This is a genomic window from Brucella grignonensis (assembly GCF_002252505.1).
Lineage (GTDB): Bacteria > Pseudomonadota > Alphaproteobacteria > Rhizobiales > Rhizobiaceae > Brucella > Brucella grignonensis.
In genome coordinates, this window is record NZ_NNRL01000160.1 from 1 (window position 1) to 50,638 (window position 50,638).

A 50,638-nucleotide genomic window follows, 5' to 3' on the forward strand; every position below is an offset into this window, starting at 1 on the left:
CTGTTCGCACTTATATATGCAGCGCTATCCGAGCGCTCTATCGATGGGATTGAGCCACAAACCGGCCTCATTATTACAATAGCTTCTACACAAATTGAAAATTGGCCTGCAAAGCACTGTGAATAACCAAAGCCCGTTCGCTTATCGTTGACTTAACGCGTTACGGCAGGCAAAACTCAATAGCCCGCTTGAGGGACTTCCATAATAAGGGAAGACACCATACGTCGGACGGCAGTCATCCTGCTTTCTGAAAAATGATGTTCACGCACCTTTATGTGCGGCCAGATTTGAAGAAGGGCCTACAAGAGCAGCATGAAAGAACTGGGGCCGAACAATCTCGATCCGGGTGACGAGCCCCCGCTCACGGTAGGTGGACGGCGGCGTCCACCAGACAGGCGCGAAGTTTCAGCGCGTTGGCTTGCTGGCACATTTCTTACAGGCGTTACATCTTGTATGTTGATTGGTGTTGCGTTGTTTGCGGCTCTTGATGGTCGTGAACAATTGGCAACCCCGCCTGAAATTCTTGCGCGCAATGACATGCCCGGCGTCGTCAACGATACCAATGTCACAAAAGGCGCGCGTCTGGTAAGCACCATTTCTAAACAGAAAGCCAATGACCGGCGTCGCTTCGACCTGTCGACCATGCAAAAAGTCGGTGAGCGTGAAGTTATCCGCACGCGGCCCTTCGAGCTGGTCAGCATGGCATTGGCCGTTGATCATCCGTCGAACCGAAAATATCCGGCATTTGATGCAATGGCTATTTTCTCGGAAGGACCCGCAGCACCGCAACCCACCGATGCCAGCCAGATTTATGGCGCAAAGGTTGAAAGCGAAGTCAGCCTGAAAGTTGCCGATTTTCCACTGAACAGCACAACATTTGATCCATCGAATGATTTGACCGTCGATGAGGTGGAAAAGGTCGTTCGCGACACCGGAGTTTTGTTGACCGACGGCGACGTGCAGGTTGCCTCACTACATTATGTCGATCCGGCACGTTTCGGTGGAACAGATTCGTCTTTTGCACTCAGCCCGGCCCTTGGTGTGAAGATCATACAGGAAAATGTCAGTGTTTCCCAGCGCGTTGACGATGAAGAGGCCTCCGATGGCTTTTCGGAAGAGCTGATTCCTTTCCGCCAGACAATGGACATCGGTCAAGCACTACAAAATGCTGGCTATACGGGCGAAGACGCTACGGATATGGCGGATGCGCTCACCAAGTTACTGAATTCTCCACGTCTTAAAGAAGGCAGCGTGCTGCGTATCGGCACAGAGACACAGGATGGCGAGGATCGCATCGTCAGAGCGAGCATTTATCACCGGACGACGCATCTGGTGACGGTTTCTCTCAATGATCGTAAGCAATATGTACCGTCCGATCAGCCTGAAGAAACACCGCTTCTCGCATCCGCCTTTGATGGCGATGCACCACCGACGGCTATTCGCGGTAATCTCCCAAGTGTTTATGACGGCATCAGCCGTGCAGCACTTGCTTATGGCATGACAGAAACCATGCGTGAGCAGCTCGTTAAAATGCTCGCAACCGATGTCGACCTTCAGGCCCGGCTTTCACAGAGTGATAATATAGACGCCTTCTTCTCGCTTCCGGAAGATCCGGAAAAGACCGAAGGCGATTCGCAACTTCTTTTTGTTTCGGCAACCTTCAGCGGAACGACACGTAAATTCTATCGCTATCAGGCGCCGGATGGCACCGTCGACTATTTCAATGAAGATGGCAAAAGTGCGAAGCAGTTCCTGTTGCGCAATCCAGTTCCGAATGGCGTATTCCGCTCTCCATTCGGTATGCGCCGGCATCCAATTCTTGGCTATAGCCGGATGCATACAGGCGTCGATTGGGCAGCACCGCGTGGCACACCGATCATTTCATCGGGTAATGGCGTGGTGGAAAAGGCCGGATGGACCAATGGTTACGGCAACCAGACTTTGATTCGTCACGCCAATGGTTATGTCAGCAGCTACTCTCACCAGAATGCAATTGCGCGCGGCGTAACTGCGGGGTCACGCGTGCGTCAGGGCCAGGTGATCGGCTATGTCGGATCAACCGGACTGTCGACAGGACCTCATCTTCACTACGAACTGATCGTCAACGGGACCAAAGTTGACCCACTTCGTATCCGCCTGCCGGACAATAAAGCGCTCAAAGGCAAAGAGCTTGAAGCTTTCAAGCAGGAACGGGACCGTATCGATACGCTCCTGGATACGGAAGATACAAGCAATGGCACTAAGCTTGCCTCGAGCGGATCGACAAAGAGCTAATCGTTCTTCCCCCTGCCCCATCTGGTTTATCTCAGAACGCACAAAACACGAAAGCGCGGCGCATCTTTTAAAATATGCACCACGCTTTTTATTTATGCTGTCGCCGAGTTTACTCCGTGAATTCGACTGTCACACCCGCTTTTACAAGCTTGGCCAGCTCTTCGGCGTCCCAGTTGGTCAACCGTACGCAGCCATGGCTGGATGTTTTGCCAATCCGTGAAGGCTCAGGTGTTCCGTGAATGCCGTATGTCGGCTTGGAAAGCGCGATCCAGACAGTGCCGACAGGCCCGTTCGGTCCCGGAGGAATGGTCAGAACCTTGTCATTGCTGCCCTGTTTGAAGTTGATTTTCGGATTGTAGGTATAATTCGGATTGATCGCGATACGTTGCACCTGCACGATGCCCGACGGGGATGGCGTGTCCGATGAACCGATCGTTGAAGGATAGGCGACAACAAGTTTTCCGGTTTCGTCATAGCCGCGCACTTGCTTACGCCCTTTGTCGGCGATGATTCGCGAAACCTTTGTACGCACTGGCTTTCCCAGATTGGGGACTTTGGCAACAGAACCCGGCTGATTGAAGTTGACGCCCGGATTGATCTCTTTGAGATAAGCCTCGTCTATATGAAACTTCTCACCGAGCATTTCCGTGACAGACGTATAAGCCATGGCTGGAAGTTGAGCCTTGTGGGCATAATCGTCCGGAATGGACGCAACATACTGACGACCGACATCTTCATTGGTGATCGTATATTCAGTGAAGGCTGCACCGCCAGTCGCTTCCAGCTCAGTATTAATCGCAGCGTCATCCTTTGGATCGAGAACTTTGCCGGTCATCTCACCAAAAGCTGCCGCGGCCTTGTCAACATTGCTGCCCGAACGGCCATCAATGACACCCGGCGATGCACCGGCCCGATCCAGCAGAATCTGATAGGCGGCGATCTTTTCCTTCGCGCCCCGCCCTTTCGGCATTTCTATAGCTGGAGCCATATCATCGGGATTGGGTACAGCATGCGGCTGCGTTGATGGCTGCTCATATCCCTGATCACGATTGATGCTGGCGGTCGGCGATTCAGTGTCAGGATATTCAGTACCCGCAGGCGGCAACTCGGAACGCTGGACCTGCCCGTCACGATTATAATCGTAAGCGGGTGCTGAAGGTGCATCCGGATAATAATTCGGATCTTCCGGCACATTACCAAAGCCGTCATAGGGCGCACCACCACCGACCGGGCCGTCGGACCAGTTTCCACCCTGCTGACCACCGCGCGCATAACGGTCGGATTCGCGCGGATCTTCAATATTGATGACACGCCCGCGACGATCCAGCGTTACCTGACGGCCATATTCATCGGTGTAAACCCGCACGCCCCTATCCCGGCCACGATCCTGACCCCAATCGAAAAGCTGGGCCAGCTGTACGGGCCGCGAAACATCGGGCGTCGCATCGCGCTCTTCCGCATGAGCTGCCGCCCCTGCTGCAAGAATGATTGCAGAACCGAACAATCCGAAGCGAAGCATGCGTGAGAGATGCGACATGGAGGAAACCCTGAATGATCTTATGCCGTATGGATGCAGTTATATGGTTAACAATTGCTTATTCAATAACAGCAAATGCCAGATGAACTGGACATGAAGATGGCCATAAATACCGTTCATGCTTGCAGAAAAAGAAAAAGCGCCGCAATCGGATGACTGCGGCGCTTTTGAAAATCACACGTCAGGCTTTACGCGTCTGCGTTTTCCTTCACAGGCTCACCTTCAACCTCCACGCGAATCGGGCGGAAGTTGAGGCGATCTGAGCCGGGCAATATTTTGACGATGGAACCGTCAAGAATGTCACCAAGCAGAATACGCTCGGCCAGTGGGTCCTGAACCTCCTTCTGGATGACGCGCTTCAACGGACGCGCACCATAAGCCGGATCATAACCCTTATTTGCCAGCCATTCGCGGGCATCGTCTTCAAGCTGCAACACGATTTTACGATCGCTTAGAAGCATCTGGAGACGCTGCATCTGAATATCAACGATCGCACCCATGTCCTCGCGACGCAGCCTGTGGAACAGGATGATCTCATCGACGCGGTTCAGGAATTCCGGACGGAACGCAGCCCGCACGACACCCATCACCTCATCGCGAACGCTTTCGACATCATCCTTCTCGCCAAGATTGACAAGATATTCAGCACCAAGGTTCGAGGTCATGATGATGACCGTGTTGCGGAAATCAACCATACGGCCCTGACCGTCGGTCAGACGGCCGTCATCGAGTACCTGAAGCAGGACGTTGAACACGTCTGGATGCGCCTTTTCGATCTCATCGAACAGGATCACCTGATATGGTCTGCGGCGCACAGCTTCCGTCAAAACGCCACCTTCTTCATAGCCGACATAGCCTGGAGGTGCACCGATCAGCCGACTCACGGAATGCTTCTCCATGAATTCCGACATATCAATACGCACCATTGCCGTGTCGTCCTGGAAGAGAAACGCAGCCAGCGCTTTGGTCAGCTCGGTCTTGCCCACGCCAGTGGGACCCAGGAAGATGAACGAGCCAATAGGGCGATTGGGGTCCTGAAGTCCGGCACGCGCACGGCGGACCGCTTTCGAGACAGCTTGTACCGCCTCGCCCTGCCCGATAACCCGTTTCGCAAGTTCGTCTTCCATACGCAGAAGCTTCTCGCGCTCTCCTTCCAGCATCCGTTCGACCGGAATGCCAGTCCAGCGGGCAACGATCTGCCCGACATGTTCAGGCGTCACGGTTTCCTCAAGCAACGATCCTTTGTTCTCGTTGCTTTCAGCGTCGACAAGCTGCTTTTCGAGCTGCGGGATCGTGCCATAGGCAAGTTCACCTGCTTTCTGGAACTCGCCGCTGCGCTGTGCGATGGCCAACGCATTACGGGCTTCTTCAAGCTGGCGTTTCAAATCCGCCGCAAGTCCGAGCTTCTGCTTTTCAGCCTGCCATTTCGCTGTCAGTTCAGCCGACTCTTCTTCCAGATCGGACAGCTCTTTTTCAAGACGCTGCAAGCGATCTATGGAGGCTGCATCGGTTTCAACCTTCAGCGCTTCACGCTCGATCTTGAGCTGCATTGCGCGGCGATCAATCTCATCGAGCTCTTCAGGTTTGGAATCCACCTGCATGCGCAAACGCGACGCGGCTTCATCGACAAGATCAATGGCCTTATCCGGCAGGAAGCGATCCGTAATATAGCGGTTTGAAAGCGTAGCGGCTGCCACAAGTGCCGAGTCAGAGACGCGAACTTTGTGATGCTGCTCGTATTTTTCTTTCAGTCCGCGCAGGATCGAGATGGTATCTTCAACCGTTGGCTCATCGACAAATACAGGCTGGAAGCGACGGGCAAGGGCTGCATCCTTCTCGACATATTTGCGATATTCCTCAAGTGTGGTTGCACCAACGCAATGCAGTTCGCCGCGGGCAAGTGCAGGCTTAAGAAGGTTCGATGCATCCATCGCACCGTCTGATTTACCGGCGCCAACAAGCGTGTGCATTTCATCGATGAACAGGATGATCTGGCCAGCAGCCGTCTGCACTTCCGAAAGCACTGCCTTCAGACGTTCTTCAAACTCGCCACGATATTTCGCACCAGCAATCAGCGAACCCATGTCGAGCGCCATCAACTGCTTGTCTTTCAGTGATTCGGGTACGTCGCCATTGACGATGCGAAGCGCCAGGCCTTCTGCAATCGCGGTCTTACCCACACCTGGCTCACCAATCAGAACCGGATTGTTCTTGGTGCGGCGTGACAGAACCTGGATCGTGCGTCGAATTTCTTCGTCGCGACCGATAACCGGATCGAGCTTGCCCTCACGCGCATCTTCCGTCAGATCGCGCGCATATTTCTTGAGCGCATCGTAGTTGCTTTCAGCGGAAGCCGAATCGGCGGTACGACCCTTACGCATATCGTTGATGACCTTGTTGAGCGCCGTGGGTGTTACACCAGCAGCGGCCAGAATTTCAGATGTTTTGGCGGATTTCTCGATCGCAAGTGCGGTGAGAAGCCGTTCGACCGTGACAAAGCTGTCGCCTGCCTTGTTCGCAAGCTCTTCGGCCAAGGTGAAAACCTTCGCCAATGGTTGCGAAAGATAAAGCTGGTCATTGCCACCGCTTACTTTCGGCAGCTTCTCGAGCGCATTCTGCAATCCAAGACGAACATCAGCGATGCGACCGCCCGCGCGTTCAATCAGAGATGCAGCCAAGCCTTCTTCGTCATCGACGAGCACTTTCAAAAGATGCTCGGGCGTAAACTGCTGATTGCCCGATGAAAGAGCAAAGGTCTGCGCCGACTGAATAAAACCCCGAACCCGTTCAGTGTATTTTTCAATATTCATAATGTCTCCTTTTTCCTTCCGACCCGTTCCGGCATCGAAAGATAGTTGGTGACGGAACCCCCGAATTCGGCAGGCTCCTTATCCAAGAAAGCATATGGGACGATGGATGGGTTTCGGCAAGACCGGAGAGGCCACTAAACCGCAAATAAAAAATGGCGCGGAGAACCGCGCCATTTTCTAAAAATCAATCAGTTGTCGTTCTGAAAACTAGAGCATTTCCAGCAAAAGTGCGAAGCGGTTTTGCGTCGGATAATGCGAAAAACAAAGAAATAGAGCATTTCCAATGATTCAGGAAAAACAGGAAATGCTCTAAGCGTCGGAATCCGCAGTTTCGGCAACCGACGTATCGCCAGCGCCTTCATCCTTGGCAACACGACGGGGACGACCCGGACGACGTGTGCGGCGGACAGGCGCTTCTTCTTCAGCCGAAGCTGCAACTGGTGCTTCAGCCGCAGGAGCAGCCTTTTCCACGACAGGAGCGGCTTCCTCTACGACAACCTTGGCAGGCTTTTCAGCGCGTACGGGCTTTTCAACGACCGGTGCTGATACTGGAGCTGGCTGTTCGTCAGCTGCAGCAACCGGTGCCTCTACGGAAGGCTGTTCCGAAGCATCATCGGCATTGAAACGTTCGCGCTGTGGGCGACGACCGCGACCAAGACGACGCTGATCGCGTCCATCACGAGGTTGCGAGCGGTTTTCCGAACGGTTCTCACTGCCTTGATCGCCATAGACAACTTCAGCAGGTGTGCCTTCGATAACAGGCTGCGGGCCTGAACCGTTTACTGGCTGCGGTGCGGAAGCGGCTTGAACAAAACTGTTTTCATTTTCATCTTCATCACCACCGTCATTGTCGAAGTTTTCTTCGCGCTGATACGGAATGTTCTGCTGCGCCATGGCAGCCATGATGATGCGATTGTAATGTTCTGCGTGCTGAAGATAATTTTCAGCCATGACACGATCGCCAGACGCCTGTGCATCGCGAGCCAGTGTCGTATATTTTTCTGCAATATGTTGAGCATTGCCGCGGATTTTTACGTCCGGACCATTGCTTTCATAATTACGCGACAGAGGATTGGGGCCCTTGCGGTTATTATTGTTATTATTGTTATTTCCCCGTCCGCGCATGCGCCTGTTCTGCTGTGCTGGCCTCATCGTCTTCTCTTTTCAGATTAAAGGGCGTCAAATTCCCGTGACCTAAAGTCACCGGCTTCGCATTATCGAGCCATGGAGGAAGCACACCCTAAAACTTCCCACACATCGAATGGTTCTGAGTTCCGTACTGCCAAAAAGACAACACGAACTTTTCGGATTGGCATTTGCAAGACTCACCCGAAAAGACAAACTCTTCGGATTTATTTTTGAAAGTCGTGCACTTCCGTACAAACCATCCCATGAGAAACCCCTCACGGGAGCATGACCTAAATTCGTCATGGAGCATTTCCGCCACCGCCCTCAAGCGGGCAAAACCATTCTGGCTGCATACGGTGGCTGGAAACTAAACGGCTTCGCCGTAAATTCCAAGCGCTTTTTTTGGGTCATCGAGCGTTTTTTAACACTCAGTCCGTCAAACACCCGCAACGAGTTTATGTATAAAAACCATGGCCCTTCTATGGCCACCGAGATCACTTGCTACATTGGTCAGATGGAAACCAGCGCTTTCAAAAACGGCGCTCACATCGTCAAACTGGCCTGCGCCAATTTCGACGGCAACTATTCCATCCTCATATAGGTATTCGCGAGCCTCACTTGCAAGGGCACGATAAAAATTAAGTCCATCGTCGCCGCCATCCAATGCAGTCATTGGATCGTGCTCTCGCACTTCCCGCGACAAATCTTCAATATCTTTACTGGGAATATAGGGAGGGTTTGAGACAATGAGATGAAACTTGCCGCTCACATTTGCAAACCAGTCGCTTTTGAGCGCCGCAAATCTGTCGCTCACACCATTCATGGCCGCATTGATCCGCGCCATGGCCAGCGCACCTTCCGCAACGTCCAGTCCGACGCCGTGAAGATTTTCAAACTGATGCAGGAGTGAAACCACGATAGCACCGGTCCCCGTACCCATGTCGAGCATCGTTGCCCGGCCATGCTGTGCGATCAGCTTTTCAAGATAGGGTGAAACCAGCTCAACCAGCGCTTCAGTATCAGGGCGCGGTTCAAGCGTGTCAGGCGAAAGGCGGAAAGGCAAACCATAAAACTCGCGCATGCCGATAATTCGATGCACAGGCTCGCCAGCTATCCGGCGCTCCAGTGCATCGTTCAATTGCACAAGCTGCACTTCGTCAATGGGCTTTTCCGGCGAGGAGATCAGATCAAGTCGCGTTGCGCCGGTGATCCACTCGACCAGAAGCTGCGCGTCGAGATCGGGAGTATCGAGTTCTGCCGCACGCAGCCGTGCGCGGCTTGATGCCATCAAGCTATCAAGACGTTCGCCACTCACGCGTTTTCACCCAGTTCCATCAGAAGTGCGGTCTGGTGGTCGGAGATCAATGCATCGACCAGTTCGTCGAGTTCACCCATCATCACACGGTCGAGCTTATAGAGGGTCAGATTGATACGATGATCAGTAACGCGGCCCTGTGGAAAATTATAGGTGCGGATTCGCTCGGAGCGATCACCCGAACCGACCTGACTGCGGCGCGATTCCGAGCGTTCACTCTCAGCCTTCTGCCGTTCCATATCGTAAAGACGTGCGCGCAGGATCTGCATGGCACGGGCACGGTTCTGGTGCTGAGATTTTTCGGCCTGCACCACCATGATGCCCGTTGGAATATGCGTAATACGCACAGCCGAGTCAGTGGTGTTGACGTGCTGTCCACCGGCGCCCGAGGCGCGCATCGTATCGATGCGAATATCCTCGTTACGGATTTCAATGTCGATATCTTCGGCTTCCGGCAACACTGCAACCGTTGCGGCGGATGTATGAATGCGCCCGCCCGCTTCAGTTTCAGGCACGCGCTGCACGCGATGCACACCTGATTCGAACTTGAGCTTGGAGAAGACACCCTTGCCCGAAACCGTGGCAATGATTTCCTTATAGCCGCCAGCATCCCCCTCGCTGGCCGATACCAGTTCGACCCGCCAGCCTTTTTCGGCCGCAAAACGCTCATACATGCGGAAAAGATCGCCTGCGAAAAGCGCGGCTTCCAGTCCACCTGTACCCGCACGGATTTCAAGGATCGCATTCTTCTCGTCGGCGGCGTCTTTGGGCAGAAGAAGAATCTGCACTTCCTGCTCCAGCCCCTCAATCCGCTCAAGCACGCCCGGCAATTCTTCCACAGCCAGCGCCCGCATCTCAGCATCGGTCGATGCGTCATCGCGCATGGAAGCAAGATCCTGCGCTTCATTACGCGCATCTGTCAGCTCACGGATTTTACCCACAACGTCCTGAAGCTCGGAATATTCCGACGCAAGCTTTACATAGGTTTCCGAATCCGGATTGTTCGCCATCTGGCTTTCAATCATCGAGAACCGCTTGAGAAGCTGGTCCATCCGGTCCTGTGGCAATGCGATCATTGGTATGTCCTGGTATCTATAGCTGTTACGCGAATAAGCAGTATTGAGCGCCACGCACAATGCGCGGCACCCAAACATTTCATGCAATTTGCTACGCTATAACGGAATATCGTTGTCTTCGGCAAACTGAAGCAGCAATTCGCGCATCGAATGTGCACCATTCGGCTTATCCAGCTTCTCGTTCAACAATGCATTGAGCTTGCTTACATCAAGCGCGCCAAGCATCGCCTTCACTGGTCCGATGTTGGCCGCCGACATGGAAATCGAGCGGAAGCCAAGGCCTAGCAATGCCATCGCCGTCAACGGACGACCCGCCATTTCACCGCACAACGTAACCGGCTTTTTGTGGCGATTTCCGGCATCGACAATATGACGAAGCGTACGCAAGAAGGCAGGCGAAAGCTGATCAAAACGACCTGAAATCAGCGAATTGCCGCGATCAACCGCCATGAGGAACTGGAACAGATCGTTGGAACCGACCGAGACGAAGTCGACAATCGCCATCAACTCATCAAGCTGCCACAGGAGTGCAGGCACTTCGATCATCGCACCGAGCTTGAGATTAAGCGGCAGCGTATGGGCAAAGCGGGAAAGATGACGGACTTCGCGATCGATGATCTCGCGCGCGGCCTTCACTTCACTGACTTCCGTGACCATCGGCAGCATGATCTTAAGTTCACGCCCACCCGCAGCCTTCAGCAGCGCGCGCAACTGTGTGCGCAGCAAACCCGGGCGATCTAATGTCAGACGGATTGCACGCCAGCCGAGAGCAGGGTTTTCTTCCTGTGCAGTCGCACGGAAATATGGGAGCACCTTATCGCCGCCAATATCGAGCGTCCGGAAGGTTACAGGCTTGTTGCCTGCTGCCTCGATCACCGAGCGATAAAGCCGTTCCTGCTGTTCAGCACGCGGGAAAGTCGACGCCACCATGAACTGAAGTTCGGTGCGGAACAGGCCGATACCGGCAGCGCCCGATGCCGAAAGTTGCGGCAGATCCACCAGCAAACCGGCATTCATCAGCAGCGAGATATCGACGCCGTCTTTCGTCAGAGCAGGCTTGTCACGCGATTCGCGATAAAGCGCCTGACGACGGGCGCGGAAACGAACCTTCTCCGCATAGACTGTTTCAACATCCGACTGCGGGCGCAGATGCACAATGCCTTCATCGCCGTCGACGATAGCGGCATCGTTGTTTTCAGCCATGGAAACAGCGCCCTTGGCCTGACCGACCACGGGAATTCCCATCGCGCGGGCAACGATCACCACATGACTTGTTGCTGCACCGTCTTCCAGAACAACACCGCGCAAACGTTCACGCGGATAATCAAGGAGTTCGGCTGCCCCCATGGTTCGCGCAACAATGATTGCGTCCTTGGCCAGAGATTCGGCCATGGTCTTTACATCGCGCCCCATGAGCTGGCGCAGCAAACGATTGGCCAGATCATCAAAGTCGGACAGGCGCTCACGCATATAGGGATCGGTCAGATGCACCATGCGCGCACGCGTGTCGCTCTGGACCTTTTCGACGGCTGCTTCGGCGGTCAAACCGTTGTGAACTGCTTCTTCGAGACGGCGCACCCAACCGCGATCATGGGCAAACATGCGATAGGCTTCCAGCACTTCACGATGCTCACCTTCAATCGCCACATCGCGGCGCGAAAGCATATCATCAATCGAAATGCGCAAAGACCCCAACGCTTCCTCCAGTCGGACCAGCTCAGCCTGACTGTCTTCATTGAAGAGATTGGTTACAACAATACGCGGCTCGTGGAGTACGACATGACCAAGACCGATGCCGTCATTGAGCCCATTGCCAGTCACACTCATCGGACGGCCAAGATCCAGTTCAATACCTGGACGCGCGAGACGCAGACCATCTCCCGTTGCAATGATTTCGGCCAGAACCATGGCTGTCGTTTCAAGTGCTTCTACCTCGTCTTCACGATAAGCGCGCTTGGTCTGGTTCTGGACGACAAGAACGCCCAAAGTGCGGCCAGCGCGAAGCACCGGAACACCGAGGAATGAATTATAGGCTTCTTCGCCCGTTTCCGGCAGATAGGCAAAAGCCGGGTGGCTCTGCGCATCAGTCAGGTTCAAAGGGCGTGCACTGGCAGCAATGGTGCCGACAAGGCCTTGTCCCAAACGCAACTGCGCCAGGTGAACGGATTGTGGATTAAGACCTTCGGTCGCATAAAGCTCGAGCACACCATCGGCGCGAAGAACGTAAAAGGAGCAGACTTCCGCAACCATATTTTGCGCGATTTCACGGACAATCCGGTCAAGACGCTCCTGCGGCTCCAGCGGTTCCGCCATCAATTCGCGCAACCGCTTCAACAGCACGCGGGGACCGGTTGTCAGATCACGCATGATCGTCGGGGGCTCCTCATTCTGGTACAGGCTTAGCTTCACGCAAAGCCAGTTCCCATTACCCGCCTGCGAAGCGTTACGCCAAATCCTTTGTGAGCATTTTTGACACGCGCGTCTAGTCTCTTCGTCAGAAAATCTGACAACTTGTATAATAAGACAATGCCGCCCCCAAAAACGGTGAGCGGCATTGTTTCAAAACGGGTCTTTAATTGTGAGCCTCGCAGCCGGCTAATAATCCAACTAAGTGCTGATTATTTATCAAGCCCATAGACGCCGTGCAGTGTGCGCACAGCAAGTTCAGCGTAAGGACCGTCAATCAGGATCGAAATTTTGATTTCCGATGTGGTGATCGCACGGATATTGATGCCTTTTTCAGCCAATGCCTTGAAGGCAGTTGCTGCAACGCCTGCATGGCTGCGCATGCCAATACCGATCACCGAAATCTTGGCAAGACCGGTTTCCGACTGAATGTGATCAGAGCCGATTTCTGCCTTCACTTTATCGAGAACCCGCAACGCCTTGTCGATATCGCCGGTCGGGATTGTGAAAGTCATGTCGGTTTTCGAACCGTCTTCCGACACGTTCTGCACGATCATATCGACATTGATGTGCTCTTCGGCCAGAGGTCCGAAAATCGCAGCCGAAATGCCTGGCCGGTCGGCCACGCGCCGGAGCGAAATCTGAGCTTCATCCTTCGCATAAGCGATACCTGTGACGACCTGCTGTTCCACGATTTCATCCTCGTCGCAAATGAGCGTTCCGGGCGGGTTGATCGGATCATCCATGCCCGGTGCATTGGGGTCCGTAAAACTTGAGCGCACGAAGGTGCGAACTTTATGTACCATGGCCAACTCGACCGAGCGTACTTGAAGCACCTTGGCACCGAGCGAGGCCATTTCCAGCATTTCTTCAAATGTAATGCGTGAAAGGCGCTTTGCCTTGGGTTCAATGCGTGGATCAGTCGTATAGACGCCATCGACATCGGTATAGATATCGCAACGGTCAGCCTTCACGCCAGCGGCAATCGCCACAGCCGACGTATCCGAGCCGCCACGGCCCAGCGTCGCGATACGATTATCGGGGCCGATACCCTGGAAACCGGCAACGACAGCAACCTGCCCCATTTCCATGCGACGGATGATTTCCGAACCGTCGATTTCCTGAATACGGGCAGCGCCATGTGCATTGTCAGTCTTGATCGGAATCTGCCAGCCCTGCCACGAACGGGCGTCTACACCAATAGACTGCAGTGCAATCGCCAGAAGACCACTTGTCACCTGCTCACCGGAAGCGACAATCGCGTCATATTCGCGTGCATCGTAGAAGGGTGAAGAGCCACCAGCAACCTTGGGCATGTTCTGCACCCAGTTGACCAGTTCGTTGGTCTTGCCGGACATGGCGGAGACGACAACGGCAACCTGATTGCCAGCATCGACTTCACGTTTGACGTGGCGCGCCACAATGGAGATGCGTTCCAGATCAGCCACAGAAGTGCCGCCGAATTTCATCACGATGCGCGCCATTTAAGGATACGTCCCGTCTTTTGAAAAATTACACTAACGTCTGCCCAAACCTTATTTTCTTGCGACAGACAAACCCGGGGTCACATAGCTAAAATGTCGCGCTTCCGCAAGGGTGTGATTCCCGTGAAACAATAATGCTTCAAGTCAAACCGCGAAATTGATTTGATCCTTGACTTTAAAGCTCTACCTTGAGAGCAGGACTGCACGCTGCATCCGCTGGAGAATGATATGACTGAGACTGCCCGCACCACGATCGATGCTTCCGAAATCGAGCATTTTTCACGCATTGCTGCGCAATGGTGGGACCCTCAGGGCAAGTTCCGTCCGCTTCACAAGTTCAATCCGACGCGGCTCACCTATATCAAGGAAAAGGTCTGCGAGAAGTTCAATCGCGATCCCAACAGCCCTCGCCCGTTTGAAGGCTTGCGCTTTCTCGATATCGGCTGCGGCGGTGGCCTTCTGTGCGAGCCGATGTCGCGTCTCGGCGCAACGGTGATCGGTGCGGATGCATCCGAAACCAATATCGAAGTTGCAAAAATCCACGCCGCCCAAAGCGGTGTCGAAGTCGATTATCGTGCAACCACCGCAGAAGCACTGGCTGAGGCTGGTGAGAAATTCGATGTCGTTCTCAACATGGAAGTGGTCGAACACGTCTCTGACGTTGATCTGTTCATGTCGGCGACCAGCGAAATGGTGAAGCCGGGCGGACTTATGTTTGTCGCCACCATCAATCGCACACTCAAAGCCTATGGCCTTGCAATCATCGGCGCTGAATATGTATTGCGCTGGCTGCCTCGCGGCACGCATCAATATGAGAAGCTGGTGCGCCCTGAAGAGCTGGAAGCAGCATTTTCCAAGGCTGGCCTCACCCTTATCGACAAGCTTGGCGTCACCTATAATCCGCTGGCCGACAGCTGGAGCCGCTCACGCGATACCGATGTGAATTACATGGTTCTCGCAGAACGGCCAGCGTAAACATTCGATTATCAGCGTTTCTGGGCTTTCGTCGTCAGCGCCACACCAAAGGCGATGACGACCGCACTGATCCAGGTGAGCGGTGGATAGTTTTCACCCAAAAACAACGTGCCGGAAATCAGCCCGAGAGCTGCTGCCACATAGCCGATCTGGCTGAGATAAACCGGCCCACCGACCGCCTGTAGCCTGAAGAACAGAGCAAACATGCCTGCCGAGGCAATAGCTTGTGCGACTGCCGTCATCGGCGCCAGTGCCAATGTCTCAATTGGGAAATTGCCGTTAAACAGGAAAATGCCCACAAAAAGCATCACGGCGGCAGCCAGATGACTGCCTGCTGCAAGTTCCGTCGGATCTGCATTCTTAGGCCAGTCGAGTGTACGATAGACATTCCCCATTGCCAGAAGCACCGGAATGAGAAGTGCAAGCCCAATCCACAATGGATCAGCAGGTTTGCCTACTTCGCCGCGTGTCATTGCGACCATGATCGCGCCGATGAACCCGGTAACAATCCCTGCTATACCAAGCCCACTGGGACGGCGCAGGCCAAATCCCATTGAGATTACCAGCGTCATGACCGGCGAAAGTGTGTACATGATTCCCGTAAAACCAGCACCAAGACGCGGGATAGCCGACAGGATCAAAAGGTTTGGCAGCGCGTAAGAAATCGCCGCCGTGCAGATATAATAACGCAGCTTGCTGTAAGACAGCCCAACCCGCTTTTTGCTCAAAAGCAAAACCAGAAGCAGAATAATCCCCGCACTGGCTGAAAACAGGAACGTCCACATTGTAGGCGGAACACCGGCTTCCGCTGCAATTTTCCCCAGCGGTAAAATGAGACCCAGCAACGTGCCAGTGGCAAGCAACAGGAAAGGCGCGGAATCCATTGGTTTCATGCGCCGTGTCCCCCCGCACGCAATTTGATGTTCTTTATAAATAAAATCAGTTCTTGTCTTCCGGGAAGACAGGCAGCGGCATCACATCCACACCGTCTTCGATGAGAGAATGAACGCCTTCCCTGGAAGCTTCGCCGTAAATACCGCGCGCTTCAGTCTCACCAAAGTGGATTTTGCGGGCTTCCTCGGCAAACTGGTCGCCAACATAATCCGCATTCTCGCGAACCTTGCGGCTCAGCTCGCGCATTTCATCCAGCACCTGCTTCTGTGCTTCACTCATGGCAACAGCCACCTGCTCTTTCGAGCGGCTGGTGGAGACGGCAGGCGCCATCAGCGACTTCTGCACTTGCAGAGATCCACAGGACGGGCAGGATACAAGCTTGCGCTCCGCCTGCCGATCAAAATCAGCATTATCGCGGAACCAGCCCTCAAACTCATGGCCGTGATCGCAATGAAGCGAAAAGCGGATCATGGATTATGCGTCCTCTTTCTCTTTTGCGGAGGCAACCTTAACCGAGAACTCACGCGCATTCTTGAGATTAGGCACTTTGGCGCGTGCGCTCGCACTTTCCGCAATATCAATATCTGCAATGATGACTGCCGGTTCATCATGGGCTGCTTCCGCCAGAACCTTGCCCCAGGGCGAGACGATCAGCGAATGGCCATAAGTCTCGCGACCATCTTCATGCAGGCCACCTTGTGCCGCCGAAATCAGGAAGGCACCATTTTCAATCGCGCGCGCACGCTGCAAGATATGCCAGTGCGCTTCACCGGTCTGCCTGGTGAAAGCAGCCGGCGCTGTAATCACATTGGCACCGGCGAGCGCCTGCGCGCGGAAAAGCTGCGGGAAGCGAATATCGTAGCAGACAGCCATGCCGACATTGGCAAAGGGCAGTTCGGCAATAACGGTTTCTTTGCCCGGCTCGTAAGTTGCCGATTCGCGCCAGCTTTCGCCATTGTCGAGATCAACATCGAACATATGAACCTTGTCATAAGTGGTAATCTTTTCGCCTGAAGGCGCGAAGATGCCACCGCGATTGGCGATCTTGCCCTCGCCCACATCAATGGCCGTTGAGCCGATATGCAGAAAAATGCCGTGCTTCTTTGCAAGCGCCGATGCAGCCTTGAACACAAGGTCATTGCCTTCATCGCGCAAGCTTGCAAAAAAGGCCACACGGTCGCGCATCAGCGCGCCGGTCATTTCAGGGGTCTGCACATAATGAGCACCCTTTGCCACAGCAGCGGAAACCAAGGTTTCCAGAGCTTCAACATTGCGGACGATATCGGTGCCCGAACGCATCTGAACAGCAGCGGCGCGAAAAGTGCTCATTGGTATCTCCCCTAAATTTAGTTCAGTGCGCCGGTTGCAAGCAAACCATCAAGCTTGCCGGTATTGTCGAGCGCAAAAAGATCGTCACAACCGCCGACATGAACCGAACCCACAAAAATCTGCGGGAAAGTGTTACGGCCGGAACGCTCCTGCATTTCTGCACGCAATTCAGGCGTTGCGCCTGCATTGATTTCGTTGAACTGAACGCCCTTCTCGTTGAGAAGGCCCACTGCACGGGTGCAATAAGGGCAGCCTGGGCGGGTATAAATGGTAACATCAACCATGAAAAACTCCATTCGTTGTCAACTATATAAGTGGCAACGCCCTGATCTGGAAGCCCCTCATGCATTCACGAAACTGTATTTATGTATCGGGTAGAACACGGCTAAACGTCAACACGTCAACACTCTTTGCCCCACCGCGCAACAAGGCGCGGGTCGCAGCTTTCACGGTCGATCCGGTCGTATAGACATCATCGACAAGCAAAACCCGACGCCCCCGCACATGAATGTCGTGTTCTTTTGGAACCCGGAACGCGCCGTCGACATTACGCCTTCGCTCTTTCAGACCAAGCCCGATCTGCTGATCGGTACGGCGAATACGCTTGACCGCCTGTGGGGCAAAAGGCTTGTTGCTCAGCTCTGATAATGCTCGGGCCAATTCTGCCGATTGATTGAACCGTCGCGACCAGAAGCGCCACCTGTGCAAAGGCACAGGCAGAATCACATCACATTCATCCAGCAGTTCTCGCCCTGCCCGCTGCATCCAGCGCGCCATCCACGGCGCAAGATCCGTACGGTCATGAAACTTGAGTCCGACCGCCATGCGCTGTGCTGCACCCCGATGCAACACTGCCGATCGTAAACGGCGGAACGGTGGCGGGTCTGCAATCGCCTCGGCGCTCATAAAATTCTCGCCGAAATCATGATTGAACGGAATGCCCAACACCGGACAATAGGGCTTTTCAATAAAACGCAATTGCGACCAGCATTGCGGGCATAGGGTTCCCGGCTCTGAAACCTGTGTGCGACAGCCGATACAACTGGCTGGAAACAAAATATCAGAAGAATAGCGCAAACCGCCACGAACGACGCTGAATGCGTTCGTTTTGATCCTGTACAACAAGCTTTGATGCGATCTGCCGTCATCTGCCATTGCATTCGCCCCCGTTCGAATGCATCTAATCATTTGCTTTCACGCATTATCCCACGCAAAACCGCTTCGCACTTTTGCTGGAAATGCTTCTACTTTATCCCAGCATGCTCGAAAGAGAAGACGGAATCGCAATGGCCGCTCCCTCATCTGCCCCCACACACGAAAGCGCGATATTTGATCGCGACCTTTTACTGGCCTTCCGTCGGCGCGCCTTCAGACGCGCCGAACCGGGTGCGGATTTTCTCTTGCGCCGTGCTGCCGAAGATCTGGAAGACCGCCTGAATGCAGTCAAGCGTCGCTTTCCCGTTGCTGTCGACCTTGCAGGTCATAATGGATCTGCCGCCGCAGCCATTGCCCGATCAGGCAAAGCCGATCTGATCCTGCGCGTCGAACGCGATGAGGCTTTTTTGCAAGGCCCGTTTGCAGCGATTGTTGCGGATGAAGAAATTCTGCCGCTCAAACCCGGCAGCGTCGATCTCATTGTTTCGCTCATGTCTTTGCACGCGACCAATGATACGCCAGGAACAATGGTGCAGATTGCGCGTGCGCTTAAGCCGGACGGTCTTTTCCTTGCAGCATTCAGCGGCAATGGGACCTTGGGCGAATTGCGGGAAAGTCTTTTACAGGCCGAAATTGAACTGACCGGCGGGGCTTCTCCGCGTGTCTTTCCGTTCGCGGATGTGCGTGATGTCGGCGGTCTTTTGCAGCGTGCAGGCTTTGCCCTTCCGGTAACGGATGTGGAAAATGTCACCGTACGCTATGATTCAATTTTCAATCTGATGACCGACCTGCGTGCGATGGGTATGCAGAATATTTTGCGTGACCGCTCGCGCAAGCCGGTGTCGCGGCGTCTTTTTCTGCGTGCTGCCGAAATTTATGCCGAACGTTTCAGCGATCCGGATGGGCGTATCCGTGCCACCTTCTCGACAATCTGGCTGTCTGGCTGGGCACCGCACGAATCGCAGCAAAAGCCACTCAAGCCCGGTTCTGCCAAGGCTTCGCTGGCTGATGCATTGAAAAACATCGAATAGAGCTTTCAGCAATCGCCCGTATGGCTGCCGTCCGGATCAATGACGCAGATTGGACGAACGGGTGCTTTGCGGGTAACGACTGGATCATGTTTGATTGACCCGGTCATAGTCCGGTCAATGCCATCCGGCAGAACGGATTGCGCTGCAACCTTGTTCGCCTGATCGTTTAAAATCGGCACAATGATCAGCGCGAGGGCAACGGCGGCGGAGCCGAAAAGAAGCACGACGCGCAAAATGCCGCGACCAGCTTTCGAGAGTGGGCCCGGCGTATATTCATTATGATCTGCACTGAAATAATTATTATCGAAACTCATGAGACAAACTCCGGGGCACTTGTCCAAGAGAATGCCGCAGCGGAGTGAATCATCAATTAACGCGGGCTGTAAATCGTAAGGAATTGTCAGCTATTTTTAGACTTTCCACAGCTCATAAAAGATCAATCAAAAACGGGATCAGCGGCTCGTCAGCTGGCGGCATCGGATAGTTGCGCATATCCTTTGGCCGAACCCATTTCAGCGCCTGCCCTTCCAGCCCTTGTGCGACACCTTCAAACCGGCGGCAGACATAGAGCGGCATCAGCAAATGAAAGTCGTCATAGGTGTGGCTGGCAAAGGTCAGTGGCGCAAGGCAAGCCACCTTCGTCGTAATGCCAACCTCTTCCTGCAACTCGCGGATCAGCGTTTCTTCGGGAGTTTCACCCTGTTCAACCTTGCCGCCGGGAAACTCCCAGAGACCGGCGAGAGACTTTCCTTCCGGCCTTTGCGCCAGAAGCACGCGTCCATCAGCATCCACAAGCGCGCAGGCCGCGACCAGCACGATACGGCGGGATTTGGTCTCACTCATTTTTCATTACTCTCCCGGTAAGCGTAACGATAGGCTTCCTGAAAACCGAAACGCTTATACAACGCCAGTCCCGCCACATTTTCCGCTTCGATTTGAAGCCATGCCTTTTTGGCACCAAGGCTCGCAGCCCATTTAAGCGTTGATCCGATTATGGTGCGCCCATATCCATTACGACGGGCGTCCGGCAATGTGCCGACGTCGAAAAGTCCGGCCATCACACCATCCTGCACGCAAAGCACATTGGAAACAGCACGTCCGCCCGCTTCCAGAACAAACATGCCTTTGTTTGGACGAATGCCGTCAAGCAGTTCCGAGAACCCCGGACGAAGTTCTTTGGGGCGTCCGTGGATGGTTACGGATGCTTCGACAAAGCGGCCAATGTCTTTGAGCGGAATCTGATCACGCTCCTCCGACAGATCCAGTTCTTCCAGATTGGAAGTCATGACAATGGTTTCGTCCTGACGCTTCCATCCCAGACCTTCAAGATAATCTTCAAGTTCGACGGGAGCGAGTGGCGAAAGCCTGAAACATGGAACACGTCCGTAAGCGCGAAAGCGCTGCGAAGCCAGTTCGACACGCGCGGGAATATCACGTGTATCGCCCGGATCAAGCGGGTTGACCGAGTTGAGGCGCTTTGACGGATGCGCTGCCGTCATGCGTATCGCCCATGTCCCGTCATAATGAACAGACGTGGCGGGCCAGGCGCGAAAGCCTACCGCCTCAAGCTGGCGGACGATAGCAAGATTTTGCGCTGAACCAGTCTTTGTCACTGTCAACTCCGTAAACTCAGCTTCTGTAGTCGCCGTTAATGGCCACATATTCTTTCGTCAGATCGCAGGTCCAGACCGTGGCTTTGCCCTTACCGATCCCCAGATCAACGTGGATGAGAATATCCTCCCCCTGCATATAGGCGGAAGTTGCCTCTTCGGAATAGGCAGGATCACGTTCGCCCTGATGCGCGACGCGAATATCGCCAAACCAGATTGCCAGCAGATCGCGATCAGCTGGTTCTCCCGCTTTGCCGACAGCCATGACGACACGGCCCCAATTGGCGTCTTCGCCGGCAACTGCCGTCTTGACCAGCGGTGAATTGGCGATGGAAAGCGCGATTTTTTTGGCGGAAGCTGCTGATTTTGCGCCTGTCACTTCCACTTCGACCATCTTGCGTGCGCCTTCGCCGTCACGCACGACCTGAAGCGCCAGCGATTTCAGAACGCGTGCCAGTGCCTTTTTAAATTCGCCAAGGCGTTTGTCGGAAGCGTCCGTAATTTCAGGCGCGCCCTGTTCGGAAGCGGAACCTGTTGCAAACAGCATCAGCGTGTCAGATGTGGAAGTGTCACTGTCAACTGTGACCGCGTTGAAGGTCGGGCCAACGCCCTTGGAAAGCAGGCTTTGCAGCACATCGGATTTGATCGGCGCATCGGTAACGACAAATGAAAGCATGGTCGCCATATCAGGTGCGATCATGCCTGCACCCTTGGCGATACCATTGATCGTTACCGGAACCTGACCGAGCAGCACCGTTTCAGTGGCCACTTTCGGATAGGTATCGGTGGTCATGATGGCTTTGGCAGCCTCCGTCCAGAAATCATCGCTGGCCGAGCCTGCCATATCGCTCAAAAGGCCCGAGAATTTCGACGCATCAAGCGGCTCACCAATAACACCGGTAGAGGCAAGAAACACATCGGTCGTATTGCATCCAACAGCCTTTGCTGCCGCTACTGCCGTTGCCTCTGTGGCTGCACGCCCCTTAAGACCGGTAAAAGCATTGGCATTGCCGGAATTAACCACCACTGCGCGCGCCTTGCCATGCGCAAGATTGCGACGACAGAAATCAACTGGTGCGGACGGGCAAAGCGAACGGGTGAAAACACCTGCCACTTCTGCAGGTTTGTCGAACACCATCAGCATGACATCCGTGCGGCCCTTATACTTGATACCGGCAGCAGCAGTTGCAATGCGCACACCGTGAATGACCGGCATGGACGGATAATGTTTTGGAGCAAGCGGTGATACGGACGCGGACATGAGTGCCTCTGAAGAGCTGCGATTTGATTCTGCCGCATTGGAAATGTTTGCGGCACAAAATCAAGAGATAACTAAAGCGAAATCCGAAAAGTGTGGAACAGTTTTCGGACAAGATGCGCTCCAAAACAAATGCTTAGAGCATTTCCTCTAATCCGGAGAAAATTGAAGCCGCTCTTAAGTCGCAATGAAAAACGCCCCGGAAATCCGGGGCGTTTTTATTTCATTCAAGGATTACTGCTGCGGCTGGGCGGCTGGGGCATCGCCCTCATCGCCCTGTGTCTGTGCCGCTGCGGCTTCCTTCATGGCTTTGTCGACAGCCGGATCCTTATAGTCGATCTTCATGCCGTCGCGCAGCTTCTTGACCATTTCGACATAACGCTCACGCATGATGATCGAACGAATCTGCTCGGAAACCTGATCGAACGCTGGCGGCTGCTTGGTGCGGCGATCTTCAAGCTGAATCACGTGGAAGCCAAACTGCGACTGCACAGGTTCCTTGGTATATTCACCCGGCTTCAGCGCAAAAGCGGCCTTTTCGAATTCTGGAACCATCTGGCCTTCAGAGAAGTAACCGAGATCGCCACCATTGGCAGCGGTCCCATCGGTCGAGCTTTCTTTGGCGAGATCTTCAAATTTCGCGCCACCTTCAAGCTTCTTGATGATTGCTTCAGCTTCTTCCTTGGTCTTCACGAGAATGTGACGTGCACGCACTTCGACCTGTGGGGGAATAGCTGCAATTTCCTTGTCGTAACGCGCACGAACATCGGCATCGGAAATCTTGTCGACAACCGCGTCCTTGAAATATTCGTTATGGAGCGCGCGTTCACGCAGGAATTCCATACGGCTCTTGAATTCATCGCTCTGGTCGAGCTTCTCCTTCGCAGCTTCATCAGCCATCGCCTTGATGTCGATGAGGGCTGCGAGAGCGGCCAGACGGCGCTGTTCAGCCGGAAGGCGTGCAAACTGCGGATCCAGATCACCAGCGGCCTGGTCGACCTCACCTACGGTGATATCCTTACCGTTTACAGTCGCCAGAACCTTTGCTGGATCTTCGGAGGCGGCAGCAGATGCAGCAGCTTCAGCTGGCTTTGGTGCAGCATCCTGCGCAAAGACAACGGTGCCCGAAAAACCTGCCAGTGCAACAGACGTGGCAAGAATGGCAAGAGCCTTGCGGTACGGGGCTTTGAGAATGGCTTTCATATGAGATTCTCTCCTTCGAGACCGCCTACCGGCCCCATGAATGCGGCGGAATTTGGCCCGGGAGGACTGTTGTCCGCGATAAAAGACAGGATTTCCAGCCTGTCGAGCAACGTTGACATCGCTTGAAGCCCCTCTTATCTGTCCTTCGACTTGTCGTCCAGTAAGCGACCGGGAGAATTACGCGAAAAATGCGCCGTATCCGGCAGCTTTTAAAGCGCAGTTTTCTTGCATTTGTTTCAATACGCGTGAATAAAGCATTCGACAAAGCATTATCGGCAAAAGTGCAAAGCAGTTTTGTGTTCGAAAATGCGATAAAACAAAGAGTTAGAGCCTTTCGAGAATTTCGGTGAAATCGAAAAGGGCTTGGCGCCGGAAGCGCTTCCGGCTGAACGGACAGGAAAGGACCAGGAATGGTCAGCTTTGGCGGCCTCGCCCGCAAGATATTCGGTTCATCCAACGACCGCCAAGTGAAATCACTGCGGGCCCGTGCGGAACAGATTACTGCGCTTGAGAAGAATTACGAAGGACTTACCAACGAACAGCTTCAGGCGAAGACTGCGGAATTCCGCGCAGCTCTCGCTGAAGGCAAGAAGCTTGACGCATTGCTGCCAGACGCTTTTGCGACGGCGCGTGAAGCCGCCAAGCGTGTGCTTGGTATGCGCCCCTTCGACGTACAGCTGATCGGCGGCATGGTGCTGCATGAGCGCGGTATTGCTGAAATGCGCACCGGTGAAGGCAAGACGCTTATGGCGACGCTGCCTGTCTACCTCAACGCGCTTGAAGGCAAGGGCGTACATGTGGTGACGGTCAATGATTACCTCGCCAGCCGCGATGCCGAAACCATGGGCAAGCTTTATAACTTCCTCGGTCTGACAGTGGGCGTCATCAAGCACGGTCTCGACGATAACGAGCGTCAGGCAGCCTATGCCTGTGACATTACCTATGCCACCAACAATGAACTCGGCTTCGATTATCTGCGTGATAATATGAAGTATGAACGCGCTCAGATGGTTCAGCGCGGCCACAACTACGCCATCGTCGACGAAGTCGATTCGATCCTCATCGACGAAGCGCGCACGCCACTGATCATTTCCGGCCCGCTTGAAGACCGTTCCGACTTCTACAACCTCATCGACACGTTCATTCCCGCCCTTGAGCCGGAAGATTTCGAGATCGACGAAAAGCAGAAGACGGCGATCTTCACCGAAGTCGGCACCGAGAAGGTTGAGCAGCTTCTCGACGCTGCAGGACACCTCAAGGGTGAAAGCCTGTACGACATCGAGAATGTCGCAATCGTCCATCACCTGAACAACGCGCTACGGGCACATAAACTGTTCCAGCGCGATAAGGATTACATCGTCCGTAACGACGAAATCGTCATCATCGACGAATTTACCGGCCGCATGATGCCGGGCCGCCGTTATTCGGAAGGTCTGCATCAGGCACTGGAAGCCAAGGAAAAGGTTACGATCCAGCCGGAAAACCAGACGCTGGCGTCGATCACGTTCCAGAACTATTTCCGCATGTACACCAAGCTCTCCGGCATGACCGGTACGGCTGCGACGGAAGCGGAAGAGTTCGGCAATATTTACGGCCTGGAAGTTCTGGAAATTCCAACCAATCTTCCCGTCAAGCGTATCGACGAAGACGATGAGGTCTATCGCACGGTTGAAGAAAAATACCGTGCAATCGTCAAGGATATTCAAGCGTCACACGCTAAGGGCCAGCCGGTCCTCGTCGGTACGACCTCGATCGAAAAGTCGGAACTTCTGGCTGAGCGTCTGCGCAAGGAAGGCGTGAAGGACTTCCAGGTTCTGAACGCCCGTTACCACGAGCAGGAAGCTTTCATCATCGCACAGGCTGGCGTCCCCGGTGCTGTGACCATCGCCACCAACATGGCCGGTCGCGGTACGGATATCCAGCTCGGCGGCAATCTGGAAATGCGTGTCCGTCAGGAACTCGCCGATGTGCCGGAAGGTCCCGAGCGCGACGCAAAAACCGCCGAAATCAAGGCTGATATCGCAAAGCTGAAAGAAAAGGCTCTCGCTGCCGGTGGTCTTTATGTTCTCGCCACCGAGCGCCACGAAAGCCGCCGTATCGACAACCAGCTGCGTGGCCGTTCCGGTCGTCAGGGCGATCCGGGCCGTTCGAAATTCTTCCTGTCGCTGCAGGACGACCTGATGCGCATCTTCGGCTCCGACCGCATGGACGGGATGTTGCAGAAACTCGGCCTGAAAGAAGACGAAGCCATCGTTCACCCATGGATCAACAAGGCGCTTGAAAAGGCGCAGACCAAGGTTGAAGCCCGTAACTTCGAAATCCGTAAGAACCTGCTCAAGTACGACGACGTGATGAACGATCAGCGTAAGGTGATCTTCGAACAGCGACTTGAGATAATGGACGAAGAAGACCTGACCGAGACAGTGAACGAGATGCGTCACGAAGTCATCGAGGACATGGTCAGGTTGCGTATCCCCAAGGATGCTTATGCTGAAAAGTGGGATATTGCTGGCCTCAAGGACGACGTCCTGACCAAGCTCAACCTTGTGCTTCCGGTCGAAGACTGGGCCAAGGAAGAAGGCATCGCCGAAGAGGAGTTTGAAGCCCGTATCAAGGAAGCAGCCCACAAGGCCGCAGCCGAGAAGGCAGAACGCTTTGGTGCGCAGATCATGACTTACATCGAGAAGTCGGTGATCATGCAGTCGCTCGACAATCTGTGGCGCGAACACCTTGTCAATCTCGACCATCTGCGCTCGGTCGTCGGCTTCCGTGGCTATGCACAGCGCGATCCGCTCAACGAGTACAAGACCGAAGGCTTTGAACTGTTTCAGGCCCTGCTCGCAAACCTGCGTGAAGTGGTTATCACCCAGTTGATGCGTGTCGAAATTGTCCGGGAAGCGCCGCCAGAGCCAGAGCTTCCACCAATGACCGGTCGCCATATCGATGGCACCACCGGTGAGAATGACTTCGACGAGAATGCATGGGCAGAGCATCAGCAGGATGAACGTGTCATCCCGGCCGGTGAGCGTGACCCTGCGGATCCGACGACATGGGGCAAGATCAGCCGTAATGAAGCCTGCCCTTGCGGATCAGGCAAGAAATACAAGCATTGCCACGGAGCGTTTGATTAAGCGCATCCCGAAAAGTGCGAAGCGGTTTTCGGAGAAGATGCGCGAAAGCGAATAACTGGAGCAAATCCCGAAAAGTGTTATCCGATACAGAACCCTGGCGCGAAATCGCCGGGGTTTTTCTTCACAAATATAGTGCTTCAGCTCCCTGAGCTTGAACGGACAAAGCGATACATCAAAGGCGTGCAAAGAAGACGGTTGATCGCTACATACTGCAATTTTAGTCATTGCGTAAAAACTGATATGTTCAGAAAGTAATTACCATCTCTTTCAATTTGGCTTCGCTTTGACAGCGAAGGTTTTTTCTTTTTACCTTTGTAAAGAACTACCATCTAATAATCAGCCATCGCAAAACCGGCGCAGTGTCGGATGCTTATAAAAGATGATCCTCAAGAAGATCAGCAGAAAGTGCGGAACCTTAAGCCAAGGGCCGTGACAACAGGGTTGGCAACGAGTGGATTTTTTGGCAACGAAAGCAGCGAGCCGGCTTTTGCCTGGCAGGATCGCAGCCAGACTTCGTCCAGTGACGGAGCGGATGGATGCTGTCTTGATGGGAGAAGACCCGCAGGCGAGTGCCCAGCGTTCATCGCTGTTGGCCTTTTCTGTGCGTGCGGCGAGTGCTGCCATAGCTCTGCTTTCGCAAGTTATCCTCGCCCGATGGATGGGCGAGTTTCAATACGGCATTTTCGTGCTCGTCTGGCTTACGATGGTCATTATCGGTGATCTTGCCTGTTTCGGACTTCACACCACCATCATCCGTTATGTGCCGGAATATATTCAGCGTAACCTGCTTAATCCGCTGCGTGGTATCCTTTATACCGGACGCCTTTTTGTACTGGGATCAGCCACAGCAATTGCTCTGCTTGGAGCCGTGCTGTTGGTACTTCTGAAAGACCACATCGCGAGCTATTACCTCATTCCGTTCATTCTCGGTTTCATCTGCCTGCCAATGATCGCGCTTGGCAATATGCTCGACGGCATTGCCAGATCGCGTACGTGGATCATGATGGCTCTGACACCGAGCTATATCATCCGCCCGCTGCTTGTTCTCATTTTCATGGTGATGGCTCACATCGCAGGATTGCCTTCCACTGCCACGACTGCACTTGCTGTTTCCATTGCTGCCACCTGGGTAACCACGGTCGGGCAATTGCTGACCCTTGACCGGTCGCTGACTAGGGATATTCCGTCCGGGCCAAAGGAAATCCATCTGGCAACCTGGATGAAAGTTGCCTTGCCAATTTTCTTTGTCGAAGGGTTTTTCTTCCTTCTGATCAATGTCGATGTGCTGATGGTTGGCCACATCATGGATCCGCAGCATGTGGCAATCTATTTCGCGGCAACCAAGATCATGGCACTGGCCCATTTCGTCTATTTCGCCGTCAAGGCCAGCGTTGCACAACGTTATTCCGATCTGTTGCACAGCGGCGACCGCACCGAATTTGCCAGCTTTGCAGAAGCGTCGACCCGTTGGACCTTCTGGCCAACATTGTTTCTCGGAATTGTCATTCTCGCCATAGGCTATCCTCTGCTGATGCTGTTTGGCAGCACCTTCACTGAAGGCTATCCGCTTCTGTTCATTCTGATTATCGGTGTGATTGCGCGCGCAAGCGTAGGACCAGCCGAAAGCCTGCTCAACATGTCAGGCAAGCAGAATATCTGTGCCCTGCTTTATGCAATAACGCTTGCGGTTAACATCGTGCTCAATCTTCTTCTCATTCCACGCTTTGGTCTGATGGGAGCAGCCTTCTCGACAGCCATTTCGATGCTGCTTGAGGCAGTTTTACTTTCAACCGCAGTGCACCGCACCATGCAGATCACAATGTTTATTCTTATTCCCCAAAAGCGCACCCGAGACGCCCGCAGCAATAGTTCTGAGGAGACCTTGTAATGGCCGCGAAACCTTTGCTTGAAGAATCCGCAGGCGGACACACCGCCCGCATCATTTCGCAATTATCCGAGAGCTTGCCAGCTATGGATGCCACAAAGCGGCTGGAGGAAAGCCTGCATGGCCGCGACATCCCTCGCAAGCTTGCCATCTACGGTGCATCGGCTGGCTTTGAACTGCGGGACGAGCTTGACCACCTGAGCAATCGCACGATTGAGCCGAACATCTTTTTCAACGCACGTTTTCTCGCCCCTGCCATGCCGCGCCTGGAAGACCGTGAAGTACGCTTCATGGTCATGCGTGATGAAAACGAAATTCGTAGCCGACTACGTTTCGTTATGCCCTATACGATTGAGCGTCCCGGGCTACCGCTTTCCGCACCGGTCATCCGTGCCTGGGCAACGCCTTTCGGACCACAGGGCACACCGCTTATCGACCATGATAACCCAGTCGGCGTTCTGGAAGACCTGTTCGATATTCTGGCACGCGATCATATCAAAATGCCGGAAGTCCTTGTGCTTCCCGAAATGCGTGCCGACGGTGCAGCCGCAAAACTGATCCGCTCGGTGGCGGTCGGTCGACAGTTGCCCATTGTTTCAATCGAGCAGAAAGAGCGTCCATTCCTCGAAAGCAATCTGGACGGCGAAACCTATATCAAACAGGCTATTGGCGCGCATCATCGTCGCGATTATAGCCGCCTGTGGCGTCGCCTTGCCGAAAAAGGCGAACTTGCACATCGTATTGCCAGAACACCGGATGAAGTCCGCTATGCGTTCGAACATTTCCTGATCCTGGAGGCCAGTGGCTGGAAAGGTCGGCGCGGAACCGCCATGGCCGTTGACCGGTTTCGGTCAGCCTTTGCCCGTGAAGCCGTCAATAATCTTGCCGAACGTGACTGTGTTCGCATCCACACATTGGAACTCGCCGGACGCGTGGTTGCCATCCTGATTGTATTCACAGTCTCAGGCGAAGCATGGACCTGGAAGACAGCCTATGACGAAACACTTCACGCCTATTCACCAGGCATGTTGTTAATGATAGAGGTTGTTAAAAATCATCTTGAGGACACCAATATCACACGCACGGATTCTTGCGCCGTGCCGGATCATCCTGTCATGTCCCGCTTGTTTAAAGAGCGCGAAACCATCGAAACTCTGGTGATTGGTCTTCATCCGGGAGCTGACAAGAATGTTCGGCAGGCGGCCTCGCAGATCCACCTCTATCAGCGCACCCGTAATCTGACGCGCATCATTCGAAATCGCATCCGCAACTTTACCGAGCGTAAATAACCGGAAATAAGAACAAAATAAGAAATACATGATTACTTGAGATAGCTCGAATCTGTGCTATCATTGCTTCTGGGAGAGCGCCTGAAACTAAAAATTGCAGGCGAAAATGAGGGGCTGATTTGCCTAGCATTGGGTTTTACTCAATTGCGTTCAAGTAAACGGCTAAATGCGACCTTTTTTCGCCGCTCACAAACCACAAAGCGCCTCCCTTGGGAAGGAGATGCGCTATGTTTGAATATCTCGCTTATCTGAAAACCATTGACCTGATTGTGCTTGGCTTTATCGCCTTTCTGGTCTGCTGGAATATCGTCGAATACAATCTGCGCCGCTGAGGCAAGAGCAGTATTCCGATTGATCGACTGATATCCGCACTCGGAGATCAGGTTTAAAGCATCACCAGCAAAAGCGCGAAGCTGTTTTGCGTTGGATGATGTGTAGAAACGAAAACATAGAGCCGTTCTATCTTGAGTCGAGCTGCTCTGATGAACGTTTTGAACCCTATACCAAAGTTCATTGAATGAAACTCATTGGACTTTGGTTAAGCCTGAATGGCGCTTAAACTTTATCAAGGCGTGATGCGTTAGCATCTTGACGCCTTGGCATTAGAGATGCGTGCGCGGGCCCTTTACTAGAATCATAATATTATTGATCCCGGTTTCACTCGACTTAAATTGTGTCTACAACATCTTGCTTTGTACGCCCAAGAGGGCACACGGCGCTCTAAGCAATTTTGAAAAGCTCTTTTGGACAGGTGATTTGAGCGCTTTGTTCAAGCCATATCGTCTGTGTCTCTGACTTCGCGGTTTAACTTGAAAGTATAATCGGTCAAGCCGCTTGAGGGCGATTGACCTTGTTTCGTTTAGTCGGTATATCCCTCCCCGCTGTCCGTTTTTGGACCATATCAGACTGCTTTGGCAGTCATGTGCGGGTGTGGTGGAACTGGTAGACGCGCCGGACTCAAAATCCGGTTCCGAAAGGAGTGTCGGTTCGATTCCGACCACCCGCACCATTTAAATTGAAATTTATATAAATATATCAACTCCTTAGGCGACGTCCAAAAATCGTCACCCACCATACGATCCATCTTTTGTCTGTTCGTAAAGCGCAATCACATTGGATCACAGAGTTTTACGAACCGTATTTTGAGAAACATGAAGCTCTTTGGTGATCTTCTTTACCGGCCTGCCTTGAACCTGCCTTGAACATGGAAGGCGCGCCGGACACGAGCAATCGTATCCACTCCTTTCAACTCACCACTTCATCCGCTGACTAAAAAGCCAGATCCTCGAATGAAATCTAACGGGGGCAAAACTGCATAAGTATTCGCCCGCTGATTGGGGCAATATTCCATGCCTAAACGCACACTTATAGCCTCATGGCGGTGATTTTCAGAGGAGAAAGGCTCAAACAGCAAGCGAGCTGTTATGATGCGCCTTAGAGCACAGTGCGTCCGTAGGGACGTACAAAGGACGCTCTAAACTATCGAATCCACACATCGTGATTTCTGAAAATCGATTCCGATTTTCAGGCCGATGCTGTAGCAATTTTCATCCTGCCACCGTCACACGGCCCTCATCATCCGTCACCTTTCCGATGATACTGGCCGATGGATAACCGGCGGCACGGATGCTGTTTAGAAGCCTTTCGGCTTCCTCTGGTGCGCAGGATACGAGAAGCCCACCGGATGTCTGCGGATCGGTCAGCAATTGCTGTTTCCAGAGCGGATAATCGTCCGGCAGCTGCACATCATGTTCATAGCTTGCCCAGTTGCGGGTGGAGGCTCCGGTCACGAAACCGCCTTGCGTCAACTGTTCGGCCTGCTTGAGAAACGGCAGCGCAGCATAATCAAGGGCAATTCCGGCATTTGAACCGCGCGCCATTTCAAGCGCATGGCCAAGAATGCCAAAGCCGGTGACGTCGGTGACTGCATGGACGGCACTATCCTCGCCTAGCTCGGCGCCAACCCGGTTCAGCAAGGTGACGGACGCCATCATTTCATCGTAACCGGCACTGTCGAGTTCCTGCTTCTTGAAGGCCGCGGAATAAATACCGACGCCGATTGCCTTGGTCAGGATCAAGGTGTCGCCCGGACGCGCGCCGCTATTCTTGCGCAGGCTGGAAAGCTTGCAAGTGCCGATAACGGCCAATCCGTAGATCGGCTCCGGCGCGTCGATGGAATGTCCGCCCGCGACCGGAATGCCAGCTTCAGCGCAGATGCTGGAGCCGCCTTTCAGAATTTCGCGGATCATTTCGGCGGGCATCTTGTTCACCGGCATACCGAGGATCGCCAGCGCCATGATCGGCGTTCCACCCATGGCATAAACGTCGGATATCGCGTTGGTGGCTGCGATGCGTCCGAAATCGAACGGATCGTCCACCATCGGCATGAAGAAATCCGTGGTGGCGATCACGCAGTTTTCGTCATCCAGTTGCCAGACAGCGGCGTCGTCGCCGGTTTCCGTTCCGACGAGAAGTTGGCTGAAAGGCTGCATGGTCGGTTGGTCAGCCAGCAGATCCTGCAGCACGGCGGGAGCCAGTTTGCAGCCGCAACCGCCGCCATGGGCAAGTGTGCTGAGACGAATAGGCGATGCGATATCCATGATGTCCTCGGAATTTATATTGTTATTTCGCGTGCGGTCATCGCGTAGCGGAACGCATCCGCATCGAGACAATCCAGCTGGGCGCTGGCGACTTCGGCCTGCGGGTACATCAGGAAGCCGAGTTCCGGTCCATGAGCAGAAGGCAAGGCGATATCGCTGCCATCATTGAAAGCGATCCAGTTGCCCTCCCATGAACCGAAAAGCTTTTGCCGCACGGCTGCGACACGCGGATCGTCGGCGGTCAGCCCGTCCTTTTCCTCTTCCAGCATCACCTTGCGCACATCTGCCGGATCGGTTGCCACCCAGCCAATGCCGTCGAGATAGATTTCGGCACGGCAATGCTGGGCCTTGGTGATGACTTCGTTCTTCGCGCCAAGGCTTTTGTAGCCAAAGGCGGAAGGTGCAACGCGCACGCCGTAGAGGTCGCGGGCCGGAATTCCCGCTGCCCTGACCAGAGCCACGAACAGCGGATTGATGTCGGCGCATTTGCCGCCAAGATCGCCGCTGTCGAGCATGGCGACGATATTGCCGTCGCCGCAACCGCGTGTGGAGGCACGGCGATAGGTGTTGGCGACGACCCAGTCATAGATGAGGCACGCCTTTTCCTGATCGGTGACGGCACCTGCGACGATCTTGTCCGAGGTTTGTTTGACGATGCCATCGACGGGCGCAAGGCGTGTCCCGGCCAGATAGCGTTCGCGTTCGGTGCGGGTCAGCGGCACGGCTTTTGCCGAAGGATCGAGGCTGCTTGCACGGTCGCGGGTGGAGATGAGGCTGATGACTTCGGCTTGCGGTTTTGCTTCGTTTGCGTCCCATTCGAGATAAAGCAGCCCGGTGCCGCTGGCCGGATCGCGATCGAGCCGCGCGACCTTGGCGTTTGTCGTCCAGCGATTGCCTTCGGGACGGTTCCAGTCATTGCCATTGAACCCGGCCATCGGAACCCAGACGCGGACGGCTTCTCCCGAAGCTGCAGGCGTGATGCTGGTGGTAATCTCGAAGCTGCGCCAGCCCGACGGTTGCGGTGCGAATGTGTTACCGGCCGCAGATGCAAAATTCGGCAGCATGCTGAAAGCGGCGCAAGCCGCACCGGATTTAAGAACTTCCCGACGGTTCATGACGATCCCCTTTTTGCTTTGAATTGTTCTTGTTGCGATTGCGCGAGAAAAATCGTTCCCCCACCTTCGGTCCGGAAAGCGGTAGGCATGCAGCGATTGCAGGAAATCTGGATGCAGCTTTGCTCGATTGGAAAGAGCCTGAGCTGAGGGCCGCACAACACCGTCGCACCGGGTCAAAGAAGCCGACACGAGGCAAGAGCCGCTCAAAATTCAGGCCCCGAAACTCGGGAGCAACAAAAGAAGCCACGGCGTCAGTCTGACGTTTTTACACAGAAACGTCAATCAGCCGGGATGTTTTCAAGTCATTCCTTTGATGAGGCTCATGTATTAATACATGACTATAAAGGTCATATTATTAATACATGCACCTTATTGTTAATTTTTTTAGCCTGCTGTTTGGTTGACAACTTGGTTTTATTGCGGTGAACTGACGTCAGGCAAGTCCAATTTAAAGAAGAGTATGCTTCGGCATTTTTCTTCTGATGATCAGGGAGGTGCAGCGCAATGAATGTGGAGCTCTCACGCCGCCAGTTTCTGGGCGGAACGGGGGCGGTAGTGGCGGCTTCGACGCTTGGGTCCTTTGGTTTCGGTGCAGTGGAAAGCGCCTATGCCGAATCCATTCGCCCCTTCAAGCTGACCAACACGACCGAAACCCGAAACACCTGCCCTTACTGCTCGGTCGCCTGCGGCGTTATTCTTTATTCCAAGGGTGACGTCAGGAAAGGCGAAAAGGCCGAGCTGATCCACGTCGAAGGCGACACGGATCACCCGACCAATCGCGGTACGCTTTGCCCGAAGGGCGCGGCACTGAAGGATTTCGTCAAGGCGAAGACCCGCCTGCAATTTCCGCAGATGCGTGAACCGGGTTCGTCCGAGTTCAAGCAGATTTCATGGGAGGATGCGCTCGATCGCATCGCGCGGCATCTGAAAGACGACCGCGACGCCAACTTCATCGCGAAGAACGCGGCGGGCACAACGGTCAACCGCTGGACCTCGACAGGCTTCCTCGCGGCTTCGGCAACCACCAATGAAACGGCATTTCTCACCTACAAGGTGGTGCGCAGCACAGGCATAGTTGCATTCGATAACCAGGCACGCGTCTGACACGGCCCGACGGTGGCGAGTCTCGCCCCAACATTTGGCCGCGGAGCAATGACCAACTCCTGGACCGATATCAAGAATACCGATCTCGTCGTCGTCATGGGCGGCAATGCTGCGGAAGCGCATCCTTGCGGCTTCAAATGGGTGACGGAGGCCAAGGCCAACCGTGGTGCCCGGCTGATCGTCGTCGATCCGCGTTTCACACGCACGGCGGCGGTGGCCGATTATTATTCCCCGATCCGCCAAGGTACGGATATCGCCTTCCTGCTCGGCGTCATCAACTATTGTATGCAAAATGACAAGGTGCAGTGGGATTATGTGAAGCATTTCACCAATGCCAGCTACATCATCAAGGATGGCTTCGAATACAAGGACGGGCTGTTTACCGGCTATGATGAGGAAAAGCGGGATTATGACCGCTCGAGCTGGGATTATGTGATCGGCGATGACGGCTATGCGGTTGTCGATGACACGTTGCAGAACCTGCGCTGCGTCTGGAATCTCCTGAAGCAGCATGTTTCGATCTTCACGCCGGAAATGGTGGAACGCATCTGTGGCACGCCGAAGGAGAAATTCCTGAAAGTGGCCGAGATGATGTCCGAATGCTCGGCGCCCGACAAGACGATGACGTCGATGTATGCGCTCGGCTGGACGCAGCATTCCAAGGGGTCGCAGAATATTCGCTGCATGGCGATGCTGCAGCTTATCCTCGGCAATATCGGCGTGCGTGGCGGCGGCATGAATGCGCTGCGCGGTCACTCCAACATTCAGGGGCTGACCGATATCGGTCTGATGTCCAATCTTCTGCCGGGCTATATGAATATCCCGGTTGAAAAGGAAACCGATCTCGAAATCTATATGTCGACACGCGGTTTCAAGCCGCTGCGCCCGAACCAGACGAGCTACTGGCAGAACTATCGCAAGTTCTTTGTCAGTTTCCAGAAGGCGATGTGGGGCAGTGCCGCGACCGTCGAAAACGACTTCGTCTATGACTGGCTGCCGAAGCTGGACGTGCCGAATTACGACATGCTTCGTATCTTCGACATGATGTATGAAGGCAAGGTCAACGGCTATGTCTGTCAGGGCTTCAATCCGCTGATGGCGGTGCCGAACCGCAAGAAGCTGACCGATGCTTTGTCGAAGCTGAAATTCCTCGTGACGATGGACCCGCTGGAAACGGAAACCTCTCGTTTCTGGGAAAACCACGGTGAATTCAACGATGTGGACTCGGCTTCCATTCAGACGGAAGTGTTCCAGCTGCCCTCCACCTGCTTTGCAGAGGATGAGGGTTCGCTCACCAATTCCGGACGCTGGCTGCAATGGCACTGGCCTGGTGCTACGCCGCCCGGCGACGCGAAGACCGACAACTGGATCATGGCGCAGATATATCTGCGGCTGAAGGAGCTTTATCGTAAGGAAGGCGGTGCTTTCCCCGATCCGATCCTCAATCTCGTGTGGGATTACGAGGATGAGGGCGAACCGACGGCTGAAGAACTGGCCAAGGAACTGAATGGTCGTGCGATTGGCACGGTGACCGATCCAACCGATCCGACCAAGGTGGTTGCGGAGGCTGGCAAACTTCTGTCCGGCTTTGCGGCATTGCGCGACGACGGTTCGACGGCATCAGGCTGCTGGATTTATTCCGGCTGCTTCACCGAGGCTGGCAACAATATGGCTCGCCGCGACAACCATGATCCGGACGAGACAGGCGCCTATCTCAACTGGTCTTGGTCGTGGCCTGCAAACCGTCGCATTCTCTATAACCGCGCCTCCGCCGACCTCAACGGCAAGCCGTGGGACCCGAGCCGCAAGCTCATCGAATGGGATGGTTCGAAATGGACGGGCTATGACGTGCCGGACATCGCGCCGACCGCCAAGCCGAACGAGGTCGGTCCGTTCATCATGAATGCGGAAGGCTCCTCGCGCCTGTTCAGCCGCGGCATGATGCGTGACGGTCCGTTCCCGGCCCATTACGAGCCGTTTGAATCGCCTGTCGCCAATGTGATCGCGCCGAAGGTTCGGGGCAATCCGGTGGCACGCGTCTTCAACGACGACTTCAAGCAGTTCGCGGAAACGGCCTCGGAGGAATTCCCCTATGCGGCGACTTCCTACCGCCTGACCGAGCATTTCCACTACTGGACGAAGCACGTCACGGTGAATGCCGTTCTGCAGCCGGAATTCTTCGTGGAAATCTCGGAAGAGCTGGCGAAGGAAAAGGGCATCGCCAAGGGTGACTGGGTGCGGGTGTGGTCGAAGCGCGGCTCGGTCAAGGCCAAGGCCGTGGTGACCAAGCGCATCAAGCCGCTCATCTGCGACGGCAAGACGGTGCATGTGGTCGGCATCCCGCTCCATTGGGGCTTCATGGGGGCTGCCCGCAAGGGCTTCGGCCCGAATTCGCTGACGCCTTTCGTCGGCGACGCGAACATCGAAACGCCGGAGTTCAAGGCGTTTCTGGTCAATATCGAGCGCTCAAGCGCGCCTGTAGCTTAGGAGGGACTAGAGATGTTTCCACCCGTTCCCAATCCTAGCGTCCAGCCGCAACAGCCGCGTTTCGGTGACAAGGACCTGATCAGGCGGTCGGCGTCGAATGTGACGCCGCCTGCCGAGCGCCAGACCGAGGTGGCGAAGCTCATCGACGTGTCGAAATGCATCGGCTGCAAGGCCTGCCAGTCGGCCTGCGCCGAATGGAACGACACGCATGAGGAGGTTGGTATCAATGTGGGTGTCTATGACAATCCGCACGATCTGACGCCGAACACCTTCACCTTGATGCGCTTTACCGAGTGGGACAATCCCGACACCGGCAATCTGGAGTGGCTGATCCGCAAGGACGGCTGCATGCATTGCGAAGACCCCGGCTGCCTCAAGGCATGTCCGGCGCCAGGCGCAATCGTGCAATATTCCAACGGTATCGTCGATTTCATCCACGATAACTGCATCGGCTGCGGCTATTGCATCAAGGGGTGCCCGTTCAACATTCCGCGTGTTTCGGAAGTAACCCACAAGGCTTATAAGTGCACGCTCTGCTCCGACCGCATTGCGGTGGGACAGGGACCGGCCTGTGCCAAGGCCTGCCCGACACAGGCCATCGTCTATGGTACCAAGGACGAGATGAAGGAATGGGCCGATGGCCGCATCAAGGATCTGAAATCGCGCGGCTTCGAAAATGCCGGGCTCTACGATCCGCCGGGCGTTGGCGGCACGCATGTCATGTATGTGCTGCAACACGCCGATAAGCCGGAAATCTACGCCAACCTGCCGAACAATCCGCGCATCAGCCCGGTTGTCGAAGCGTGGAAGGGTGTGTCCAAATATGCAGGCATGGCCGCAATGGGGCTGGCTGCGGCAGCAGGTCTGCTGCATTATATCTTCAAGGGTCCGAACGTCGTGACAGAGCATGACGAGGAACAGGCCGAAAAGCTCACGGGAGAGAAAAGCTCATGAGCAAGACCGACTTTGACGATGTTGAACGCGGTGACGGGATAGAACTCGGTAAGCCCGTCAAGGTGCATCGCTATTCCGGTGGCGCACGCATCAATCACTGGATCACCGCCATCAGCCTCGTGCTGCTGGCCCTGTCCGGCCTTGCGATGTTCCACCCATCGCTGTTTTTCCTGTCGGGCCTGTTCGGCGGCGGACAATGGACACGCGCCATCCATCCATGGATTGGCGTGGTGCTGTTCTTCAGCTTTCTGGGGCTTTTCGTGCGTTTCTGGAGCGCCAATCTGTGGAAGCGCGAAGACAGCCAATGGCTCGCACATGCCAATGACGTGATTTCCGGCAATGAGGAAAAGCTGCCTGAAGTCGGCAAATATAATGCCGGTCAGAAGCTCGTTTTCTGGTCCATGTCCTTGCTGATCATCATCCTGATTGTTTCCGGCGTGATGATCTGGAACGAATATTTTGGCTCCTATACCAGCATCAATCAGCAGCGTTGGGCCCTGCTTGTCCATTCCATGGCGGCGGTGGCGGCGATCTGTGTCTGGATTGTGCACGTCTATGCCGCGATCTGGGTCAAGGGCACGATCAATGCGATGACACGCGGCACGGTTACCGGTGGCTGGGCTTGGCGACATCACCGCAAGTGGTTGCGCGAACTGACATCGAAGCAGAAAGTGAAGCAAGGCGGCAGCAAGCCTGCCGCCTGAACTTGCTCGGCGTCATAGAGGGTATAATATTCCGTGGTTTACGTGACCCGTTGGGTTCGTGAGGAGTGACATGGCAGGCAAGAAAGATCTGGTGCCGGACCCGACGGTCATCGGCGAAATATCGGCCCCACCCTTCGTGCAATTGCCGGACCCCGGCGCGCTTTTTGCCAGAAGAGCAGAGCGTCTGCGTTTTCTGGGTTCGGTCAGCCCGCTGAAACCTTATCTGGAGTTCATTGCCGACCTGAGCGAGGCACAGTCTGAAATAGCGGCTGGTCTCGGTCCTGTCGCCGCGCGACACGGCGACGACCGGGGACGGGAATTCGGCATGCCAGCGATCGATCGTGCGGATGCCATATCGGAATCAGCACTCGGGACTGTCTTCGACCGGCTGTTCGAGCATGCCCGCACGATCGCCAAACCGCAAGATGCCGCCGATGCGCTGGAACGTGTGGCGAACAGCGATGCGGGTGCACGTTGCCGAATGATCGAGGCAGTTTTCGCCGGTATTCTGCCGCCGGAAGCAATTGCTGAACATATCTATGTCTGGGCAGGCTTGCAGCTCCATTTCACGCGGCTTGCAGCGGCGCTTGACCCGAAGTCGCTGAAACCCGTTGCCGATGGCGTCTGCCCGACTTGCGGCAGCATTCCGTCAAGCTCGATGGTCGTGGGCTGGCACGGTGCGCATGGCGCGCGTTTCTGCTCCTGTTCCGTCTGCAACACGCTCTGGCACTATGTCCGGGTCAAATGTGTGTGCTGCGGCTCGACAAAGGGTATCGGCTACAAGGAAGTCGAGGAAGGTGGCGGCATTATCAAGGCTGAAACCTGCGATGAATGCCAGCGCTGGGTCAAGATCATCTATCAGCAGCTATCGGCGGATGCCGATCCTATGACCGACGATATTGCGAGCCTCGGCCTTGATATATTGATGCGCGAGACGCCTTACAGGCGAGGCGGCTTCTCGCCGCTTCTTGCCGGACTGTGAGGCAGCATGGACCAGATCAAGTCTTCGCTGCGTCACCTTCCGTCCGTGGATACCATCCTGCAAATGCCGGAGTTTTTCGGGGCATTGGAGAGTTTTGGCCGCGCGTCGGTGACTGAGGCTATTCGCAAGGTTTTGAGCGATGAGCGCGAGGCGGTGAAATCTGGCGCCTCGCTCTCCAGCAACATGCATTTGGCTGAACGGGTTCTCCATTTGCTTAAAGCGTCAGGGCAATCGAGCCTGCGTCCGCTGTTCAATCTGACCGGAACTGTCCTGCACACCAATCTGGGGCGCGCCATTCTTGCCGAAGCAGCTGTCGAGGCTGCCACACAAGCCATGCGGCAGGCGGTTTCGCTCGAATTTGACCTGTCATCGGGCGGGCGTGGCGAGCGCGATGATCATCTGCGGGCGCTTGTCTGTGAGCTGACGGGAGCGGAAGATGCCACCGTCGTCAACAACAATGCCGCCGCCGTGCTGCTGGCGCTGAACAGCCTTGCCTTGGGCAAGGAAGCCATTGTTTCACGCGGCGAACTGATCGAGATCGGCGGCGCGTTTCGCATGCCGGACATCATGACCCGCGCCGGGACACGACTTGTCGAAGTGGGCACCACCAACCGCACCCATCCGCGTGACTACGAGAATGCAATCAACCCCGATACAGGGCTGGTACTGAAGGTCCACACGTCAAACTATCGGATTGAAGGTTTTACGCGGGAGGTCACAGCGTCGGAACTGGCCGCTATTGCGCAGGCCAAGGGCGTGCCGCTGGTCAATGACCTTGGCTCCGGCACACTTGCCGATCTGACTTCCTTCGGTCTCGCACACGAGCCGACAGTGCGCGAAGCGGTCGCCGAAGGTGCAGATATCGTCACCTTTTCCGGCGATAAGCTTCTCGGCGGACCACAGGCGGGCTTCATTGTCGGGCGACGCGATCTGATTGCCCGTATTAACAAGAACCCGATGAAGCGTGCTTTGAGGGTCGACAAAATCAGGCTTGCAGCACTTGAAGCGACACTGAAACTTTATCGCAACCCCGAACGGCTTTCTGAAAAGCTGCCGACCATTCGCTATCTGGCGCGTCCGCAGACCGAAATTGCCGCGCAGGCGGCACGGCTCAAGCCGGAGCTGGAGAGAATACTCGGCCCGGCTTTCATTGTGGCGGTGACAGATTGCGCCAGCCAGATCGGTTCTGGCGCATTGCCGCTCTCGACCGTTCCAAGCGCCGGATTGTCGATTGTGCCGAAAGACGGTAGCGGCTCCGTGCTGACAGCGCTCGGCGGTTCATTGCGTGCACTGCCTTTGCCGGTCATCGGGCGGATCGAAAAGGGTGCACTCGTGCTCGATCTGCGCTGCCTTGATGACGAGACCAGTTTCGTTCGGAATCTGTCATCCTATGCGGCTCGCTGATCTTTTCACCCGCAAGCCGAAGCCGGACACGACAGCTCAAGCGCTGGAAAAGGCGCTTGTCGCTGCGAAGGCCGGCGATTACGCAGCGGCGCTTTCCATATGGGAGCCGCTGGCGCGTGCAGGCAATGCCCGCGCGCAGAACAATATCGGCGCCTGCTTTGCGGGCGGCATGGGCGTTGAGAAAAATGTCGTCCTTGCGCAACGCTGGCTGGCCCTGTCTGCCGCGGCTGGCGATGCTTCCGGACAGCGCAATCTCGCTTCGCTGCTGTTCAAGGGCGAAGATATCGAAGCCGATTACCCGGAAGCTGCAAGGCTATACCGGCTTGCTGCAGAACAGGGCGACTCGCAGGCACAGGATATGCTGAGCTGGATGCTTATGGAAGGTGAGGTTCTTACTGCCGATCCCGTAGAGGCACGTGATTGGGCGCTGAAAGCGGCGGAAGGCGGTGTTGCAGCAGCCATGACCCGGCTTGGCATGATCTATCATAATGCTCTGGGTGTCCCGCGTGATTCATCTCAGGCGGTATATTGGTGGCGAAAGGCGTCCGCTGCGGGCGATCCGGATGGCGAAGCCATGCTCGGCGCGGCGCTGCATCTTGGCATGGGCGTGGAACGCGATCCTTCGTCGGCTTACGAACACCTGTTGCGCGCTGAGGCCGGCGGCAGCACGCTTGCCGCCCCTTTCATTGAGGCAGCGCGCAATGCGCTGAACGAAAAGCCATGATCGTCGGAACGGCGGGGCATATCGATCATGGCAAGACCTCGCTGGTGCGCGCGCTCACGCAGGTAGACACAGACCGGCTGAAGGAGGAAAAGGCACGAGGCATTTCCATCGATCTCGGATTTGCCTATCTGCCCTTGTCCGGCGACGAAAAGGATATACTCGGCTTTGTTGACGTGCCGGGGCATGAAAAATTCGTGCATACGATGCTTGCCGGTGCGGCGAGCATCGATTTCGTCATGCTGGTTATCGCTGCCGATGACGGGATCATGCCGCAAACGCGCGAACATCTGGCAATCGTCAACCTGCTCGGTATCCGGCGTGGCATCGCCGTCATCACCAAATCCGATCTTGTCGAACCTGACCGTCTTGCCGAAGTTGAAACCGCTATCCGCAATGAACTGGCGCTAACGGGACTTGCCGACATTCCTGTTCTGGCGGTTTCCACCGTGTCCGGTGCCGGGATCGACGATCTGAAGGCGCTGCTGGAAGTGCAAGCGCATGCATTCGGCGCGCGGCGCGCAAACGGACGCTTTCGTCTGGCGGTGGACCGCTCCTTCACGCTCAAGGGCGCAGGCACAGTGGTCACGGGCACGGTGCTGTCCGGCAAGGCCGCCATTGGCGATCATCTGGTCATCAGCCCGTCTGGCAAGGAGGCGCGCGTCCGCACCATTCATGCGCAGAACAGGCTAAGCGAGGCTGCGCAGGCGGGTGATCGCTGCGCGCTCAATCTGGCAGGTGACGGCATAACGAAAGAGGCGGTGCATCGCGGCGATATGCTGGTGTCGCCCAGCCTTCATCGTCCGACGGACCGCATCGATGCATTATTGCAAATCCTGTCACTTGAGAAAAAGCCGATCGGTCAGTGGTTCCCGGTTCGCCTGCATCATGCGTCAGCTGAGGTCGGTGCGCGCATCGTGCTTTTGCGGGATGAAGAGATTTCGCCCGGCACCGAAGACCGGGTGCAGCTGGTGCTGGATCGCCCCATCACGGCCGCAGCCGGAGACCGTTTCGTCATTCGCGATGTTTCCGCACAACGCACTATCGGCGGTGGGCGGGTTCTCGATCTGCGCCCGCCGCAACGCAAGCGCCGCAGTCCGGAGCGCATGGCACAGCTTGACGCCCACTCCATTGACGACCCGGTGGAAGCGGCACGCGCGCTCCTGTCTGTCGAACCTTATTATCTTGACGCGACAGCATTCCTGCACGACCGTGCGTTGACGGACGACCCGCAAAGTCTTGCACAGGCGCTCGATGCCGTAATGCTCCTGCAGGCAAATTCCGTGCTGTTGTTATTGCCGGAACGATGGGACACTCTGCGTGACGATATTCTGGCGCGACTGGCCACCTTCCATGACGAAAATCCGGACCTGATCGGCATGGGTGTCGAACGGTTGCGGTTGCTGTTGAAGCCACGCCTGCCTGCGTCGGCCTTTCGCGCCGCCATTGGTGCGCTGGTCGAGGCTGACCTGCTGAGACTGGATGGTGCCTGGCTTCGCCTCCGCGATCATGAAGTGACGATGAGCGATGCCGACGAGACGCTCTGGCAGCGCATCGCACCGCTGCTTGGCGGTGAAGCTCGTTTTCGTCCGCCGCGCGTGCGCGATATTGCAGGTCTGCTTGATGAGCGGGAGGAAGATATTCGCCGCCTGCTTAAGCTTTCAGGGCGCATGGGCCGGGTGCATGAAGTGGCGCACGACCATTTTTTCCTGCGGGTGACAATTACCGAAATGATCGGCATCCTGTCGGATATGGATGCGGCATTTGATAGTGGCTGGTTCATTGCGGCGCGGTTTCGCGACCGGGTGGATAACGGTCGCAAGGTGGCGATCCAGATACTGGAATTCTTCGATCGCAACAGCGTCACGATAAGGCGCGGAGACATGCGCCGCCTGAACCGCCGCAAGCTGGACTTGTTCGGCGATTTCGCGCAAGGGAAAGCAGGGACAACTGGAGGAATGAAGTGAAATCTCTGTCGACGACCATCTGCCTGTTACTCGTTCTGGCCGCCATTGGCGGCTGCGCCAACCGACCGTGCAATGAATGGCCGGGAACCTGCATCATTCAGTGACCGGCGACTGGATCCAGCCGTCCAGATTGACGCTTTGACTGCTGGTGCTGTAGGAATGAAGAGCGAATGAAATGGTAGCGACAGGTGAGGAAACTGCCCGTTTCTACAGCTTGCCGATACGAATTTATGGAATGAATTCAATATCTGGAAGGGATACATGCCCGGTGGCATGTCCGGACTTCAAATCCGGGAGGGGCCGATAGACGGTCTTTTGTGGGTTCGACTCCCATTCTCTTCCGCCAGTTTCTTATAGAATATCAACATTTGAGGTCATCAGGCGAATGGTATTCGCCGGCGGTACAGACAGCGGGAGCCGGGATGCATGATGGGTAGCCCCATTTGTTTGCGGCCGAAGATGCTTCCAATATGACAAGATTTCAACGGGGCAAGGTCAATCCTCACTGTCATCCTTCAATTCAGCCTTACAGCTCTCAAAAGCATCGAGTGCAATTTCATTTAGTAAGTGTAGGTAGCGAGCGGCCTCTCAATTAGAGCACTTCCAGTTTATGATAAACCATAGGAAATGCTCTATCTGTTTGTTTTTACGCATATCTTTATCCAAAAACCGCTTCACACTTTTGGAAGACATGCTCTAGATGCAAGCCACTCGCACCATTTATCCCACCACAAATCATAATATCACGCCACTTCCAGCGCCTGTGCGAGATCAGCAATCAGATCATCCGGATGTTCAATGCCAATCGATAGACGGATTGTTGATTCGAGCACCCCTATCCGCTCACGCACCTCAATCGGAACACCCGAATGCGTCATTGCAGCCGGATGGCTTGCAAGCGATTCTGTCCCGCCAAGACTGACCGCAAGCTTCAAGATCTGCAGAGCATTCAGGAAGCGGAATGCTGCTGCCTGACCGCCTTTGATATCAAATGAGAAGGTCGAGCCCGCGCCTGTGCACTGGCGTTTGAACAATTGGCCAACAGCAGAAGTTTGATCTGCAAACGGTAAATAATGCAGCTTCTCGACCTTTGGATGCTCACGCAGGAACTCGGCAATCGCAAGCGCATTCTTGTCGGCACGGTCCATACGAATACCCAGCGTTTCAAGCGAGCGCCCCAGCATCCAGCAGGAATGCGGATCGAGCTGTGTTCCAATCGCCCCACGCAGTGCCTTTATCTGCTTGACGACGGCCTTTGCACCAAGAACAGCACCGGCGATCAGATCAGAATGGCCACCAACATATTTGGTCAGCGAGTAGAGCGAAATATCTGCGCCGTGTTCGAGCGGCTTCTGAAAAACAGGACCGAGCAATGTGTTATCGCAAACGATGATCGGGCGGAGCCCTTCCTGTTTCACTGCTATCTTCTCGGCAACGCGCCGGATGGCTGCAATATCCACCAGACTGTTGGTCGGATTGGCGGGTGTTTCAATCAGGATAACCGAAACACGCCCCTTGCTTGTGGCTTCATCGGCAGCCTCTTCAATCGAGGGCTCATGCACGCCATCGGCAAAGGCCACAGCCGCAACGTTGAAATTATGGAAAGTCTTCGCGAGCAATGTTTCTGTGCCACCGTAAAGCGGCTGCGAATGCAGGATTACGTCTCCGGGACGCGCAAAAGCAAACAAGGTTGTCGCAATTGCCGACATGCCTGACGAAAACAACGCGCAACTCTCGGTCCCTTCATAGACAGCAAGACGATCCTCCACGATCTCGCTGTTGGGATGGTTGAAGCGCGAATAGACAAGGCCCGCCCCCACGCCTGCGGGTGGTTCTTTACGGCCGGAAACGAAATCGAAGAAATCGCGCCCGTCTTCGGCAGTCTTGAAAACGAAGGTCGAGGTCAGAAACACTGGCGGCTTGACGGCCCCCTCGGAAAGCTCGGGGTCATAGCCGTAGTTCAGCATCTGGGTTTCTGGATGAAGTACATGATTACCGATGCTGGTCTTGTTTGGACGAGGCGCGGTCATGTTTGTCTCCTGTAAAAAATCCTCCCGCTCAGCAAAGTGAGCGGGAACAGCTTATCAGAGACGATCGGGAATCTTCTTGCGTTGTTGACCGCTCAAGCGAGCGGCCACAAACAATAATCCGTGTTCATCGTCGCGCGGATTGCGCAGCTTACTTGACCACCAGAACCGGAACGGCGCTCAGCGACAGCACTTCCGCGGCCTGACTGCCCAGCAGCAGCTTGTTGACGCCGCGACGGCCATGCGATGCGATGACGATCAGATCGCAATGCTTGTGCTTGGCCGCCTCGATAATCCCCTGTGCTGGTGACTGGTTCTCAATGTGAAGAACTTCAGCAGAAACATCTACGCTCTCGGCTTTTGCCTTTGCTTTTGCGAGAAGCTCGTCGGCAGCTTTGGTAATAGCCTCGCGATATTCCTGAAAAGCCGCAGGACTCGATGCCCATTCCGCAGCAACCACAATACCATAGGATGGCAGAAGTTCAGTCACCGAAACAAACACAACCTTTGATCCGAGTTGCTTTGCAAGAGCAAGCCCCTGATCCACCCCCTTATCGGCGAGTTCAGATCCATCGGTTGCGATCAAAATAGACTTATACACGTTTCATGCCTCCAGGTTGTGATCGTCATCCGATCATGCCTGTTCTGAAAGAAAGAGCATTGATACGGATCAATGAAGCATTTGAGCTAAAAGTGCGAAGCGGTTCCAACGATTCAACCTTAATTGGGACCGCGCCAGGACAGCAAAAGCTTATAGACATGAGAAACTTATCGAAAGATAAGGGACAAGGTTTTCGTGCTGTGAATGACCAATTTTCGTACAAATGATCGTGCACCCTGCTGATACCCGATAAATTGGAATTATCTTCTAAGCGTAACTCCTTTAAAGAATATAATTCCAATTATACGCACTTCGAAGCACGGTCCCAGCTATGCTTTTGCGCCATTTCCTCATAAACTTCGCGTCAAACAGAAGGAGATTTTTCCATGAGCAAGCCCCTTGGCGCCAAAGACGGCGAAACTGCAGGCCGCGGTCGCATCTATGATTCCATTCTCGACACCATCGGCAACACACCTCTGGTCCGCATCGACAAATTTGCCAAGGAAAACGGCGTTGAAGCCAACCTGCTGGTAAAGCTGGAATTCTTCAATCCATTGGCAAGCGTCAAGGATCGTATCGGTCTTGCACTGATTGAAGCGCTTGAAGCTCAGGGCAAAGCTGTTCCTGGCAAGACGGTGTTTGTGGAACCAACCTCCGGCAACACCGGTATTGCGCTGGCATTCGCGGCCGCCGCCAAGGGCTACCGCCTTGTGCTGACCATGCCTGAAACCATGTCGGTTGAACGCCGCAAGCTGCTCAAGCTACTTGGTGCGGAACTCGTACTGACCGAAGGCCCGAAAGGCATGAAGGGCGCTATCGCCAAGGCAGAGGAAATCGCAGAAGGCAATCCGAATGCGATCATTCCACAGCAGTTCGAAAACCCGGCCAATCCTGAAATTCATCGCCGCACCACGGCTGAGGAAATCTGGAATGACACCAAGGGCGAAGCCGACATCCTGATTTCCGGCATTGGCACCGGCGGCACCATTACCGGCGTCGGTCAGGTCATCAAGTCACGCAAGCCATCGTTCAAGGTGATCGCTGTTGAGCCTAAGGATTCCCCGGTTCTTTCGGGCGGCACACCCGGTCCGCACAAGATTCAGGGCATCGGTGCAGGCTTTGCACCAAAGACGCTCGACACAGAAATCTATGATGAAGTGGTAACGGTCTCCAACGAGGATTCCTTTGCCAATGCGCGCCTGATTGCGCGTCTCGAAGGTATTCCTGTCGGCATTTCATCGGGTGCGGCGCTCACCGCTGCCATCGAAATCGGCAAGCGCCCAGAGAACAAAGGCAAGAATATTGTCATCATCATTCCATCCTTTGCCGAGCGCTATCTTTCAACCGCACTGTTTGAAGGTCTGGAATAAGATCGCAGCCTGAACCCGGCAAACAAAAAGCCAGAGCGGTCACCCGCTCTGGCTTTTCTGTTGCCTGAAACTCAGCTCATCTCCGGCAAAAGCCTGACAGGCTTTGCGTCTGAAAATGAGAACCGAAGTTCACTATTTAGTTTGCCGTGCGTGCCGCGCAAGCCGGACCCGGGCCGCGCATGTAATGGCGCTCGGGCCTGTAGCTTGGCGCGACGAACTCACGGATGACATTAACGCTATCACGTAGCTGAACGATAATGTTCATCGCCTTCACCTCATCAAGAACTTGCTGCTCGAAAGTGATGTTCGCCAAGCGACCATTGAGGTCGAGTTGAATGCTTTTTAGCTTCCGAACATCTTAATGAAAACTTTAACGATTAAAGATGAATAACTCCTAAATCTGCAGAGTTAACAGTAAGTTAATGGTAACGATATTCAGGTTTTCCACAGACGTGAGAAATTAGACACAATTAAAAAAGCCGGTGCGAATACACCGGCTTTTACAAGGACAACAGGTCTGGTTAGCGCGTCGGAACCGGATGTTCGCCACGATAATCATAGAAGCCGCGGCCCGTCTTGCGGCCAAGCCATCCTGCCTCAACATATTTGACCAGAAGCGGGCATGGGCGATATTTGGAATCGGCCAGTCCGTCATGCAGCACCTGCATGATCGAAAGGCAGGTATCAAGGCCGATGAAATCCGCAAGCTGCAACGGCCCCATAGGGTGGTTGGCACCAAGCTTCATCGCCGTATCGATGGCTTCCACGCTGCCCACACCTTCATAAAGCGTGTAGATAGCCTCATTGATCATTGGCAGCAGGATACGATTGACGATAAAGGCCGGGAAATCTTCAGCGACCGTTACGGTCTTACCGAGTGCCGTTACGAAATCCTTCGATTTGCGGAATGTATCTTCTTCGGTCGCGATACCGCGCACCAGCTCAACCAGCTTCATCAGCGGCACCGGATTCATGAAGTGAATACCGATGAAACGCTCCGGACGATCCGTGGTTGATGCGAGACGCGTGATGGAAATCGACGACGTATTGGTTGCAACAATCGCTTCCGGGTTCAGGATCGGGCAAAGCTGCGCGAAAATCTTGCGCTTGACTGTCTCGTCTTCTGTCGCCGCCTCAATTGCCAGGTCGACGCCTGCCAGATCTTCCATGGAATTCGCTGCACGGATTAGCTTCATGGCATCGGCACGCTGTTTCTCTTCCAGCTTACCGGACGACACTTGTCGCGCCATGTTGCCATTGATTGTGGCAATACCCTTTTCCAGCCGGTCCGCAGCCGCATCATGCAAAAGCACGTCGTATCCTGCCAGCGCACACACATGGGCAATTCCGCTTCCCATCTGCCCCGCGCCAACAATGCCTACCGTCTTGATCGCCACAGTCTCAACTCCTTCACGCTCCCGCCCAATAGCGGAGATCTGCTTGAGTATATCATTCATTCTTCAAATACAGAGAACCTGTATCTGGCCCGCATTCAGCCCCTTACCAAGCCCCTTACCAAGCCTTGTATCTGACATTGCTTGAAAGCCCGGTTAACAAGACAGCTTGCCTGTTAAAATGCAATCCTAAACTTCAGGTCGAGTTTTCAGCAATGCTTATAAAGAACCCGCCCGAACACCGGCAGAAACTCGGCGCAAAGGACGGGCAGCAAATGAGCTAGTGGTCTGATTCCGACATTTGCATCCCTCGGATACAGGCGTCAGACAAATGTCGGAATCAAGAAGACCACTAGCAAGTTTATGAATCTAGTGGATTTTTCGAATTTGACGTTTGAAACAGCATGTGTGTCAGTCGGGATTCAAACGTCAAATTCAATCCACTAGGCGGCAGATTTCCCTGCCGCCTTTCTTATAATCAGAGCGCTTTTTCGAGCTCTGGCAGCACGGTGAAGAGATCGCCGACGAGGCCGTAATCGGCGACCTGGAAGATCGGTGCTTCCTCATCCTTGTTGATCGCAACAATCACGCGGCTGTCTTTCATACCGGCCAGATGCTGGATCGCGCCCGAGATGCCGACTGCGATGTAAAGTTCAGGTGCAACCACCTTGCCCGTCTGGCCAACCTGCCAGTCATTGGGTGCATAGCCCGCATCAACCGCCGCACGGCTGGCACCAACCGCAGCACCAAGCTTGTCGGCAACAGGCAGGATCACTTCCTGGAACTTTTCCGACGAGCCAAGTGCACGACCGCCCGAGATGATAATCTTGGCCGAGGTCAGTTCCGGACGATCACCACCCGAAAGCGTGTTTTCAACGAAGCTCGACAATGCAGGATCAGCAGCCGCATTGACGCTTTCAACCGAAGCCGAGCCGCCTTCACCGGTAGCCTGGAACGAAGCCGTACGAACCGTGATGACCTTCTTGGCATCGGTCGATTGCACAGTCTGGATCGCATTGCCCGCATAGATCGGACGCTTGAACGTATCAGCGGACACCACTTCCATGATTTCCGACAACTGCATCACGTCGAGAAGGGCTGCCACGCGCGGCAGCACATTCTTGGCCGAAGTGGTGGCTGGTGCAATGATCGTGTCGTAGTTTCCTGCGAGTTCAACAATTGCTGCCGCCAGTGGTTCAGCCAGACGATTTTCCAGCGCATCGCTTTCAGCCAGCAGAACCTTGCGCACGCCCTTGAGCTTCGCAGCAGTGTCAGCCGCCGCTTTCGCACCCTTGCCTGCAACCAGAATATCGACATCACCACCGATCTGAGCGGCGGCTGTCAGTGCCTTTGCAGTCTGATCGGAAAGGCTTGCATTGTCATGTTCGGCAATAAGAAGAATAGCCATGTGTTTGTCC

39 protein-coding genes and 2 tRNA genes are annotated in these 50,638 nt (G+C 54.8%); 17 read left to right on the forward strand and 24 right to left on the reverse strand.

Annotated features, from left to right (window positions below):
• The first annotated feature begins 312 nt into the window (after positions 1-312).
• Positions 313-2,274, forward strand: a complete 1,962-nt coding sequence (locus CEV33_RS12145; RefSeq protein ID WP_094540725.1) for a M23 family metallopeptidase — start codon at positions 313-315, stop codon at positions 2,272-2,274.
• A gap of 109 nt (positions 2,275-2,383) precedes the next feature.
• On the opposite strand, the gene CEV33_RS12150 is transcribed toward CEV33_RS12145, so the two are convergent.
• The 7 genes from CEV33_RS12150 to CEV33_RS12180 form a co-directional block, all read right to left on the reverse strand.
• The gene (locus CEV33_RS12150) at positions 2,384-3,811 is read right to left on the reverse strand and encodes a L,D-transpeptidase (RefSeq protein WP_094540726.1); all 1,428 of its coding nucleotides are present in this window, start codon (positions 3,809-3,811) and stop codon (positions 2,384-2,386) included.
• A gap of 188 nt (positions 3,812-3,999) precedes the next feature.
• On the reverse strand, positions 4,000-6,621 hold the full coding sequence (clpB, locus tag CEV33_RS12155) for an ATP-dependent chaperone ClpB (RefSeq protein ID WP_094540727.1): 2,622 nt from the start codon (positions 6,619-6,621) through the stop codon (positions 4,000-4,002).
• A 309-nt stretch (positions 6,622-6,930) separates the two neighbouring features.
• On the reverse strand, positions 6,931-7,773 hold the full coding sequence (locus tag CEV33_RS12160; protein WP_094540728.1) for a DUF4167 domain-containing protein: 843 nt from the start codon (positions 7,771-7,773) through the stop codon (positions 6,931-6,933).
• A 412-nt stretch (positions 7,774-8,185) separates the two neighbouring features.
• Entirely contained in the window at positions 8,186-9,037 is an 852-nt protein-coding gene (gene prmC, locus CEV33_RS12165; RefSeq protein WP_094540756.1) for a peptide chain release factor N(5)-glutamine methyltransferase, read from the reverse strand.
• Positions 9,038-9,060: 23 nt separating this feature from the next.
• Entirely contained in the window at positions 9,061-10,140 is a 1,080-nt protein-coding gene (gene prfA / locus CEV33_RS12170) for a peptide chain release factor 1 (RefSeq protein ID WP_094540729.1), read from the reverse strand.
• Between the two features lie 96 nt (positions 10,141-10,236).
• Positions 10,237-12,507, reverse strand: a complete 2,271-nt coding sequence (gene ptsP, locus CEV33_RS12175) for a phosphoenolpyruvate--protein phosphotransferase (RefSeq protein WP_094540730.1) — start codon at positions 12,505-12,507, stop codon at positions 10,237-10,239.
• 251 nt (positions 12,508-12,758) lie between these two features.
• Positions 12,759-14,030: an aspartate kinase gene (locus CEV33_RS12180; RefSeq protein ID WP_094540731.1), complete on the reverse strand. Its 1,272-nt coding sequence runs from the start codon at positions 14,028-14,030 to the stop codon at positions 12,759-12,761.
• 228 nt (positions 14,031-14,258) lie between these two features.
• Between CEV33_RS12180 and ubiG the strand changes: the two genes are divergently transcribed.
• A complete protein-coding gene (gene ubiG / locus CEV33_RS12185; protein WP_094540732.1) occupies positions 14,259-15,005 on the forward strand; it encodes a bifunctional 2-polyprenyl-6-hydroxyphenol methylase/3-demethylubiquinol 3-O-methyltransferase UbiG in 747 nt (248 codons plus the stop codon).
• 11 nt (positions 15,006-15,016) lie between these two features.
• On the opposite strand, the gene CEV33_RS12190 is transcribed toward ubiG, so the two are convergent.
• From CEV33_RS12190 to CEV33_RS12210, 5 genes are all read right to left on the reverse strand, one after another.
• On the reverse strand, positions 15,017-15,898 hold the full coding sequence (locus CEV33_RS12190; protein ID WP_094540733.1) for a DMT family transporter: 882 nt from the start codon (positions 15,896-15,898) through the stop codon (positions 15,017-15,019).
• Positions 15,899-15,944: 46 nt separating this feature from the next.
• Entirely contained in the window at positions 15,945-16,370 is a 426-nt protein-coding gene (locus CEV33_RS12195; protein WP_094540734.1) for a DUF1178 family protein, read from the reverse strand.
• A gap of 3 nt (positions 16,371-16,373) precedes the next feature.
• On the reverse strand, positions 16,374-17,228 hold the full coding sequence (locus tag CEV33_RS12200) for a carbon-nitrogen hydrolase family protein (RefSeq protein ID WP_094540735.1): 855 nt from the start codon (positions 17,226-17,228) through the stop codon (positions 16,374-16,376).
• Between the two features lie 17 nt (positions 17,229-17,245).
• Positions 17,246-17,512, reverse strand: a complete 267-nt coding sequence (grxC, locus tag CEV33_RS12205; RefSeq protein ID WP_094540757.1) for a glutaredoxin 3 — start codon at positions 17,510-17,512, stop codon at positions 17,246-17,248.
• A gap of 79 nt (positions 17,513-17,591) precedes the next feature.
• Complete coding sequence (locus CEV33_RS12210) at positions 17,592-18,383, reverse strand: ComF family protein (RefSeq protein WP_094540736.1); 792 nt, start codon at positions 18,381-18,383, stop codon at positions 17,592-17,594.
• A gap of 131 nt (positions 18,384-18,514) precedes the next feature.
• Between CEV33_RS12210 and CEV33_RS12215 the strand changes: the two genes are divergently transcribed.
• Positions 18,515-19,414, forward strand: a complete 900-nt coding sequence (locus tag CEV33_RS12215) for a methyltransferase domain-containing protein (protein ID WP_094540758.1) — start codon at positions 18,515-18,517, stop codon at positions 19,412-19,414.
• Positions 19,415-19,419: 5 nt separating this feature from the next.
• Here CEV33_RS12215 and CEV33_RS12220 read toward each other — a convergent pair whose 3' ends face one another.
• The 4 genes from CEV33_RS12220 to argJ form a co-directional block, all read right to left on the reverse strand.
• Positions 19,420-19,728: a hypothetical protein gene (locus tag CEV33_RS12220; protein WP_094540737.1), complete on the reverse strand. Its 309-nt coding sequence runs from the start codon at positions 19,726-19,728 to the stop codon at positions 19,420-19,422.
• 112 nt (positions 19,729-19,840) lie between these two features.
• A complete protein-coding gene (mutT, locus tag CEV33_RS12225) occupies positions 19,841-20,257 on the reverse strand; it encodes an 8-oxo-dGTP diphosphatase MutT (protein WP_094540738.1) in 417 nt (138 codons plus the stop codon).
• Positions 20,254-21,027 carry a GNAT family N-acetyltransferase gene (locus tag CEV33_RS12230; RefSeq protein ID WP_445433016.1) on the reverse strand — a complete coding sequence of 258 codons (774 nt, stop codon included), beginning with the start codon at positions 21,025-21,027 and terminating at the stop codon, positions 20,254-20,256. The genes mutT and CEV33_RS12230 overlap by 4 nt, the downstream gene beginning before the upstream one ends.
• A 16-nt stretch (positions 21,028-21,043) precedes the next feature.
• Positions 21,044-22,285, reverse strand: coding sequence for a bifunctional glutamate N-acetyltransferase/amino-acid acetyltransferase ArgJ (gene argJ / locus CEV33_RS12235; RefSeq protein WP_094540740.1), 1,242 nt, complete (start codon positions 22,283-22,285; stop codon positions 21,044-21,046).
• Here argJ and CEV33_RS24005 point away from each other — a divergent pair.
• Positions 22,284-22,436: a hypothetical protein gene (locus CEV33_RS24005; protein WP_167388161.1), complete on the forward strand. Its 153-nt coding sequence runs from the start codon at positions 22,284-22,286 to the stop codon at positions 22,434-22,436. The two genes, argJ and CEV33_RS24005, sit on opposite strands and share 2 nt — an antisense overlap.
• An 80-nt stretch (positions 22,437-22,516) precedes the next feature.
• On the opposite strand, the gene CEV33_RS12240 is transcribed toward CEV33_RS24005, so the two are convergent.
• Complete coding sequence (locus tag CEV33_RS12240) at positions 22,517-23,485, reverse strand: peptidylprolyl isomerase (RefSeq protein ID WP_094540759.1); 969 nt, start codon at positions 23,483-23,485, stop codon at positions 22,517-22,519.
• A 410-nt stretch (positions 23,486-23,895) separates the two neighbouring features.
• On the opposite strand from CEV33_RS12240, the gene secA reads away from it, so the two are divergent.
• From secA to CEV33_RS12260, 4 genes are all read left to right on the forward strand, one after another.
• Positions 23,896-26,616 carry a preprotein translocase subunit SecA gene (secA, locus tag CEV33_RS12245; protein WP_094540741.1) on the forward strand — a complete coding sequence of 907 codons (2,721 nt, stop codon included), beginning with the start codon at positions 23,896-23,898 and terminating at the stop codon, positions 26,614-26,616.
• A 451-nt stretch (positions 26,617-27,067) separates the two neighbouring features.
• Positions 27,068-28,504 (forward strand): lipopolysaccharide biosynthesis protein, encoded by a 1,437-nt coding sequence (locus CEV33_RS12250; RefSeq protein WP_094540742.1) that lies wholly within the window; start codon positions 27,068-27,070, stop codon positions 28,502-28,504.
• Positions 28,504-29,790: a type IV secretion system effector crotonyl transferase BspF gene (bspF, locus tag CEV33_RS12255; protein WP_094540743.1), complete on the forward strand. Its 1,287-nt coding sequence runs from the start codon at positions 28,504-28,506 to the stop codon at positions 29,788-29,790. Before CEV33_RS12250 ends, bspF begins: the two co-directional genes overlap by 1 nt.
• 924 nt (positions 29,791-30,714) lie before the next feature.
• Positions 30,715-30,799: transfer RNA gene (locus CEV33_RS12260), tRNA-Leu, on the forward strand.
• Between the two features lie 538 nt (positions 30,800-31,337).
• Here the strand turns inward: CEV33_RS12260 and selD are convergent.
• Positions 31,338-32,390 (reverse strand): selenide, water dikinase SelD, encoded by a 1,053-nt coding sequence (gene selD / locus CEV33_RS12265; protein ID WP_094540744.1) that lies wholly within the window; start codon positions 32,388-32,390, stop codon positions 31,338-31,340.
• Between the two features lie 14 nt (positions 32,391-32,404).
• Positions 32,405-33,505 (reverse strand): transglutaminase-like domain-containing protein, encoded by a 1,101-nt coding sequence (locus tag CEV33_RS12270; RefSeq protein WP_094540745.1) that lies wholly within the window; start codon positions 33,503-33,505, stop codon positions 32,405-32,407.
• 504 nt (positions 33,506-34,009) lie between these two features.
• Here CEV33_RS12270 and fdnG point away from each other — a divergent pair.
• From fdnG to CEV33_RS12320, 8 genes are all read left to right on the forward strand, one after another.
• Complete coding sequence (gene fdnG / locus CEV33_RS12285) at positions 34,010-37,096, forward strand: formate dehydrogenase-N subunit alpha (protein ID WP_141211588.1); 3,087 nt, start codon at positions 34,010-34,012, stop codon at positions 37,094-37,096.
• Between the two features lie 12 nt (positions 37,097-37,108).
• A complete protein-coding gene (fdxH, locus tag CEV33_RS12290) occupies positions 37,109-38,050 on the forward strand; it encodes a formate dehydrogenase subunit beta (RefSeq protein WP_010660824.1) in 942 nt (313 codons plus the stop codon).
• Positions 38,047-38,754: a formate dehydrogenase subunit gamma gene (locus CEV33_RS12295; RefSeq protein ID WP_010660825.1), complete on the forward strand. Its 708-nt coding sequence runs from the start codon at positions 38,047-38,049 to the stop codon at positions 38,752-38,754. The genes fdxH and CEV33_RS12295 overlap by 4 nt, the downstream gene beginning before the upstream one ends.
• A gap of 70 nt (positions 38,755-38,824) precedes the next feature.
• A complete protein-coding gene (gene fdhE / locus CEV33_RS12300) occupies positions 38,825-39,736 on the forward strand; it encodes a formate dehydrogenase accessory protein FdhE (RefSeq protein WP_094540748.1) in 912 nt (303 codons plus the stop codon).
• Positions 39,737-39,742: 6 nt separating this feature from the next.
• Positions 39,743-41,140: an L-seryl-tRNA(Sec) selenium transferase gene (gene selA / locus CEV33_RS12305; protein WP_094540749.1), complete on the forward strand. Its 1,398-nt coding sequence runs from the start codon at positions 39,743-39,745 to the stop codon at positions 41,138-41,140.
• Complete coding sequence (locus CEV33_RS12310) at positions 41,127-41,864, forward strand: tetratricopeptide repeat protein (protein WP_094540750.1); 738 nt, start codon at positions 41,127-41,129, stop codon at positions 41,862-41,864. The genes selA and CEV33_RS12310 overlap by 14 nt, the downstream gene beginning before the upstream one ends.
• Entirely contained in the window at positions 41,861-43,828 is a 1,968-nt protein-coding gene (selB, locus tag CEV33_RS12315; protein WP_094540751.1) for a selenocysteine-specific translation elongation factor, read from the forward strand. Before CEV33_RS12310 ends, selB begins: the two co-directional genes overlap by 4 nt.
• A 250-nt stretch (positions 43,829-44,078) precedes the next feature.
• A tRNA-Sec gene (locus tag CEV33_RS12320) sits at positions 44,079-44,174 on the forward strand.
• A gap of 397 nt (positions 44,175-44,571) precedes the next feature.
• On the opposite strand, the gene CEV33_RS12325 is transcribed toward CEV33_RS12320, so the two are convergent.
• Positions 44,572-45,858: a cystathionine gamma-synthase family protein gene (locus tag CEV33_RS12325; RefSeq protein WP_094540752.1), complete on the reverse strand. Its 1,287-nt coding sequence runs from the start codon at positions 45,856-45,858 to the stop codon at positions 44,572-44,574.
• A 148-nt stretch (positions 45,859-46,006) separates the two neighbouring features.
• Positions 46,007-46,456, reverse strand: coding sequence for a universal stress protein (locus CEV33_RS12330; protein WP_094540753.1), 450 nt, complete (start codon positions 46,454-46,456; stop codon positions 46,007-46,009).
• A gap of 386 nt (positions 46,457-46,842) precedes the next feature.
• On the opposite strand from CEV33_RS12330, the gene cysK reads away from it, so the two are divergent.
• Complete coding sequence (gene cysK, locus CEV33_RS12335) at positions 46,843-47,826, forward strand: cysteine synthase A (protein ID WP_094540754.1); 984 nt, start codon at positions 46,843-46,845, stop codon at positions 47,824-47,826.
• Positions 47,827-47,962: 136 nt separating this feature from the next.
• Here cysK and CEV33_RS24605 read toward each other — a convergent pair whose 3' ends face one another.
• The 3 genes from CEV33_RS24605 to CEV33_RS12345 form a co-directional block, all read right to left on the reverse strand.
• Complete coding sequence (locus CEV33_RS24605; RefSeq protein ID WP_268875812.1) at positions 47,963-48,091, reverse strand: hypothetical protein; 129 nt, start codon at positions 48,089-48,091, stop codon at positions 47,963-47,965.
• A 256-nt stretch (positions 48,092-48,347) separates the two neighbouring features.
• Entirely contained in the window at positions 48,348-49,223 is an 876-nt protein-coding gene (locus CEV33_RS12340) for a 3-hydroxybutyryl-CoA dehydrogenase (protein ID WP_094540760.1), read from the reverse strand.
• 475 nt (positions 49,224-49,698) lie between these two features.
• Positions 49,699-50,628 (reverse strand): electron transfer flavoprotein subunit alpha/FixB family protein, encoded by a 930-nt coding sequence (locus tag CEV33_RS12345; protein WP_094540755.1) that lies wholly within the window; start codon positions 50,626-50,628, stop codon positions 49,699-49,701.
• Between the last annotated feature and the right edge of the window lie 10 nt (positions 50,629-50,638).

What these genes read in the sequence shown, in the direction of transcription:
- CEV33_RS12145 (WP_094540725.1), top strand. Translation starts at nt 313, where the DNA reads ATGAAAGAACTGGGGCCGAACAATCTCGATCCGGGTGACGAGCCCCCG.
- CEV33_RS12150 (WP_094540726.1), bottom strand. Translation starts at nt 3,811, where the DNA reads ATGTCGCATCTCTCACGCATGCTTCGCTTCGGATTGTTCGGTTCTGCA.
- clpB (WP_094540727.1), bottom strand. Translation starts at nt 6,621, where the DNA reads ATGAATATTGAAAAATACACTGAACGGGTTCGGGGTTTTATTCAGTCG.
- CEV33_RS12160 (WP_094540728.1), bottom strand. Translation starts at nt 7,773, where the DNA reads ATGAGGCCAGCACAGCAGAACAGGCGCATGCGCGGACGGGGAAATAAC.
- prmC (WP_094540756.1), bottom strand. Translation starts at nt 9,037, where the DNA reads ATGGCATCAAGCCGCGCACGGCTGCGTGCGGCAGAACTCGATACTCCC.
- prfA (WP_094540729.1), bottom strand. Translation starts at nt 10,140, where the DNA reads ATGATCGCATTGCCACAGGACCGGATGGACCAGCTTCTCAAGCGGTTC.
- ptsP (WP_094540730.1), bottom strand. Translation starts at nt 12,507, where the DNA reads ATGCGTGATCTGACAACCGGTCCCCGCGTGCTGTTGAAGCGGTTGCGC.
- CEV33_RS12180 (WP_094540731.1), bottom strand. Translation starts at nt 14,030, where the DNA reads ATGGCGCGCATCGTGATGAAATTCGGCGGCACTTCTGTGGCTGATCTG.
- ubiG (WP_094540732.1), top strand. Translation starts at nt 14,259, where the DNA reads ATGACTGAGACTGCCCGCACCACGATCGATGCTTCCGAAATCGAGCAT.
- CEV33_RS12190 (WP_094540733.1), bottom strand. Translation starts at nt 15,898, where the DNA reads ATGAAACCAATGGATTCCGCGCCTTTCCTGTTGCTTGCCACTGGCACG.
- CEV33_RS12195 (WP_094540734.1), bottom strand. Translation starts at nt 16,370, where the DNA reads ATGATCCGCTTTTCGCTTCATTGCGATCACGGCCATGAGTTTGAGGGC.
- CEV33_RS12200 (WP_094540735.1), bottom strand. Translation starts at nt 17,228, where the DNA reads ATGAGCACTTTTCGCGCCGCTGCTGTTCAGATGCGTTCGGGCACCGAT.
- grxC (WP_094540757.1), bottom strand. Translation starts at nt 17,512, where the DNA reads ATGGTTGATGTTACCATTTATACCCGCCCAGGCTGCCCTTATTGCACC.
- CEV33_RS12210 (WP_094540736.1), bottom strand. Translation starts at nt 18,383, where the DNA reads ATGGCAGATGACGGCAGATCGCATCAAAGCTTGTTGTACAGGATCAAA.
- CEV33_RS12215 (WP_094540758.1), top strand. Translation starts at nt 18,515, where the DNA reads ATGGCCGCTCCCTCATCTGCCCCCACACACGAAAGCGCGATATTTGAT.
- CEV33_RS12220 (WP_094540737.1), bottom strand. Translation starts at nt 19,728, where the DNA reads ATGAGTTTCGATAATAATTATTTCAGTGCAGATCATAATGAATATACG.
- mutT (WP_094540738.1), bottom strand. Translation starts at nt 20,257, where the DNA reads ATGAGTGAGACCAAATCCCGCCGTATCGTGCTGGTCGCGGCCTGCGCG.
- CEV33_RS24005 (WP_167388161.1), top strand. Translation starts at nt 22,284, where the DNA reads ATGAGTGCCTCTGAAGAGCTGCGATTTGATTCTGCCGCATTGGAAATG.
- argJ (WP_094540740.1), bottom strand. Translation starts at nt 22,285, where the DNA reads ATGTCCGCGTCCGTATCACCGCTTGCTCCAAAACATTATCCGTCCATG.
- CEV33_RS12240 (WP_094540759.1), bottom strand. Translation starts at nt 23,485, where the DNA reads ATGAAAGCCATTCTCAAAGCCCCGTACCGCAAGGCTCTTGCCATTCTT.
- secA (WP_094540741.1), top strand. Translation starts at nt 23,896, where the DNA reads ATGGTCAGCTTTGGCGGCCTCGCCCGCAAGATATTCGGTTCATCCAAC.
- bspF (WP_094540743.1), top strand. Translation starts at nt 28,504, where the DNA reads ATGGCCGCGAAACCTTTGCTTGAAGAATCCGCAGGCGGACACACCGCC.
- selD (WP_094540744.1), bottom strand. Translation starts at nt 32,390, where the DNA reads ATGGATATCGCATCGCCTATTCGTCTCAGCACACTTGCCCATGGCGGC.
- CEV33_RS12270 (WP_094540745.1), bottom strand. Translation starts at nt 33,505, where the DNA reads ATGAACCGTCGGGAAGTTCTTAAATCCGGTGCGGCTTGCGCCGCTTTC.
- fdxH (WP_010660824.1), top strand. Translation starts at nt 37,109, where the DNA reads ATGTTTCCACCCGTTCCCAATCCTAGCGTCCAGCCGCAACAGCCGCGT.
- CEV33_RS12295 (WP_010660825.1), top strand. Translation starts at nt 38,047, where the DNA reads ATGAGCAAGACCGACTTTGACGATGTTGAACGCGGTGACGGGATAGAA.
- fdhE (WP_094540748.1), top strand. Translation starts at nt 38,825, where the DNA reads ATGGCAGGCAAGAAAGATCTGGTGCCGGACCCGACGGTCATCGGCGAA.
- selA (WP_094540749.1), top strand. Translation starts at nt 39,743, where the DNA reads ATGGACCAGATCAAGTCTTCGCTGCGTCACCTTCCGTCCGTGGATACC.
- CEV33_RS12310 (WP_094540750.1), top strand. Translation starts at nt 41,127, where the DNA reads ATGCGGCTCGCTGATCTTTTCACCCGCAAGCCGAAGCCGGACACGACA.
- selB (WP_094540751.1), top strand. Translation starts at nt 41,861, where the DNA reads ATGATCGTCGGAACGGCGGGGCATATCGATCATGGCAAGACCTCGCTG.
- CEV33_RS12325 (WP_094540752.1), bottom strand. Translation starts at nt 45,858, where the DNA reads ATGACCGCGCCTCGTCCAAACAAGACCAGCATCGGTAATCATGTACTT.
- cysK (WP_094540754.1), top strand. Translation starts at nt 46,843, where the DNA reads ATGAGCAAGCCCCTTGGCGCCAAAGACGGCGAAACTGCAGGCCGCGGT.
- CEV33_RS24605 (WP_268875812.1), bottom strand. Translation starts at nt 48,091, where the DNA reads ATGAACATTATCGTTCAGCTACGTGATAGCGTTAATGTCATCCGTGAG.
- CEV33_RS12345 (WP_094540755.1), bottom strand. Translation starts at nt 50,628, where the DNA reads ATGGCTATTCTTCTTATTGCCGAACATGACAATGCAAGCCTTTCCGAT.